The sequence below is a fragment of the Acinetobacter sp. BY419 genome, from assembly GCF_019038395.1.
Lineage (GTDB): Bacteria > Pseudomonadota > Gammaproteobacteria > Pseudomonadales > Moraxellaceae > Acinetobacter.
Window position 1 is genome coordinate 55706 of sequence record NZ_JAGFXZ010000006.1, and the last position, 51362, is coordinate 107067.

The 51362-nt window shown below is 45.1% G+C and carries 51 protein-coding genes and 2 pseudogenes (1 of these 53 cut by a window edge); 26 read left to right on the plus strand and 27 right to left on the minus strand.

Annotated elements, in window-relative coordinates; all coding sequences use genetic code 11:
* The 6 genes from rplB to KUG37_RS03930 form a co-directional block, all read right to left on the minus strand.
* On the minus strand, position 1 holds a 1-nt sliver of the coding sequence (rplB, locus tag KUG37_RS03905; protein ID WP_004281509.1) for a 50S ribosomal protein L2. Its footprint begins 824 nt before the window's first position; only 1 of the gene's 825 nt is visible here; the start codon is cut by the window's left edge — 1 of its three bases falls inside, at position 1; its stop codon lies off the left edge, out of view.
* Positions 2 to 12: 11 nt separating this feature from the next.
* Positions 13 to 333, minus strand: a complete 321-nt coding sequence (gene rplW, locus KUG37_RS03910; RefSeq protein ID WP_005094149.1) for a 50S ribosomal protein L23 — start codon at positions 331 to 333, stop codon at positions 13 to 15.
* Positions 330 to 932 carry a 50S ribosomal protein L4 gene (gene rplD, locus KUG37_RS03915; protein WP_216934556.1) on the minus strand — a complete coding sequence of 201 codons (603 nt, stop codon included), beginning with the start codon at positions 930 to 932 and terminating at the stop codon, positions 330 to 332. Before rplD ends, rplW begins: the two co-directional genes overlap by 4 nt.
* An 11-nt stretch (positions 933 to 943) precedes the next feature.
* Positions 944 to 1582, minus strand: coding sequence for a 50S ribosomal protein L3 (gene rplC / locus KUG37_RS03920; RefSeq protein ID WP_216934554.1), 639 nt, complete (start codon positions 1580 to 1582; stop codon positions 944 to 946).
* A gap of 60 nt (positions 1583 to 1642) precedes the next feature.
* Positions 1643 to 1954: a 30S ribosomal protein S10 gene (rpsJ, locus tag KUG37_RS03925; RefSeq protein WP_000070912.1), complete on the minus strand. Its 312-nt coding sequence runs from the start codon at positions 1952 to 1954 to the stop codon at positions 1643 to 1645.
* A gap of 245 nt (positions 1955 to 2199) precedes the next feature.
* Positions 2200 to 2961 (minus strand): type 1 glutamine amidotransferase, encoded by a 762-nt coding sequence (locus KUG37_RS03930; RefSeq protein ID WP_216940188.1) that lies wholly within the window; start codon positions 2959 to 2961, stop codon positions 2200 to 2202.
* A gap of 163 nt (positions 2962 to 3124) precedes the next feature.
* On the opposite strand from KUG37_RS03930, the gene KUG37_RS03935 reads away from it, so the two are divergent.
* The 6 genes and pseudogenes from KUG37_RS03935 to KUG37_RS03960 all read left to right on the plus strand — a co-directional run bounded on the left by KUG37_RS03935 (position 3125) and on the right by KUG37_RS03960 (position 8697).
* Entirely contained in the window at positions 3125 to 4327 is a 1203-nt protein-coding gene (locus tag KUG37_RS03935; protein WP_216940190.1) for a PLP-dependent transferase, read from the plus strand.
* An 18-nt stretch (positions 4328 to 4345) separates the two neighbouring features.
* Complete coding sequence (locus KUG37_RS03940) at positions 4346 to 5863, plus strand: helicase HerA-like domain-containing protein (RefSeq protein WP_216940192.1); 1518 nt, start codon at positions 4346 to 4348, stop codon at positions 5861 to 5863.
* A 151-nt stretch (positions 5864 to 6014) separates the two neighbouring features.
* Positions 6015 to 6776, plus strand: coding sequence for a globin domain-containing protein (locus KUG37_RS03945; protein ID WP_216934547.1), 762 nt, complete (start codon positions 6015 to 6017; stop codon positions 6774 to 6776).
* A gap of 97 nt (positions 6777 to 6873) precedes the next feature.
* Positions 6874 to 7314 carry an Rrf2 family transcriptional regulator gene (locus tag KUG37_RS03950; protein ID WP_216934544.1) on the plus strand — a complete coding sequence of 147 codons (441 nt, stop codon included), beginning with the start codon at positions 6874 to 6876 and terminating at the stop codon, positions 7312 to 7314.
* 106 nt (positions 7315 to 7420) lie between these two features.
* Positions 7421 to 8179, plus strand: a pseudogene (gene yihA / locus KUG37_RS03955) (ribosome biogenesis GTP-binding protein YihA/YsxC); the annotation flags it as partial.
* A gap of 260 nt (positions 8180 to 8439) precedes the next feature.
* Entirely contained in the window at positions 8440 to 8697 is a 258-nt protein-coding gene (locus KUG37_RS03960; protein ID WP_254202600.1) for a DUF2845 domain-containing protein, read from the plus strand.
* 75 nt (positions 8698 to 8772) lie between these two features.
* On the opposite strand, the gene KUG37_RS03965 is transcribed toward KUG37_RS03960, so the two are convergent.
* Both KUG37_RS03965 and KUG37_RS03970 read right to left on the minus strand, forming a co-directional pair.
* Complete coding sequence (locus tag KUG37_RS03965; RefSeq protein ID WP_216940194.1) at positions 8773 to 10020, minus strand: dicarboxylate/amino acid:cation symporter; 1248 nt, start codon at positions 10018 to 10020, stop codon at positions 8773 to 8775.
* 171 nt (positions 10021 to 10191) lie between these two features.
* Positions 10192 to 11064 carry an acyl-CoA thioesterase II gene (locus KUG37_RS03970; RefSeq protein WP_216934538.1) on the minus strand — a complete coding sequence of 291 codons (873 nt, stop codon included), beginning with the start codon at positions 11062 to 11064 and terminating at the stop codon, positions 10192 to 10194.
* A gap of 282 nt (positions 11065 to 11346) precedes the next feature.
* Here KUG37_RS03970 and plsB point away from each other — a divergent pair, with 282 nt between their 5' ends.
* On the plus strand, positions 11347 to 13914 hold the full coding sequence (gene plsB, locus KUG37_RS03975; RefSeq protein ID WP_216934536.1) for a glycerol-3-phosphate 1-O-acyltransferase PlsB: 2568 nt from the start codon (positions 11347 to 11349) through the stop codon (positions 13912 to 13914).
* Positions 13915 to 14041: 127 nt separating this feature from the next.
* Here the strand turns inward: plsB and KUG37_RS03980 are convergent, their stop codons facing one another.
* A complete protein-coding gene (locus KUG37_RS03980) occupies positions 14042 to 14854 on the minus strand; it encodes an NAD(P)H-binding protein (protein ID WP_216934534.1) in 813 nt (270 codons plus the stop codon).
* A 33-nt stretch (positions 14855 to 14887) separates the two neighbouring features.
* Between KUG37_RS03980 and recG the strand changes: the two genes are divergently transcribed.
* The gene (recG, locus tag KUG37_RS03985; protein WP_216934532.1) at positions 14888 to 16933 is read left to right on the plus strand and encodes an ATP-dependent DNA helicase RecG; all 2046 of its coding nucleotides are present in this window, start codon (positions 14888 to 14890) and stop codon (positions 16931 to 16933) included.
* The gene (locus tag KUG37_RS03990; protein ID WP_216934530.1) at positions 16920 to 17555 is read left to right on the plus strand and encodes a ComF family protein; all 636 of its coding nucleotides are present in this window, start codon (positions 16920 to 16922) and stop codon (positions 17553 to 17555) included. The genes recG and KUG37_RS03990 overlap by 14 nt, the downstream gene beginning before the upstream one ends.
* 4 nt (positions 17556 to 17559) lie before the next feature.
* On the opposite strand, the gene KUG37_RS03995 is transcribed toward KUG37_RS03990, so the two are convergent.
* On the minus strand, positions 17560 to 17961 hold the full coding sequence (locus KUG37_RS03995) for an NUDIX domain-containing protein (RefSeq protein WP_216934528.1): 402 nt from the start codon (positions 17959 to 17961) through the stop codon (positions 17560 to 17562).
* 31 nt (positions 17962 to 17992) lie between these two features.
* Positions 17993 to 18583 (minus strand): TIGR00730 family Rossman fold protein, encoded by a 591-nt coding sequence (locus KUG37_RS04000; protein ID WP_216934631.1) that lies wholly within the window; start codon positions 18581 to 18583, stop codon positions 17993 to 17995.
* A gap of 152 nt (positions 18584 to 18735) precedes the next feature.
* Here KUG37_RS04000 and KUG37_RS04005 point away from each other — a divergent pair, with 152 nt between their 5' ends.
* The gene (locus KUG37_RS04005) at positions 18736 to 19749 is read left to right on the plus strand and encodes a CorA family divalent cation transporter (RefSeq protein WP_216934526.1); all 1014 of its coding nucleotides are present in this window, start codon (positions 18736 to 18738) and stop codon (positions 19747 to 19749) included.
* Positions 19750 to 19853: 104 nt separating this feature from the next.
* Here the strand turns inward: KUG37_RS04005 and KUG37_RS04010 are convergent, their stop codons facing one another.
* The 8 genes from KUG37_RS04010 to dxs all read right to left on the minus strand — a co-directional run bounded on the left by KUG37_RS04010 (position 19854) and on the right by dxs (position 28803).
* On the minus strand, positions 19854 to 20144 hold the full coding sequence (locus tag KUG37_RS04010; protein ID WP_216934524.1) for an STAS domain-containing protein: 291 nt from the start codon (positions 20142 to 20144) through the stop codon (positions 19854 to 19856).
* A 15-nt stretch (positions 20145 to 20159) separates the two neighbouring features.
* A complete protein-coding gene (locus tag KUG37_RS04015) occupies positions 20160 to 20792 on the minus strand; it encodes an ABC transporter substrate-binding protein (protein ID WP_216934522.1) in 633 nt (210 codons plus the stop codon).
* 18 nt (positions 20793 to 20810) lie between these two features.
* Positions 20811 to 21488, minus strand: coding sequence for an outer membrane lipid asymmetry maintenance protein MlaD (locus KUG37_RS04020; protein ID WP_216934520.1), 678 nt, complete (start codon positions 21486 to 21488; stop codon positions 20811 to 20813).
* On the minus strand, positions 21488 to 22267 hold the full coding sequence (gene mlaE, locus KUG37_RS04025) for a lipid asymmetry maintenance ABC transporter permease subunit MlaE (protein WP_216934517.1): 780 nt from the start codon (positions 22265 to 22267) through the stop codon (positions 21488 to 21490). The genes KUG37_RS04020 and mlaE overlap by 1 nt, the downstream gene beginning before the upstream one ends.
* Entirely contained in the window at positions 22264 to 23082 is an 819-nt protein-coding gene (locus tag KUG37_RS04030; RefSeq protein ID WP_216934516.1) for an ABC transporter ATP-binding protein, read from the minus strand. The genes mlaE and KUG37_RS04030 overlap by 4 nt, the downstream gene beginning before the upstream one ends.
* A gap of 408 nt (positions 23083 to 23490) precedes the next feature.
* Entirely contained in the window at positions 23491 to 25395 is a 1905-nt protein-coding gene (locus KUG37_RS04035; protein WP_216940196.1) for a DEAD/DEAH box helicase, read from the minus strand.
* Positions 25396 to 25947: 552 nt separating this feature from the next.
* Complete coding sequence (locus tag KUG37_RS04040; RefSeq protein WP_216936983.1) at positions 25948 to 26778, minus strand: inositol monophosphatase family protein; 831 nt, start codon at positions 26776 to 26778, stop codon at positions 25948 to 25950.
* 114 nt (positions 26779 to 26892) lie between these two features.
* The gene (dxs, locus tag KUG37_RS04045) at positions 26893 to 28803 is read right to left on the minus strand and encodes a 1-deoxy-D-xylulose-5-phosphate synthase (protein WP_216936982.1); all 1911 of its coding nucleotides are present in this window, start codon (positions 28801 to 28803) and stop codon (positions 26893 to 26895) included.
* A gap of 308 nt (positions 28804 to 29111) precedes the next feature.
* On the opposite strand from dxs, the gene ribA reads away from it, so the two are divergent.
* Entirely contained in the window at positions 29112 to 29714 is a 603-nt protein-coding gene (gene ribA, locus KUG37_RS04050; RefSeq protein WP_216936986.1) for a GTP cyclohydrolase II, read from the plus strand.
* A gap of 82 nt (positions 29715 to 29796) precedes the next feature.
* Here ribA and hemN read toward each other — a convergent pair whose 3' ends face one another.
* Complete coding sequence (hemN, locus tag KUG37_RS04055) at positions 29797 to 31170, minus strand: oxygen-independent coproporphyrinogen III oxidase (RefSeq protein WP_216936981.1); 1374 nt, start codon at positions 31168 to 31170, stop codon at positions 29797 to 29799.
* 234 nt (positions 31171 to 31404) lie between these two features.
* Between hemN and hemF the strand changes: the two genes are divergently transcribed.
* From hemF to KUG37_RS04080, 5 genes are all read left to right on the plus strand, one after another.
* Complete coding sequence (gene hemF, locus KUG37_RS04060) at positions 31405 to 32361, plus strand: oxygen-dependent coproporphyrinogen oxidase (protein WP_216936980.1); 957 nt, start codon at positions 31405 to 31407, stop codon at positions 32359 to 32361.
* Between the two features lie 145 nt (positions 32362 to 32506).
* A complete protein-coding gene (locus KUG37_RS04065; protein ID WP_216936979.1) occupies positions 32507 to 32713 on the plus strand; it encodes a hypothetical protein in 207 nt (68 codons plus the stop codon).
* A 99-nt stretch (positions 32714 to 32812) separates the two neighbouring features.
* Positions 32813 to 33601: a shikimate dehydrogenase gene (gene aroE / locus KUG37_RS04070; RefSeq protein ID WP_216936978.1), complete on the plus strand. Its 789-nt coding sequence runs from the start codon at positions 32813 to 32815 to the stop codon at positions 33599 to 33601.
* 398 nt (positions 33602 to 33999) lie between these two features.
* Positions 34000 to 35823 (plus strand): acyl-CoA dehydrogenase C-terminal domain-containing protein, encoded by a 1824-nt coding sequence (locus KUG37_RS04075; RefSeq protein ID WP_216936977.1) that lies wholly within the window; start codon positions 34000 to 34002, stop codon positions 35821 to 35823.
* A gap of 347 nt (positions 35824 to 36170) precedes the next feature.
* Positions 36171 to 36380, plus strand: a complete 210-nt coding sequence (locus KUG37_RS04080) for a cold-shock protein (RefSeq protein ID WP_004281542.1) — start codon at positions 36171 to 36173, stop codon at positions 36378 to 36380.
* Between the two features lie 166 nt (positions 36381 to 36546).
* Here KUG37_RS04080 and KUG37_RS14685 read toward each other — a convergent pair whose 3' ends face one another.
* Together KUG37_RS14685 and hemW are read right to left on the minus strand one after the other, a co-directional pair.
* Entirely contained in the window at positions 36547 to 36990 is a 444-nt protein-coding gene (locus KUG37_RS14685) for an HNH endonuclease (protein ID WP_254202602.1), read from the minus strand.
* 589 nt (positions 36991 to 37579) lie between these two features.
* Positions 37580 to 38734 carry a radical SAM family heme chaperone HemW gene (hemW, locus tag KUG37_RS04090; RefSeq protein WP_216936976.1) on the minus strand — a complete coding sequence of 385 codons (1155 nt, stop codon included), beginning with the start codon at positions 38732 to 38734 and terminating at the stop codon, positions 37580 to 37582.
* Positions 38735 to 38860: 126 nt separating this feature from the next.
* Between hemW and KUG37_RS04095 the strand changes: the two genes are divergently transcribed.
* A complete protein-coding gene (locus tag KUG37_RS04095; RefSeq protein WP_216936975.1) occupies positions 38861 to 39319 on the plus strand; it encodes a DMT family transporter in 459 nt (152 codons plus the stop codon).
* Positions 39320 to 39358: 39 nt separating this feature from the next.
* On the plus strand, positions 39359 to 40717 hold the full coding sequence (locus tag KUG37_RS04100; RefSeq protein WP_367947482.1) for an MATE family efflux transporter: 1359 nt from the start codon (positions 39359 to 39361) through the stop codon (positions 40715 to 40717).
* Positions 40718 to 40759: 42 nt separating this feature from the next.
* Here KUG37_RS04100 and KUG37_RS04105 read toward each other — a convergent pair whose 3' ends face one another.
* Positions 40760 to 40966, minus strand: coding sequence for a DUF1737 domain-containing protein (locus KUG37_RS04105; RefSeq protein WP_216936974.1), 207 nt, complete (start codon positions 40964 to 40966; stop codon positions 40760 to 40762).
* Positions 40967 to 41253: 287 nt separating this feature from the next.
* Between KUG37_RS04105 and KUG37_RS04110 the strand changes: the two genes are divergently transcribed.
* Both KUG37_RS04110 and KUG37_RS04115 read left to right on the plus strand, forming a co-directional pair.
* Positions 41254 to 42552, plus strand: coding sequence for an AarF/ABC1/UbiB kinase family protein (locus tag KUG37_RS04110; protein WP_216936973.1), 1299 nt, complete (start codon positions 41254 to 41256; stop codon positions 42550 to 42552).
* 96 nt (positions 42553 to 42648) lie between these two features.
* Positions 42649 to 42900, plus strand: coding sequence for a type B 50S ribosomal protein L31 (locus tag KUG37_RS04115; RefSeq protein WP_216936972.1), 252 nt, complete (start codon positions 42649 to 42651; stop codon positions 42898 to 42900).
* An 88-nt stretch (positions 42901 to 42988) separates the two neighbouring features.
* Here KUG37_RS04115 and crcB read toward each other — a convergent pair whose 3' ends face one another.
* Positions 42989 to 43369 carry a fluoride efflux transporter CrcB gene (crcB, locus tag KUG37_RS04120; protein WP_216936971.1) on the minus strand — a complete coding sequence of 127 codons (381 nt, stop codon included), beginning with the start codon at positions 43367 to 43369 and terminating at the stop codon, positions 42989 to 42991.
* Between the two features lie 173 nt (positions 43370 to 43542).
* On the opposite strand from crcB, the gene KUG37_RS04125 reads away from it, so the two are divergent.
* Positions 43543 to 43875, plus strand: a complete 333-nt coding sequence (locus KUG37_RS04125) for a HopJ type III effector protein (RefSeq protein WP_216936970.1) — start codon at positions 43543 to 43545, stop codon at positions 43873 to 43875.
* Between the two features lie 73 nt (positions 43876 to 43948).
* Here the strand turns inward: KUG37_RS04125 and KUG37_RS04130 are convergent, their stop codons facing one another.
* Positions 43949 to 44512, minus strand: a complete 564-nt coding sequence (locus KUG37_RS04130; RefSeq protein WP_216936969.1) for a hypothetical protein — start codon at positions 44510 to 44512, stop codon at positions 43949 to 43951.
* Positions 44513 to 44702: 190 nt separating this feature from the next.
* On the opposite strand from KUG37_RS04130, the gene KUG37_RS04135 reads away from it, so the two are divergent.
* Positions 44703 to 45332, plus strand: coding sequence for a class I SAM-dependent methyltransferase (locus tag KUG37_RS04135; RefSeq protein ID WP_216936968.1), 630 nt, complete (start codon positions 44703 to 44705; stop codon positions 45330 to 45332).
* Positions 45333 to 45350: 18 nt separating this feature from the next.
* On the opposite strand, the gene KUG37_RS04140 is transcribed toward KUG37_RS04135, so the two are convergent.
* Positions 45351 to 45929: a hypothetical protein gene (locus tag KUG37_RS04140; protein WP_216936967.1), complete on the minus strand. Its 579-nt coding sequence runs from the start codon at positions 45927 to 45929 to the stop codon at positions 45351 to 45353.
* A gap of 26 nt (positions 45930 to 45955) precedes the next feature.
* Entirely contained in the window at positions 45956 to 46423 is a 468-nt protein-coding gene (locus KUG37_RS04145) for a Holliday junction resolvase-like protein (protein ID WP_216936966.1), read from the minus strand.
* Between the two features lie 124 nt (positions 46424 to 46547).
* Between KUG37_RS04145 and KUG37_RS04150 the strand changes: the two genes are divergently transcribed.
* The 4 genes and pseudogenes from KUG37_RS04150 to yccS form a co-directional block, all read left to right on the plus strand.
* Positions 46548 to 47192: a ParA family protein gene (locus tag KUG37_RS04150; protein ID WP_216936965.1), complete on the plus strand. Its 645-nt coding sequence runs from the start codon at positions 46548 to 46550 to the stop codon at positions 47190 to 47192.
* A 128-nt stretch (positions 47193 to 47320) separates the two neighbouring features.
* Positions 47321 to 48454 (plus strand): AI-2E family transporter, encoded by a 1134-nt coding sequence (locus tag KUG37_RS04155; RefSeq protein WP_216936964.1) that lies wholly within the window; start codon positions 47321 to 47323, stop codon positions 48452 to 48454.
* Positions 48455 to 48576: 122 nt separating this feature from the next.
* A complete protein-coding gene (gene sodC, locus KUG37_RS04160) occupies positions 48577 to 49119 on the plus strand; it encodes a superoxide dismutase family protein (protein ID WP_216936963.1) in 543 nt (180 codons plus the stop codon).
* Between the two features lie 128 nt (positions 49120 to 49247).
* A pseudogene (gene yccS / locus KUG37_RS04165) lies at positions 49248 to 51233 on the plus strand (YccS family putative transporter); the annotation flags it as partial.
* Positions 51234 to 51362 lie beyond the last annotated feature (129 nt).

The window sequence follows — 51362 nt, forward strand, 5'->3', positions numbered from 1 at the left end:
TAATTCTCGTCCTTATTCCGCTGTGCTTTCAGCGGTATCGCCCAAGTCAGCCATTTCAACATCTTGGCCAGCTTTCAGGGTGACGTATGCTTTTTTAACATCAGAACGACGTCCTAATGTTTTACCAAAGCGTTTAGACTTACCTTTAGTGATAGTAGTGTTAACTTTAACAACTTCCACACCAAAGAGTTGTTCCACTGCTTTTTTGATTTCAAGCTTGTTTGCATTGATAGCAACTTTAAACACTTGAACACCAGCAGTTTCACCTAAAACTTGTGCTTTCTCTGAGAATACAGGTCCTTGCAGGACTTGATAGATACGTTCGTTGTTCATCCGAGTTCTACCTCAATTTTCTTAGCAGCAGCTACAGACATAACAACTTTGTCGAACGCAATCAAGCTAACCGGATCAATTGCAGCAGCATCAACCACATCTACGTGTGGAATGTTGCGCGCAGCAAGATACAGGTTCTCATCAACAGCATCAGTAACGATCAATGCACGAGTTGCATTCAAGTCGTTAAGCTTTGCAAGCAATTCTTTAGTTTTTGGAGCTGTAACAGCAAACTCATCAACTAAAATTAGGCGATCTTGACGAACAAGTTCAGCCATGATGCATTGCATAGCACCGCGGTACATTTTACGGTTTACTTTTTGAGACCAGTCTTGTGGACGAGCAGCAAAAGTTTTACCACCGCCAACCCAGATTGGGCTACGAATAGAACCAGCACGAGCACGGCCAGTACCTTTTTGACGGAATGGCTTGCGGCCACCGCCAGAAACGTCTCCACGTGATTTCTGAGCTTTTGAACCTTGACGGCCACCAGCTAAATAAGCTGTAACCACTTGGTGAACAAGAGCTTCATTAAATTCACGACCGAACGCAACTTCTGATAATTCAACAGCAGAGCCGGAAACAGTATTTAAATTCACGTTATTTCCCCTCAGGCCTTGATCGTAGGACGAACGATTACGTCGCCACCAGTAGCACCAGGAACCGCGCCTTTAACAACTAGAACTGAACGTTCTGTGTCGATAGCAACGATCTCAAGACCCTGTGTAGTTACGCGTTCAGCACCTAAATGGCCAGCCATTTTTTTGCCTTTGAATACGCGACCAGGAGTCTGGTTTTGACCAGTAGAACCTAAAACACGGTGAGATAGTGAGTTACCGTGAGTTGCATCTTGCGTACGGAAGTTCCAACGCTTAACACCACCTTGGAAACCTTTACCTTTAGATTGACCAGTTACGTCAACAACTTGACCCACTGTGAACAATTCAACGGTAAGCGTACCACCAACTTCACGACCTTCAAGATCAGCTTCTGTAGCGCGGAATTCTTGAACTAGACGACCAGCTGCAACACCCGCTTTCGCGAAGTGGCCTTTCTGAGCGTTAGTTACGCGAGATTCGCGACGTTCACCAGTAGTGATTTGAATCGCTTGATAACCATCAGTTTCAAGCGTTTTGATTTGAGTGATGCGGTTAGGATCAACCTCAATCACTGTAACAGGCACAGAAACACCAGCATCTGTAAAGATACGTGTCATACCGCACTTGCGACCGACTAAACCAATAGCCATGTGCATAAACCTCTAAAAAAGCGGCCTAATTAACTTAGAGTGTTAATTAACCCGAAAGCCTTAACCCAATGCGATCTGAACATCAACACCAGCTGCAAGATCTAACTTCATCAATGCATCTACAGTTTTGTCTGTAGGTTGAACGATGTCGATCAAACGTTTGTAAGTGCGGATCTCATATTGGTCACGCGCATCTTTGTTAACGTGTGGTGATGTTAAAACGTTAAAACGTTCAATGCGTGTTGGCATTGGAATTGGACCACACACTTGTGCGCCAGTACGTTTTGCGGTTTCTACGATCTCTTGAGCAGATTGATCAATCAGACGATGATCAAAAGACTTAAGACGGATACGAATTCTCTGGTTAGACATACCAGTAAACTCCAAGCCAAATATATAAAGAATCACTCCTGACGCATCTCACCCCACTTTATGTGGGCAAGTGTCAAGAGCAGTGAAATATCACTAAGGTCATGATCGATGCCACGACTGTAACGATAGTTAACCACTTTATTCGCAGTTAACCCCCTTCCTATTGAAGGGTCGCTTATTATAGCCACTGTTTAATGCATAAGCAAATCTCTTTTAGGGTTTTCTCCAAGTTTTCAATTTAACCCCTAAAATAAGAGTTTATTTTCTGAACGCTGGGCTGTTTTCGCTAAAACGTATTCTATGGCACGGTTTAGTATCTGATTTCCCTCAATAAATTTATTCTTATGGGTCTTTTTCAGTTCAGACAGATCCTGAACATATTTTCCTGAATATTGTGCAAGCTCGTCCTCATCTTCCAAAAACAAGGACAGGGTTTCTGGTGTAATCTCTGGATGAAACTGAAACCCGAGTACATTCCTGCCTAACTGGTACATCTGATTACGACAGGCTTTGTTTTCTGCCAGATGGACTGCACCTTTGGGCAATTCAAAGGTTTCATTATGCCATTGAAGAATATTGAACTGTTCCGGCAAGCTAAAACATTCTTCAGGAGGATTAGAGACTTTACGTACTGTCGTCCATCCCAGTTCCCGTTCTGGATTACGACTCACCCCTGCCCCCAAGGCATTTGCAATGAGTTGCCCCCCCAGACATAAGCCGATAGCGGGTTTTCCATGTGACAGATAGCGACGTAACCAGCGTTTCTCTATTTTTAACCAAGGGAAATTAGCTTCATCATTGACACTCATGGGTCCTCCCATAATGATCAATAAATCCACCTCCTCAACCGTAGGCAATGCCTCAATTTCTAATGGACGATCCACAGGTAAAGCAAAAAATTCAGTCGCTGTAATATGCGCCTGATGCTGCTTTAAAAATTCATAACAACTACCAAAACCTTCACCAGCAATATGCTGAAAATAATGCACTTTTAAATGCGACTTCATGCTCCTCAACCTATTTTTTTAGCTATATATATTTAGGTTTTGCAAAAATGAAGCCAACTTTTTCCAAGACTTGCCTTTTTTTAACAATTTACAACGCAACTGGCGGTGAGTCACAGATTCTCTTAAGCTAGAGTAATATTTGATTACATTTGAGCGCATTCACGTGAAACAAGACTCTCAAACCCGCCTGATTCATGCACCACGAAAGGCCCCTCAATCGATTTCTACAATTCAGCCTCCCCTCTATCGTGCATCCACCATTATTTTTGAGAATACGGATGCGCTATTTAATCGTCACTGGACCGATGATTATGACTATAGCTACGGCACTCATGGCACACCCACGACATTTACCTTAGGCGATAATATTGCCCAAATTGAAGGGGGTGAATATTGTCTGCTAGCACCTAGTGGCTTATCCGCGATTAATCTGGTGAATTCCTGTTTTTTAAATCAGGGAGATGAGGTCTGGGTCGCAGATAACATTTATGGTCCAAACATGGAGCATCTGCGCAATTTGGAAAAACGCTATGGCATTCAGGTTAAGGTCTACAATCCGCTGGATGTCGAGACTTTCCAACCTTCGGCAAAAGCTAAACTGATTTGGCTTGAGGCTGCAGGTTCAGTCACCCTGGAGTTTCCAGATTTGGTTGGTTTAGTGAAAACGGCTCAGGCACATCATATTCTTACCGCACTGGATAATACCTGGGGTGCCGGTCTGGCTTTTAATGCCTTTGATTTCGGCGAAGAGCATTTGAGTGTAGATATCACGGTTCATGCACTCACCAAATATCCAAGCGGCGGCGGTGACATCTTGATGGGCTCAGTGGTTACACGAGATAAAACCCTGCATCAGAAACTGTTCCGTACCCATGCCATTCAGGGTATTAGTGTTTCTGGTGATGATGTAGCGCAAGTACAACGCAGTCTGGCTTCGATGCAACTGCGATATCAACATCAGTCAAACAGCGCACTGACCTTACTTCCATGGCTCGAACAGCAAGCTGAGTTTGTGCAGGTGCTTCATCCTGCCAATCCTGACAGCGCAGGCCATCCATACTGGAAAGAAATTTGCAAGCAAGGTCAAAGTGCCGGCCTGGTCAGCGTGATCTTTGACAGTGCCTATACAATGCAGGATATTCGTAATTTCTGTGACAGTTTAGAGCTGTTTAAGCTTGGTTTTAGCTGGGGCGGCCCTATCAGCCTGGTCATGCTCTATAACTTACGAGACATGCGTGTGCTGAAACACTCTCACCTGAAAGACGGCTTACTGGTACGCTTCTGTATTGGACTGGAACATCCACAAGATTTGATTCAAGATATCCAACATGCATTAGAACAAATGAAAAAACTCAAAAATGAATAATAAAAAATAGGAACAGTTATGGGTACACCAATTGTTATTGCTAAAAAAACTGAAGATACGACGCAGGATATTGTTTTGCATTCCCAACTTGCCAATCGGCATGGCTTGATTGCAGGTGCCACTGGTACCGGAAAGACCGTGACCTTAAAAGTATTGGCGGAGAGTTTTTCTCGAATTGGTGTGCCCGTTTTCCTCGCTGATGCCAAAGGCGATGTCTCCAGCCTGGCCAAAGCAGGGGAAAGTAACCTCAAGCTTGATGAACGAATGAAGAATCTCAATATTCAGTCCATTCCTTTTGAGGCTTCACCTGTGATGTTCTGGGACTTGTTTGGCAAACAGGGCCATCCGATTCGTACCACGGTTTCGGAAATTGGTCCGCTACTGTTGGCACAAATGTTGAATCTGAATGACACTCAGGAAAGCGTGCTGTCTGCAGTATTCCGGATTGCCGATGATCAGGGTTTGTTGCTGATCGACATTAAAGACCTGAAAGCGATGCTGAGTTATGTGTCTGAGCATGCGGCAGACTTTAAGGCTGAATATGGCAATTTATCTCCCGCCAGTCTCGGCGCAATTCAACGCAACCTGTTAGCTCTGGCTGACCAAGGCGGTGACCAGTTTTTTGGCGAGCCGGCGCTAGACTTGATGGATTTTTTGCAGACCGATAGTCAAGGTCATGGCAATATCAACCTGCTGGCAGCCGATAAACTGATGAACACACCTAAACTGTATGCCACCTTTTTACTGTGGATGCTCTCCGAACTGTTTGAACAGCTTCCGGAAGTGGGTGATCTGGACAAACCCAAACTGGTGTTCTTCTTTGATGAAGCCCATCTGCTATTTGATAATGCCAGCCCGGCCCTGAAGGAAAAAATTGAACAGGTGGTGCGTCTGATTCGCTCTAAGGGCGTGGGGATTTATTTTGTGACGCAAAATCCGCTGGGCTTACCTGAAAGTGTATTAGGACAACTTGGCAACCGGATTCAGCATGCTTTGCGGGCTTTTACTCCCAAAGATCAAAAAGCAGTGAAAGCTGCAGCAGATACTTTCCGTGCCAATCCTGAATTTAAAGTAGATCAGGTCATTACTGAGCTAGCCGTGGGTGAAGCTCTCATTAGTTGCCTGGATGAAAAAGGCATTCCACAAATTGTAGAGCGTGGCTGGATTATGCCACCCCACTCCTCTTTTAATCCCATTTCATTGGATGAGCGTCAAGCCTTGATGAAGCAAAGCATCATGGCAGGTATTTATGAACAGAGTGTCGATCGAGAAAGCGCGCACGAAATACTACAAAACAAAGTTGCAGAACGCCAGCAACAGGCGCAGAAAGCAGAGCTTGCCAAACAACAGGCTCGCGAACAGGAGCGTCTGGCACGTGAACAACACAAGGAAGCAGAACGCGCTACCAAGCAGCGTGCAAAACTCATAAACGATACCGTAGGTACCTTTGCGAAAACTGCTGCACGTAGCTTGGGCGGAAGTACCGGTCAAAAAATTGTACGTGGTTTATTAGGTTCGCTGTTCGGCCGGAAATAGCCCTCCTTCCTCCGATCACGATCATTAGTTTTATGGGATATCTTCATATCCCATAATTTTTTTAAGGTTTTATTCATGACAAGGATTGTAAAGCCATTTTAAAAGATGTATTTTACATACATCTTTTAAAACCCATCTGTAGAAGGTTTTCATGACTCCACAACATATTGAACTTGTACAATCGACTGTTCCTGTTTTACGTGAAAATGGCGTAGCACTTACCACGTATTTCTATAACCGCATGCTGAACAATCATCCAGAGTTGAAAAACACCTTCAACATGGATCATCAAAGTACCGGTCGTCAACCTCGTGCCTTGGCTGCTGCAGTACTGGCCTATGCCGAGAACATTACCAACCCGAGTGTTCTGGCCAAAGCGATCGAACGTATTACCACTAAACATGTCAGCCTGGATATTCAGCCGAATCAATACACCATTGTCGGTGACAACCTGCTGCACTCGATCAGTGAAGTTCTAGATGTACCGATGGATTCAGACCTGATCGCAGCCTGGAAAGAAGCGTATATGCAACTGGCAGATATCCTGATCGGTGTGGAAAAATCTAAATATGCGACTCTCGCCTCTGAAACAGGTGGCTGGGCGGGCTGGCGTGAATTTGAAGTAGCGGCTGTAGAAAATACAGATGCGGGCAAGGTGTTTACCCTGAAAGCCAAAGATGGTGCAGCTATTGCAAGTGCTGAAGCAGGTGAATATATTTCAGTGCGTGTACAGGTGCCTGAACAGGACATACGCCAACCGCAACAGTTTAGCTTTGATCATGCGCAACATGATCAATATCAAATTACCGTAAAAGCTGAAGAAAATCCAACTGCCTTCTCGGTTGCGCAGACCCTGATTAACCATTACCAGGTCGGTGATATAGTTGAAGTTTCTGCCCCGCTTAAGCTTTAATTGCAAAAACGGTTTAAACTAGCATCAGATTCTGATTAAAAGCTCCATACGTGGAGCTTTTAATATTCCACTCTTTCATTTTCCAGCTACTGACCCTATGCAACTCAATAAATTCACTGACTATGCGCTTCGGATCCTGATGTATGTAGCACAGCCACGTGATCTTCCCTATACCATTGCAGAACTTGCCGAACGCTTGCAGGTTTCGCAAAATCATGCCATGAAAATCGTGCATTTTATGGCGAAACAGGACTGGCTGATCACCACACGTGGTAAAGGTGGCGGGATACGTTTAAATCCAGCAAGCCTGAAGCTTCAGCTGGGACAGATTGTGCGGATTCTGCAGCACGACAGCAATGTAGTGGAATGCAATAACCCGCCCTGCGTATTACGTCCGATTTGTGGTTTAAAAAGTATTTTGGATGATGCGGTTGAACAGTTTTATCGCAGTCTGGATCAATATGTGCTTGAAGATGTGATCAAGCCACAAAATACACATTTCAGCACCCAGTCTCCCATTAGCCTGATTAATCTTTAAAGTCCTTCAAGCCCACCTCTTGTGAGTTATTCTTGCGGCAAAGTTCGCTTGCCTGTGCGACTTCCTTTATAATGTTTCATTGTAGATCATTTATTGAAGTTGAGTTATGCACCACAGCAGAGGAAAATCCAAAAACAGTAAGACAGCCCAAGCGCCTAAGCAAAAGATCAGCTACGAGAAAAAAGTTGATTCTGCCATTACTGAATATTCTGTGCGCGCACTCAACTGGTTACGCAAAGCCGAATTTTTAATGAGTGCACCCAAGCTCAGTCTTTGTGTAGAAGATACAGGCTATGAAATTGCTTTTGCCGGCCGTTCAAATGCGGGGAAGTCTAGTGCGATCAATGCCCTGACCAACCAGAAACAATTGGCACGTGCATCGAAAAAACCTGGCCGTACCCAGATGATCAACTTTTTCAGCCTGGGTAATCCGGATCAGCGTCTGGTCGACTTACCCGGTTATGGTTATGCGGCTGTGCCTGAAAAAATGAAACTGGTCTGGCAAAAAGAACTGGAAAATTACCTGATCCATCGTCAGAGCTTACAGGGTCTGGTGCTGTTAATGGATATTCGCCACCCGCTGCAACACTTTGACGTGATGATGCTGGAATGGGCTTATTCTCGCCAGTTGTTCGTGCATGTCTTGCTGACCAAGTCAGATAAGCTTAATCGTGGCCCAGCCTCTAAAGTACTGCAAGAAGTGCAGCAACAATTGAGAAAAATGAAACTTATGTTCTCGATTCAATTGTTCTCGTCGATGAATAAACAGGGTCTGGAAGAACTTGCCAGCGTCATGGCCGGCCGCTTGAACTTCACCTTGGAACAGGCCACCGAATATGATTTAGACAGTATTCCGGAAGCCTCGATTCATGATTTCAATGAAACTGATGAACCGCTGGAAGAACTCGAGCTTAGCACTGAATCTGATTCAGAGCATGTTGCTGAAGTATCGATACATGATTTAAATGAAGCTGAAGAACCTCTAGAATTGCTTGAGCAAAATGAATTCGAGCTGAAAGCGGCAGATGAGCTGAATCTGAATAAGCGCTCAGCTGACTAAGCAGATAATAGAGTTGTTTTATTGAGTGTCTAATATCCCCGATACTGAGTATCGGGGATATTTTTTTGATTTCCACCCAACTCTATGCTGCAGTTGAAACCAACTGCTTTCGAATTCATAACGATATTATTTCTGTCGGAGACTCAATCAGTCAGATGATATCTAAAGCCGGCAATCCCATCAGCCAGCATTCTTATATGTTGGACACTGGCAACAATACTTTAATTACCGCAACCGACCTGGTATATCAGGTGGGCAATGAAATCTATACCCTGAGCATGCAAGAAGGCCGTGTGACAAGAATTATCTGGGATCGTTCTTGATTTATTGAAAATCAGCCAAAACTTATCTTCTACAAGCAGGTCACTGACCTGCTTTTTATTTGTCTTTTAACTGGTTTAGCTGTCCGTAGCCTCTAGATCTGGTTCACGGGTATATCGGTCTACCACGACGCTGATCATCATGTCACCCTGAACATTTACCACTGTACGTACGGTATCCAGTAAACGGTCGATCGGCAAAAGAATGGCAATCGCCTCGGCAGGCAAACCAACTGATTGCAAGACCATAATCATGGTCACCATACCAGCACTCGGAATTCCAGGTGCCCCCAGGGATGCAATCATTGCAGTTGCACAGACCACCAGCTGCTGCCCCAAACTCAGATCCAGCCCCATTAAATTGGCAATAAACAAGGCGGCAGCCGCTTCATAGAGTGCTGTGCCATCCATATTCAACTGTGTACCGAGTGGAATCACAAAACCTGCCGTATGTGGACGTACCCCTAAATTTTCCTGGGCGCATTTCATTGACAAGGGCATGGTAGCCGAACTGGAACTGGTAGCAAATGCTGTAATCAAAGCAGCTCGTGTGCCTTTAAAAAACGTGACCGGATCCATTTTACCAAAAATCCACAGCAATAAAGGCAAGACCACGATGCCATGGAAAATTGTGGTTCCGGTGACCACCGCAGCAAACTCAGCCAGACGACTCAATACCGAAAGATCTTCAGTGGCAATCAGCTTGGCCAATAAAGCAAAGATACCGAAAGGTGCCAGTTTCATGACCCAGCCAATCATCAACATCATGATTTCGAAAAACTGGAGACTCAGTTTGCGCACAGTCCGGAATTTGTCCCCACCTGCAACCAGTGCCCCACCCACAAATAGCGCAAAGACCACCACCGCCAAGACATTGCCATCCGAAAATGCTTTAAACGGATTGATCAGGGTATTTTGAATAAAGTTGGTGAAGAAAGAAGATGGCGTTAAGGTATCCGGGGTTTGATGTTGTGCCATGGCATCCTGGAACATCAGTACATCCACGCCCTTGCCTACATCAAACAGATGTGCACACGCCAACCCTAAAATAAGTGCCAAGGTGGTGGTGGTTACGCAGCACATCAGAGTGATTTTCCAGGTACGACCCAGTTGTCCCCCGGCCTGCAAATTGGAGACACCGACAACAATCGAAGTAAAAATCAGCGGGACTAACAGCATTTTTAATAAGCCAATAAAAATGCTGCTGACAATGCCGATGCCGTATAAGCTGACATCAAAAAATGAGGTTTGCGGAAATATCGTCAGTAGAAATCCAAACAGCACCCCGAATACGGCGGCAATTAAAATTTGCGTATTTAAACTCATTTTCATGCATTTTTAATATTGATCTTAAGCGGCACTATGCCATGCCGATTCTACAGAATCGAGTAATATTTTATAAATGCATCGTGACACCATGGCATTAAATGATGATTTTTATAGGACTTAAAAAAAAAAGCCGAATCTGGGATTCGGCTTTTTGGGCAAGAATAAAAACTATTGTGTTTCGATTTCACGCAAACGGATCAGACCTTCTTGAGACGTACTGCAGACCAGCTCTCCATTCTGCCACATCCGTCCAAAATTCAGCCCACGCGAACCAGCGCTCTGGGTCGCATCCATGTCATAGAGCATCCATTCATCGGCACGGAACGGTTTATGGAAGTACATGGCATGGTCAATACTGGCACATTGCAGGCTCGGCGAAATATAACTTAGACCATGTGGACGCAGCGCCGTGGTCATCAAGGTAAAGTCTGAATAGAAAGCAGCAATAGCCTGATGCAAAGAGATCTGATCCACTTCTGCAGCAATACGGTCATGCGTGCGGATATAGTGCGCATAAGACGGTGCTTCAGGTTGAGGCTGGAACGGGTTTTGCGGATTTACCGGGCGAATTTCCACATGACGATCACGGGTGAAAGATGCACGGACATTTTCCGGAATAAACTCAATCATTTGCTTGATCAGTTCTGCTTCATTTTTCAGGCTTTCTGCAGGTGGATATTCCGGCTCCGAAATCTGGTAATTCAAACCTTCTTCCTGATGCGCGAAAGACACCATACACATAAAAATGGTACGACCATGCTGAATGGCGCGCACTTGACGGCTGACAAAGCTCTTGCCGTCACGGATACGATCCACTTCATAAATAATCGGTGCGTTGACATCTCCACCAAACAGAAAATAGGCATGTAATGAATGCGCCGGACGGTCTGTGGTATAAGACGCAGCGCGTAGTGCCTGCCCTAAAACCTGCCCACCGAACACGCGCTTGCCCACCAGATTCCGGCTGATTCCCCGAAAAATGTTTTCTTCTAACTTTTCCAAGCTGAGCAGCTCGACCAGTTCCTGTGTTAAGGCATTCATAAGCAACCTACTTAATATTGGAGATATCCCAAAATGGAAAAACAGATCTAAATAATTAATCTGGAATATTCTGCCACAAAATCAGACCAAAACTCTAAAGATTGCATGACTGTTCTGTCATACTGATGTCATAAGTGACTAGGAAAAACATCTGCTTTCACGCTAAAATTGAACTACTTCTGTTGAAGTTGTTAAAAAAGATATATTGTTTCGCTTTAGAAACCCGCAAAATAAATCCCCTCAGAAGTCCTGTGGTTTTGGTCAGTAAAATTAGGAGCATCTATGTCCAAGAATGGCTTTGGTCAAATGTATCGCAAGCTTTCAAGTAAGTTACTTGATCTTGTGGTTACCCCTCATGTTCTTGGGGAAGTACCAAGTGAAGTGACAGCACCTGAATCTGATCAGACTGCAGCAGAATCTCGGAAGCTGGTCTGCTATGTTTTACAGAACCATTCGCGTAGTAATGCACTGGTCGTCGATGCAGAAACGCGCCGCTTAAAGTTGCCAGCTGCACTTGACCCAATGCAACTGGGAAACAGCAAGGAAAAAGCATCTCTGCTGTTTTTGCAGCATCATGATGAAAACAACCTGCTCAGTTCACCCCCGCATGCTTTTCCGCCACGCCTGTTACGCCTGATAGAAATCCTGGAACAGGATCCTGAACTGGATGTAGAACTGGTACCAGTAACGGTGCTTTGGGGGCGCGAACCGGAAAAAGAAGATTCCTGGTTTAAGCTGTTGTTTACCGATACCTGGTCTACCCCAAGCCGGGTCAAGCAACTGGTCAATATCGGCCTGCATGGTCGCCAGTCTTATTTAGAGTTTCACGAACCGCAATCTTTACGCGCTTTAATTAACTTTGCCAAAGAGACTTACCCCAATTCAGCACCGGCAACCTATATTGTCAGCAGCTTAAATGATTATCTGGATGGTCAGCGCGAAGTGATTCTCGGGCCGGATCTGTCCGACCGCCGCAATGTCATGCATGGCCTGATCAAATCACCAGATGTACAGGCTGCCATTCGCAATGACAGTCTTCGCAGTAAAATCTCGATGCTGGAATCCGAACGTCGTGCCATTGGTTATCTGAACGAAATCGTTTCCGATTATTCTCATTCTACCGTACGTTTCGCCGACAAAGCACTGACCCGCTTATGGACCCAGCTGTATGACGGCGTAGAAGTACATAATTTCAGTACCGTGCGTGAACTGGCCAAGGATTATGAAATTGTCTATACCCCATGTCACCGCAGTCATATCGACTATTTGTTATTGTCTTATGTGATCTATCGTCGTGGTTTGATGGTGCCTTATATCGCTGCGGGCGATAACCTGAATATGCCTTTTGTCGGGCAGATTTTACGTGGTGGCGGTGCCTTCTTTATTCGCCGTACTTTTCGCGGCAATGCACTGTATACCACGGTATTTAAAGAATATCTTTATAGCGTCCTGTCACGTAATACCCCGCTGGAATACTTTATTGAAGGTGGTCGTTCACGTACCGGTCGTTTGCTACCCCCAAAAACCGGGATGCTGGCGATGACCGTACATGGTCATTTACGCGGCAAGGCCAAGCCTATTGTCTTTGTACCAACTTATATCGGTTATGAACGTCTGATGGAAGGTGGTACTTATGTGGGCGAGATGAGTGGCAAGCCAAAAGAAGCCGAGTCTATTTTTGGTATTGTGAAAACCCTGCGCAAGATTGAACGCATTTTTGGCAAGGTGCATTTGAACTTCGGTAAGCCGGTATTTCTGGACGATATCCTGAAACAGCATGACGCAGAAAATATCAAGATCGAAAAGAATGATGACCCTATTCCACAAGCTGTTTCTGATGCGGTGAATAGCGCTGCTCAGGCCATTCTGGAAAACATCAATAGTGCGGTCGTGATCAATCCGGTATCGCTATTGTCTTTAATCTTGCTGGCCACACCCAAGCATACGCTGGATGAAGAAATCTGTATCAAACAGCTGGATACCTATCGTACCTTGCTTACCGCCCTACCTTATGATGAACGCATGCAGGTGACACCGCTGTCAGGCAAAGAAATTATTGCCTATGCGATGAAGCTGAAACTGATCAAGCGGGTTAAGCATGTACTGGGCGATATCATAGCCATTGAAGATAATCAGGCAGTTCTGCTGACCTATTTCCGTAATAATATTGTGCACACCTTTGTGCTGCCATCTTTGATTGCAGCCCTGGTTGAACATAACGGTACCATCCGCCGTCATGATGTCGTCAATATCAGCAGTACCCTGTATCCATTCCTAAAAGCCGAACTGTTTTTAAAATGGCATGAAGATGAAATTCAGGATCAAGTCAATGCCCATATTGACAACTTGATTTCCTCAAAACTGATCACGCAAGATGGTAAAAATCTGGTTGCATCAGCACCGAATACCGAAGCGTATCATCAGCTGGAAGTTCTGGCTGCACCAGTAACCCAAAGTCTGGAACGTTATTACATGACTTTGGCACTGATTACCCAGCGTGGTTCAGGCAATATTTCGACCCGTCAGGTTGAGGAATTAAGTTATCTGGTCGGTCAGCGCCTATCTGTGCTGTACGAGTTCAATTCGCCTGAATTCTTTGATAAAGCCCTGTTCCAGAGCTTTATTAAAGTCTTAACCCAAAAAGGTTATCTGTGCACCAATGGAGACAATGCAATTGTCTTTGACGAACAGCTGACCAACGTGGCGCAATATGCAGATCTGGTATTGGATGAAGTGAAATTGCAGATGCTGCATCACATTACCGCCTTTACCGATGAAGAACTCAAAGAAGTTCTTGATGCAGTTGCAGCTGAACACGCCAAGAAACGTGCGAAGCGGAAGAAGAAGTAATATCTTTTAAGCTCCTTCTCCCTCTGGGATGAGAAGTACTGCTTCGCAAGGGGATGAGGGAGAATGTTCAAAAAATCCTTCACCTCTCCCTGGCCCTCTCCTAAAAGGAGAGGGAACTCAGCTTTATTCAAGATGAATGGGGCTGCATCAACTCCAAATAATCCTGATAACAGTCTGGATGCTTTAATTCAAATCTCATTTTTTGCATTCGGGTTGCATAGAGCTTTTTACCCGTGACCTGCTCGCTCTCAACTTTAAGTAAAGGCAGTCCCATCTGCTGCTGAAACCATTGCAAGACTTCATGTAAAAGCTGCGGCTGGTTATTACTACAAATATAAGACTTTTCAGGATGTTCCACGTGAATCATCTGTGACAAGAAACGTGATAAATCTTCGATATGAATCCGGTTGGACCAGTGCAGATTCGGATAGCGGGTGGTAGATAGTGCCATTTTTTGTAAGCGCTCTACCGATGCTCCATAAATCCCACTTGGGCGAATGATGGTACATTTCTCAGGATAAGCCGCTAAATAAGCCTGCTCCATCTGATACAGGATTTCTCCTTGTACATCATTGGGCTGTATAGGCGTTTCATCATTTACGCTTTCTCCGGCATTTTGCCCATAGACCCGGGTTGATGACACTACCACAATCCGTTTCACCGGATGCTGTTTCAAGGCAGCAACAATCGGCTGGACCGAATCCAGGTAAGTCCGTTGATAACCATCGATACTACTCTGTTTCGGACTGAGTAATACATAGACCCAGTCAATCGGTGCGACCGTCGTTAAATCCAGATCATGCACATCCTGAATCAGATGAGTTGCAAATGAATCTGTTTTGGGACTTTGGCTAAGTGTGCTAATTTGATGCCCTTGCTCAAATAGTTGTTTAGCAACACGTCGGGATGTTTTACCATAGCCGATAAATAAAATATGCATTGAGCACCGAATCACGAATCTGGTTGAGGGGACATGGCTGCAGTCCATCAGTTACAAGGCGTTGGCAATGCCGCCGCTGCATTACTTGAAAAATTAAATATCTTCAATACTGATGATTTGCTTTTTCATCTACCACGTGACTATGAAGACCGTAGCACGATCATCCCCATGAATCAATTGAGCGTGGGGCGCAGTTATTTGCTGGAAGGCATCGTCAAAGGCGTGGATTTCCCGCCAGGTAAACGCAAGTCCATGGCGGTGCTACTAGATGATGATTGCGGTAAAGTGACGCTACGTTTTTATCATATTTATAAAGGCATCACCGATCGCTGCAAACTCGGTAACCGTTTAAGAATTTTCGGAGAGGTTCGGGTCGGTGCGCGCGGCCTGGAAATGTATCATCCCGAGCTGCAAGTCATTACTGAAGACACACCTTTACCTCAGACCCAACTCACCGCGATTTACCCTGCAACTGAAGGTCTGACCCAGCCAAAAATACGGGATTATATTCAGCAGGCCCTGGCTCAGTATAGCGATCATCTGCCGGAACTGCTGCCAGCAAAATTTAGCAATGGTTATGCGCTAAAACAGGCACTGGAATATATCCATCATCCGCCAGTCAATGCCAATATGCTGCAACTGGCACAAGGCTCGCATCCTGCACAGCAACGCCTGATTTTTGAAGAGCTGGTAGCACATCAGATCAGCTTATTGACCCGGCGTGCCTTTATTCAGCAGGTCGAAGCACCTTCTTTTGTACCAAGTAAAACCTATGCCAAACAGCTTTTAGCCGGTCTGGCTTTTGAAATGACTGATGCACAAAAACGCGTATCCAGAGAAATCGCGCAGGATTTAAAAACCAATAAACCAATGTTGCGTCTGGTACAAGGCGATGTCGGCGCCGGCAAAACACTGGTCGCCGGTGTAGCTGCCTGTCACGCCCTGGAAGACGGCTGGCAAGTGGCGTTGATGGCACCCACCGAAATTCTGGCCGAGCAGCATTATCTCAACTTTAAACGCTGGTTTGAGCCTTTGGGCTTAAATGTAGCCTGGCTTTCCGGCAAGCAGAAAGGCAAAGCCCGCGCCGCAGCGGAACAGGTGATTCGGGACGGGAGTGCCCACCTGGTAATCGGGACTCATGCCCTGTTTCAGGAAAATGTCGAGTTTGCCAAGCTGGGTCTGGTGATTATAGATGAACAGCACCGCTTTGGTGTGGACCAACGTCTTGCACTCAGAAATAAAGGTCTGGATGGCATGTGTCCGCATCAACTGGTAATGACCGCAACCCCGATTCCGCGCACCTTGGCCATGTCTGCCTATGGCGATCTGGATACCTCGGTGATAGATGAGCTGCCACCGGGTCGTACCCCGATTCAGACCGTAACCATTCCACTGGACCGGCGTGAACAAGTCCTGCAACGTATCGCCAGCAACTGTGCCGAAGGCAAGCAGGTCTACTGGGTCTGCACCCTGGTGGAACAGTCCGAAACTTTAGATGCCCAGGCCGCAGAAGCCACTTTCGCTGAAATTCGGGAGCGCTTTCCTGCATTAAATATTGGTCTGGTACATGGCAAAATGAAAGCCGATGAAAAACAGGCAGTCATGCAGCAATTTAAGAACAATGAATTGCAGTTACTGATTGCCACCACCGTGATCGAAGTCGGGGTCGATGTACCCAACGCTTCCATCATGGTCATTGAAAATGCCGAGCGCTTAGGGCTTTCACAATTGCACCAGCTACGTGGCCGGGTCGGTCGTGGTGCCAAAGCCAGTTTCTGCGCCCTGCTGTATAAGCATCCGCTGTCGCAAAATGGTCAGGAACGCTTAAGAATCATGCGTGAAACCAATGATGGTTTTATGATTGCAGAAAAAGATCTGGAATTGCGTGGCCCGGGGGAGCTGCTCGGCACCAAACAGACTGGAGACATGAATTTCCGTGTAGCTAAGCTTGAACGGGATGATCACCTGCTCAATCAGGCACATTATGTGGCTCAACAGATACTCAAGGATTATCCGGATCAGGCTGAAGCATTATTGCAACGCTGGCTACCGGAAGCACCACGCTATGCCTATGTTTAAACTACTGGAACATGGAAAATCCTGGCTGACTCGCCTGCAACCCTGCCAGCTGTGTCTGACTGATCATCAGGCCATCCATTCAGTCTGTCAGGACTGCTGGCAGCAATTGCCGTGGGTACATCAAACCATTCAACGTCAGGAAATGCAGTTCCAGGTCGCCTGCGACTATGCCTACCCGATGGACCGGTTGATTCAGCTGTTTAAATATGAACAGAAATTGCATTTGCAAAATTTACTGGCCGGTGCGCTGTTAAGTTTAGAATTGCCAAAAGTCACTGCGGTGGTACCGATGCCCATCTCGACTGAACGTCTGGCCGAACGTGGTTATAATCAATCTCTGGTGCTGGCCAAACATGTGGCGAAAAAACTCAATGTTCCCATCTGGCAACCTGTTAGTCGGCTGAAACAGCATTCACAAAAAGGCTTAAGCCGCCTGGAACGGATCGAGGATATCCAGTCACAATTTCAGATCAACACGTTTTCCAGAATTCGTTATCGACGCGTGCTGATCATTGATGATGTGGTGACCACAGGCAGTTCAATTCGAGCGCTCAGCCAAAAACTAGAAGAACTTGGCTGTCAGAAAATTTATGCAGCCTGTCTGGCAGGGGTGCAAATCTGAAAATTCACACCTGAGCGAGTAAATGGGACTTTACCCATGGAATGACAATTTCCGTGGTTAGGGGTGCCAGCAGGACCTCTTTTTCATCCAGATCCACCCATTTCATTTCAGCAATTTCAGCTCCAATTTTAGGCGCTTGATCCAGACTTACCCAATACACATAACTCACCAGTTGGTGATCAGGCTCATTGGCTGTCTGGGTTTCAAAGCGGCCAACAAATTGCTGAATCTCTGCCTGCACGCCAATTTCTTCCTGAATTTCACGCAACATCGTCGCTTCTGGTGCTTCATTCGGCTCCAGCTTGCCACCGACCTGCATAAAGCAGGAGGTTCCTTGCTTGCGAACCACCAGTAGTTGCTGCGCTTCATTTAAAATAATGGCTGCAGCCACCGTAATCACTTTCATTTATTTTCTACAACTTCATGCTGTGGGCGGCTTATTTTACAAGATCGGTCTGATCCGCCATACCCCATTTCGCTTCAGGCGGCTGATAACTTTCAAACTGGCACAAAATTTCATCCAGATCATCACTGACAATTAAAGCTTCGCTAAAGCGCGCCTTAGTAAACCCTTTCTCGGTGGTCATATGAATAAATTTAAGTAAATCATTATAGAAACCATCGACATTTAGAAAAGCACAAGGTTTTTGATGAATTCCCAGTTGTGCCCAGGTCCATTGTTCAAAGATCTCTTCCAGCGTTCCTGCCCCGCCCGGAATGGCAATAAATCCCTGTGCCAGCTCCGACATCCGGGTTTTACGCTCATGCATATTGCCCACCACATACAGTTTGGTAATATGCGGATGTGCCAGTTCACGATTGACCAGCTGTCTCGGAATTACCCCAATCACCTTGCCACCAGCAGCCAAAGCACTATCAGCGATAATCCCCATTAAACCAGAGCGACCACCACCATATACCAGCGTCTGATGCCTTGCTGCCAAGGTCTGGCCAACCTTTTCAGCTATCTGGGCATATAGAGGATCCGAGCCTAGTGCCGAACCACAAAAAATTGCGATCGAATTCATCATTTCATCCTCCAATTGACGCTATATTGTACGAAATCGCTGCAAGCGCGCTTTTTCCAAAAATAACTGCTTAATATCAGTGTTTTTATTCAATTCCTTGTCTAAAATACACCCATTCCAATTCACATACTGCGCCAGGGAGAAAAGACAGCATGCTTGAAGCCTTTTACGCCACAGAGCGCGGTAGCTTAGAAGATATCACGATTAATGGTGATTTCGACCTGCATCCAGATTTAGTATGGCTTGATCTGATTGCGCCTTCACAAGAAGAGCAGCAATGGATTTTAGATGCCTATGGGCAAAACTTGCCGACCTTAAAATCGCTGGAAGATATTTCCTCCAGTGCCCGATTTTACCGTGATGATGACGGTATTTTGCATGTCAGTACATATTTTTTAACCAAAAATAAAAACTATCAGGTTGAGAACGAAAACGACGATGAATCCAGCATGTTGGCGACGGTCCAAACCGTGGCATTCATTTTGCATAAGGACCGGCTGTTTACCTTGCGTGGCGAAAAGCTGGTGGCCTTTCGTGCCTTCCGTGCCCGTGCACGCCGTAATGATTATGAAATCGATTATAAAGATCCGACCTGGATTTTATTGGGCCTGCTCGAAGCCAAACTGGATGAGCTGGCCGACATTCTGGAAGATGTACATAAAGATTTAGAAAAATATTCCACTGAAGTATTGAATAACCGTCATCGTGAGCAAATTCTCGATCTGGATGACATGATTACCCGACTGGCCCAACTGGAGGATATGCTGGGTAAAGCACAACTCTGTCTGATCGACTTACGTCGTGTTCTGACTTTTTTGTCGCGCCCTCGTGCTTTAGGAAGTCATATTTATGATGCAGATATCCGAGAGTTGAGTGAAGATGTGCGCTCGCTGGTTGAACACGATGCCTTCCTGTTTCAGAAAGTGCGCTTCCTGCTCGACACCACGTCCGGATTCATTAACACTGAACAGAATGACACGATCCGTCGATTCTCGATTCTGCCAAGTATGCTTGCGCCCCCGATGCTGATCGCCAGTATTTATGGGATGAATACCGAGGTTCTGCCTTTCGCGCAAGGCTCAATGAGTTTTGTCATGGTCAGTATTATTTTGATCGGTTTTTTGATCGGTCCACTGATTTACTTTAGATGGAAGAAATGGATTTGAGCAAGCTTTGCAGCATTGCTTCAAAACGTAGCACAAGAAACGCGCTCTATTTTTTAAACACCTATTTGAAACCAATAAAAAAGCACCTTTCGGTGCTTTTCTGTTTACTGAATGATTTTTAAATCACCTTGGAGATGGCTGGCCTGAATGATATTCATCATTTTCCCAGGAACAGCTTTAAAGTGCAGTCCCTGTGCTTGCGGCGTCTGGCGCAACCAGCGCACCAGTACCGCCAAAGCCAAAGTACTGCCACTTTCAAGCCCGGCCAGGTTTACCACAAGCGGAAACTTGTTCTGTGACTGGATCACACGCAAACCATTTAAGTAGTAGTCCTGCGCATTGTTATAGTCAATCTTGCCTGAAACCTGCAACTCCTGATCCTTGAATACAATCACGGCTCACCTATTCGATTATTTCTTGTCGATTGCAGCTTCTGCATCTGGTTTAAAGTTGGCAATGGCTTTATCTATGTTACCGCCATTGCGTTTGACCGTCGCAGCAAACTGGTTACGGAACTGCAAACCTAGATCAATACCAGATACGTTGATATTACGGATTTTCCACTGTGAACCTTTGTCCACCAACTGGAACGCTACCGGAACTTTCTCGCCCTTGTTATTGAAATCAATGGTCACGACAGGGTTGCTGCTGCTGCTCGCCTTGTAAGGACGCACGCTATAAGTTTGATTGCTGAACTTGGAAAATGCAGAACCATAATTTTCAATCAGGGTTTCACGGAAATTCTTTTCGAACTGTGCACGCTGTGCGGCCGTACTATACTGATTGGTCGCATAGGTACCCATCACGATACGCGTGAAAGATTGCGAATCGATGTATGGATCCAGATTCTGGCGCACAATGGTTTTTACCAGTGCCGGATTATTTTGCAATTTCGCATTGTCAGCTTTGAGGCGCTCAATCAAACCATCTGCCACTTTTTTAATAAAAGCAGGTGGTGCTTCAGACGGTGCAGCAAACACTGTACCAGCAACCATTGTTGAAAGAATGCTTGCTGCAAGCGTTTGTTTTACTAAAGTCTTCACTGAAATCTCCTCAATCTATTATTCAACAAATGCAGGTTCTGCATCGGTCGATTCTGAAACTGTCGCCTGTTCCGGGCCAGTTTCTTGACTATCCGAAGATTTACCGGCACCGCCAGTAATGAACTTCGTCACTAAATCTTCAATTTCCATAGTGCCTTGGGTATTGGCAATCTGAGCGCCACGTTGCAAATAGTTCAGACCACCACCTGGAATAATTTTCAGGTATTTTTCACCCAACAATCCATTGGTCGCAACCATAATATAAGCATCTTCATCAATATTAGTGATGGATTTCATGTTAGCTAAGAGTTGTTTTTCCATGTCTTTTTGTTGCTCAGGAGTGGCCGCAGTATAGTCCGAACTATAACGTAACTCTTCCAGTGCTTCCTGCTGGACCTGCTTCAACTGCTCAGGATTAAACGAGGTCAATGAGCCATCCAGAGTCATATGCACGGTCGCCAGACGGGTTACAGGGTCTAGGGTAATTTCATCCACCTGCCCCACTTTCACTCCACTTAATGCCACTTTGGCACGTGGCTTGATGCCATTCACATTTTCAAAAGTTGCCGTCATTTTATAGCTGTCAGAAATATTGCTTCCGACTAGGCCACTGACGCGCATCGCGAGAAAAAACAAGGCAATACCAAACAAGATAACAAAAATACCAACGGCCAGCTCACTAGTACGTGATTTCATTAAACACCTCCGAACATGACCGCAGTCAACACAAAGTCAAAGCCTAAAACGCACAGTGAAGAATATACGACTGTACGCGTGGTAGAAGTTGCAATACCTTCCGATGTCGGGACGCAGGCATAACCCTGGTACACCGCAATCCAGGTGCAAATTAATGCGAATACAAAACTTTTAATAATGGTGCCATTAAAGACATCTTTATAGAATTGCACGCTGCTTTCCATGCCGCTCCAATAAGAGCCTTCATCGGCACCCAGAAAATCCACACCGACCATTTTACCGCCCATAATGCCGACTGCAGCAAAGATGACCGAGAGCATCGGCAGGCTAAAAATCCCCGCCCAAAGGCGCGGCGAAATCACCCGTTTTAAGGGATCCACCCCGATCATTTCCATACTAGACAATTGTTCAGTGGCTTTCATCAGGCCAATTTCAGCAGTCAAGGCGGAACCGGCACGTCCTGCAAACAGCAAAGCAGCGACCACAGGTGCCAGCTCACGCAGCAAGGTCAACGCCACTGCTGTACCAAGCATGGATTCACTGCCAAAAGTCGACAGAATACTGAACATCTGCAAGCCAAGCACGGCGCCAATAAACAGACCAGAAACTACGATGATCAGCAGGGATAACACCCCGACCCGATACATCTGATACACAAACAGTCTTACCCCAAGCCAGGTCGGCATTGAAAATAAAATCTGCAACAGCATCAGGGTTGCGACCCCAATCCCCTGTACACGTTCAATAACGCGTCTACCTAATGCGGCAATTGCATTCATGAACGTACCTCATCACTTAAATAAGCCCGATGACTAAATTGATAGTCGACCGGCCCTTCCACTGATCCAGTCAAAAATTGCTGCACAAATGCTGAAGGATGGGCTTTTAACTCAGCAGGCGTGCCCTCACCTTGTACTTTACCTTCTGCCACCACATAGATGTAATCGGCAATTGATAAGGTTTCTGCCACATCATGCGACACCACAATCGTGGTTAAATCCAGTGCTTCACGCAAAGAACGAATCAATCGCGTCAAAACGCCCATCACAATCGGGTCTTGTCCTGCGAAAGGTTCGTCATACATAATCAGCTCTGGGTCCAGCGCAATGGCACGTGCCAAGGCCACGCGGCGGTTCATCCCGCCCGACAATTCAGCCGGCATCATTTGTTCTGCCCCGCGCAAACCCACAGATTCTAGTTTTAAAGCGACAATTTCTTTAATCAGATGTTCTGGCAGTTTTGTATGGGCCCTAATTGGGAATGCGACATTTTCATAGACGCTCATATCGGTGAACAAAGCACCGCTTTGAAACAGCATGCCCATACGGGCACGTGCTGAAAAAAGTTCGGAACGTGACATCGAGGCAATATCTTTGCCGTCCAATAAAACCTGACCGTGCTCCGGGATCAACTGCCCACCAATCAATCTTAATAAAGTGGTTTTGCCGGTACCTGATGGCCCCATGATGGCGGTAATCTGTCCACGACGAATACTTAAACTCACGTCGTCATAAATCACACGCTCACCTCGTTTGAAGCTTAAATTCTTGACTTCAATCAACGATTGAGAGTCTCGCGCTGTTTGATTTTTCATAGCTGAGTGTATTCCTGCATTTTTTCAGCATGCATACTATAAAGGAACGAAGTTCAAAATGTTAGCATTAGAGATAGATGGGTCAATATCATTAAAAATAGCAACACCTGATGATTGAGTATATTTTTTAGAATAAAAATTTGATCAGACTGAAGTTTAGCAAACTCTGTTCAATTAAAAAAACTGTATAAATAATAAATAATATTACACAAAATCAAAGTCAAGGCGATATAGGGCATAAACACCTCCATCCGTTGAAATCCTAAAGCTAAGCCTTTCATATTATTAATTATCATAAAGCCGAGAAAAGTTGATTTAATAGACATTTTACGTTAAAAAGCAAAAAACTCAATGCATAAAAAAAACCGGTGTTTCCACCGGTTTTTTTATTTCAATCTAGAGATTGAATTAGTCGTTAAATTTACGACGTGGACGGTCTTCACCACCAAACGCTGGACGTTCAGTACGTGGTTTGTCATCAAAGCTACGACGTGGACGATCTTCACCACCAAAAGTACGCTTAGGACGATCATCAGCAAATGAACGTGCTGGACGATCACCGAAACCACCTTCACGACGTGGAGCTGGACGATCACCGTAATCACGACGTGGAGCTGAACGCTCACCTTCACGCGCTGGTTTGTAATCTACACGGTTGCCACGGTTATCATCACCCGCTGCGCGTGGTTTGTCACCAAACGAACGTTGTGGACGATCGCCGAAGCCACCTTCACGACGTGGAGCTGGACGATCACCGAAATCACGCTTAGGACGATCATCAGCAAACGAACGTTGTGGACGATCACCAAAACCGCCTTCACGACGTGGAGCTGGACGATCACCGAAATCACGCTTAGGACGATCATCAGCAAACGAACGTTGTGGACGATCACCGAAACCGCCTTCACGACGTGGAGCTGGACGATCACCGAAATCACGCTTAGGACGATCATCGCCATAAGAAGGACGTTCGCCACGTGGTTTGTCATCGAAGCTACGTTGTGGACGATCACCGCCACGACCGCCGCCGAAACTACGACCGCCGCCATCACGACCACCGCCGAAACCGCCACGACCGCCATCACGACCACGACCGCCGCCATCACGACCACGACCGCCGCCATCACGAGCACCGCGAGCAGGAGGTGGAGATGGCTCAAGACCTTCAATTTCAGACACGTTTAAACGTGCATCTAGGAAGTCTTCAAGCGCACGAATCTTACCGCGCTCACGGTAAGTCGCTAATGTAATCGCGTTACCAGTACGGCCTGCACGACCTGTACGACCAATACGGTGTACATAGTCTTCGTTTTTCATCGGAAGACCGAAGTTAATCACGTGAGAAATTGTTGGTACGTCAAGACCACGAGCAGCAACGTCAGTCGCAACTAAGATCTTTGCACGGCCTTCACGGATACTGCGTAGACGACGGTTACGTACAGTCTGTGGCATTGCACCATGAAGTGCGACAACTGATAGACCTGCTTCAGCAAGTTCTTCAGCCAACATATCAGTATCTTCTTGAGTAGAAGCAAACACGACAGCTTGATCTACAGACTCATCAGATAACCAGTGAGTTAACAATTTTTTCTTGTGTTCGAAACCATCAGTCCAGTGAAGGGTCTGAGTGATATCGGTGTTGGTAGAGTGACCAGTTTCGATCGCAATACGCAATGGATCATTCATCATGCGTTCAGCAAGCGTAACAATACGCGGTGCAAAAGTCGCAGAGAACATCAATGTTTGTTTACGGTTAGCTGCCAATTCACCAATTGCTTCTAGGTCTTCAGAGAAGCCCAAGTCAAGCATACGGTCAGCTTCATCGACGATTAATGCATCAACCATGTCAAGTTTAAGTTGACGACGGTTTACAAGATCAAGTAAACGACCTGGAGTCGCAACGACAACTTGTGCACCTTTTAATTGTTGAATTTGTTTAGCGAAAGGCATACCACCCATAATCGCAGCAACACGAACACCTTTCATATGACGAACCAATGCAATCGCATCTTGACATACTTGTTGTGCTAATTCACGAGTAGGAGAAATCACTAGGATATTCGGTTGAGTTACCGCTTTCATGCGGTCTTTAAATGAGATAAGCGAATCTTGATTTGCTAAAGCATTTAAAGTAGGTAGTAAGAATGCAGCAGTTTTACCAGAACCTGTTTGGCTTGATACAAGAAGGTCTTTACCTTCAAGTGCAGCTGGAATTGCTTGTTCTTGTACAGGAGTTGGTGTAGTAAAGCCTAAACCTTCGATCGCTTGGATTAAAGACGCATCGAGGGAAAAATCAGCAAAAGTTTTGCTCATAGAGAGTGTTCACCCTGAAGTGGGTGCTCCATTAAATAAATTACAATATGGACATCGGCAAAAAGCGGCACAGCAAATAGAGCTGAAAATTTAGGATTCAGCAGCGATCCGAATAACGTCGATGTGGATATAACGCACGTATATGATTACGGCCGCAAACCTGAAGGGAATCGCTTAAGCGATTGGGCGCGAAGGATATGTCCTCTCTATGGACAGAACGCGCAGACAATGATTAGAAGATAATGTTCAGGTAAAGAACGGAAAATTAAGTGCGTGACGAAATTATAGCAGAATATTCCACAATGTCATCAAGTTTTAAAACTAATTTGCTTTATTTGAAATTTAAATATAAATTTCATAAACTTACACATAAGAAATAAATGTAATATCTGGTATAAAAAGTCTATTTCACCCGCTTACTTGTTATTCCAAACTTTCATATCATGTTAAAAATCACTCTATGTTTACCCTTTCAGCTATTCCACCTAGCTAAAAAAGGCATCCCGAAGGATGCCTTTTTTTCAATATTAGACGCAATTCATCTAAACCCGATTATTTTGCTGCTTCACCCCAAGCAGGAACAACTGCTTGCATCAAAGGCTTAAGCATTTTCATTGAACAAGCCAAAACTTGACCATTTTCCATAGAGTCGCTACCACCACGTGCATCAACTACAGTACCGCCTGCTTCTTTCACAATCAGTTCACCCGCTGCGATATCCCAAGGCTTCAAACCAAGTTCAAAGTAAGCGTCGAAACGACCGGCAGCCACATAAGCCAAATCCAATGCTGCAGAACCTGAACGGCGATATTGCGCACCGGCTTCAGTAACATTTAACAAAGACCGGAAATGATTCTTGGCATAAGACACAACTTCGCCATTACGTTTGGCACGGTAAGCATGACCAACAGCCATAAAGGTATTTTCCATGCTGTCTTTGACATTCACACGAATACGGCGCTGGTTCATCATGGCACCACGACCACGACTGGCAGAGAATAGCTCATCTTTCACCGGGTCATAAATCACCCCGTGTTGAGTAATGCCTTTGTGCTGAACTGCGATAGAGATACAGAAATGCGGGAAACCATTAATGAAGTTTAAAGTACCATCCAGTGGATCGATCACCCAACACCAATCGGCGTCGTGACCATTACCTTCCTGATAACCAAACTCTTCACCAAGGAAACTGTGATTTTTATAGCTTTTACGTAGGGTATCGATGGTCAACTGTTCCAAATAACGGTCTACACGCGTCACCGGACCATCAATTCCTTTTTCTTCGACTTGTAGATCAAGTTTATGACGATTCTGATGCGCTTTTAAAAGCTCTTGACCAACTAACTGAGCCGCACGCGCAGCCATCACCACCATAGGTTCCATTGAACACCCACTACAAATTTAAAGAAACTGATAAAGAATAATGCATAAAAGCCCCGATATCTTAGCAAATATCGGGGCTTTTTTGGGAAAAATGTGTCTAAAATTTTTAAGAACTTATGACAAAACGCTTTGCCCTAGGGTGGACCATGCTTTATTCATCGATTTTTCAATGCCTTGTGCATCCAAACCGGCCTGCTGCAACATTTGTGCATGCGTCGCCTGTGCCATAAACGTGTCGTCCAGCCCCAGATTCAGCATCGGTTTCACAATCTGTGCTTCTGCCAGATATTCATTTACTGCACTGCCAGCTCCGCCCATCACCGCATGTTCTTCAACTGTCACAAACAGAGTGGTGCTTGATGCCAGATCATCCAGCATTCGAGTATCCAGAGGTTTGACAAAACGCATGTTCACAACACGCACCCCAACCTCATGTTTCACTGCAAAGGCTTCAGCAGCTTCTACAGCAACCTGTACCCGGCTGCCAAAAGCCAGAACAGAAATATATTCGTCATATTGTCCATTAAAACTGGCCACAATTTCCGCCTGACCGATTGGAATCTCGGCCATCTGTTGCTGGATAGCTACCCCTACACCATTGCCACGTGGATAACGCACAGCTGCCGGCCCAGGATATAAATAAGCGGTATGCAGCATTTGACGACATTCATTTTCGTCTTTGGGTGCCATGATTACGATATTTGGGATAGTGCGCATATAAGCATAGTCATAGGCACCGGCATGCGTCGGACCATCTTCACCCACCAGACCAGCACGATCAATACCGAAAGTGACATCCAGATTCTGCAAGGCCACATCGTGTACCAGCTGGTCATAACCGCGCTGCAGGAAGGTCGAATAAATCGCGACTACCGGCTTTAAGCCTTCACAGGCCATGCCCGCAGCCAGCGTAACTGCATGCTGTTCTGCAATCGCGACATCAAAGAAACGTTCCGGGTATTCTTTGGCAAATTTCACCATGCCTGAGCCTTCGCACATGGCCGGTGTAATCGCGAGCAGGCGTGCATCTTGTGCCGCTTCATCGCAGAGCCATTGGCCAAATACATCCGAGTATTTCGGCGCAGTATTGGCAGTAGCCACGGCATTAAGCTTGCTAATCGCATGATATTTAATTTGATCCGATTCTGCCGGAGCAAAGCCCTTGCCCTTTTTGGTATAGATGTGAATCAGGCGTGGGCCTTTACGCTTTTTCAGCGCTTTAAAGACATGCACCAGTTGTTTGACATCATGACCGTCATAAGGACCAAAATAATCAAAACCAATGGCTTTAAATAGGTTATCTGCTGCATCGGTCGCTGCACTATGTAAACGCGAGTTATACAGCCATTCAGGATGTGGCTGTACATAAGCCTCACCCTGCTCAGTAACATTGACGAACTCACCACGCTCCCAGATGGCCGCCAGATGCTTGGCAAAACCACCGGTGCTGCAAGAAATCGACATGTCATTGTCGTTCAGCACCACTATCAGGTCAGCCTTGTGTGCTACCGCATCATTCAAGGCTTCAAAGGCCATACCCGCTGTCATGGCACCATCGCCAATAATCGATACCACTTCACAAGGATTGTTCTGGTAGCGACGTGCCAAGGCCATGCCCAGACCGGCAGAAATCGCCGTTGAAGAGTGTCCTACCCCAAAGGTATCAAATTCAGATTCTTCACGTGCCGGAAAGGCTGCCAGACCCTCTTTAGCCCGGATAGTCGTCAGCTGTTCACGACGACCCGTCAGTGCCTTATGCGGATAGGCCTGATGACCTACATCCCAGATCAGACGGTCATGCGGGGTATTGAAGCAATGGTGCAAAGCCACTGTAAGCTCAATAACACCCAGATTGGCACCAAAATGTCCGCCACTTTGCCCGGCAGCATACAAAATGAATTGACGTAACTCATCTGCCACTTGTTCTAGCTGGCTTTGCTCGAGTAAACGTAGTTGCTCAGGATGATTGATCGTATCAAGCAACGGTGTTACAGGGCGTTGAGTTGGAATTTCTGTATACAGCATATTATGGCAAAGCCTTCTAAAGCCTGGCAATCTAAAGCTAGGTCAATGGGGAGTACCCGATCATATAGCTGAATTGTAGCAGCTTCAATTCAGCTACGCTTCTAGCGATGCAATATTAAACAATGATCTCGTCGGGGTGAAAAAATTGCAGGCTACGATTATCCTGAATAATCTTACTATTTATCAACTATTATCGTTCGCTTTCTACAAAAAAGAAAATCTAAAGCAGAATTTCGACTTTGCAATTCTACCAATGTTCAATCATTACGCTATACTTTAGCCAATTTCAGGATTTAACGGGTTCAGCTGTGCCAATCGAGTTTGTCGCAACGTCAAGATTACCTACCGCTCACGGTGAATTTAAAATTACTGTATTTCAAGACCCTAAGACTGGCGAAGAACATGTCGCACTTTCCAAAGGACTTGAAGAAGTATCCGATGAGCCTGTGGTGGTTCGTGTCCATTCTGAATGTTTAACCGGTGATGCCTTTGCTTCACTCAAATGCGACTGTGGCCCGCAATTGCAAGCAGCATTAAAGCTGATCAATGAATTAGGCCGTGGAGCCATTCTGTATTTGCGTCAGGAAGGGCGTGGCATTGGCCTGACCAATAAAATTCGTGCCTATGCCCTGCAAGATCAGGGACATGATACGGTAGATGCCAATCTGATGCTGAACCTGCCGGCAGATGCACGTCAATATGACATGTGCAGCATTATGCTGGATCATTTACAAGTGAAAGCCGTACGTCTCGTGACCAACAACCCTTCAAAAATAGAAGCCTTAAAAGCACAAGGCATTAATGTGGTGGATCGTGTTCCCCTCACAGTGGGTTTAAATCCGTTCAATGAGCAATATCTCAAAACCAAGCACGAACGGATGGCACATCTCTATCACAAGGATGATTTTTAAGGGTCTATAGCAAATCTACCCCTATCCCTCCTTGGTTAAAGGAGGGATATTCCCCTCTTTTTTAAAGAGGGGTCAGGGGAGATTAGATTGTCATTGAAAAAATCCGGTTCTCCGGCATCCGCCGCTTTAAACGTAAATCAAAAGCCATACAAATATTGCGCACAAATGGTTTCCCTTTCTCCAGAATCATGACTGACGAGTCTGTAATTTCAATCAGACCATCCTGCGCCATTTCTTCAAGCTGTTCCACCACCTCATCGATTTCAGGGAAAAGCAGCTCCGGATTTTCCCATGATGTGCTAAAGCCGCACATCAAATTCAGAATATGTTGCCGAATAATCAGATCTTCCTGGTTTAATACATGCCCTTTAAACACCGGAATTTCATTGCGCGCCAGGCATTCATAATATTCTTCAATGGTTTTCACATTCTGGGCAAAGCTGTACCAGCTGTCGCTGATCGAAGAAATACCCAATCCAATCATCACCTGGGTTTTAGAGGCTGTGTATCCCATAAAGTTGCGGTGCAATGTTCCAGCTTGAAAGGACTGGTACATCGCATCTGTTTCTAAGGCAAAATGATCCATACCAATTTCATGGTAACCATGCGCGAGTAACTTGTTTTTACCCGCCTCATAGCATTCGCGTTTAATTGCATCTTTAGGTACATCGGCGTCTTTAAAACCGCGCTGACCATTGCCTTTAATCCAGGGCACATGTGCATAGCTATATAAAGCCAGACGATCCGGCAAGAGCGAATTGGTTTGCTCAATGGTATTTAAGACATCATCCAGACTCTGAAAAGGCAAGCCAAACACCAGATCATGAGAAATCGATTCATAGCCAATTTCTCGCGCCCATTCAGTCACCTGTTTGACATGTTCATAGGGCTGAATCCGGTGAATCGCCTTTTGCACGGTTTCATTATAATCCTGCACCCCATAGCTGACCCGACGAAAGCCCAAGTCATACAATCCTTGCAGATGCTCACGCGTGGTATTGTTAGGATGGCCTTCAAAACTAAATTCATGCACAGGTGCGATGTCTGCTTTGGCCAAAATGCCTTGAATCAGTTGAGCAAGATGCTCCATTGAGAAAAAGGTCGGTGTTCCCCCGCCCAAATGAATCTCTTTAATCTGCGGCTTTTCTTGTAATAGCTCACAGTATAAATCCCATTCTTTCAGCACTGCCTGAATATAGGGTTGTTCGACTTCATGGCGTTTGGTCACGCGTTTATGACAGCCACAGAAGGTACACAGGCTTTCGCAAAATGGCAGATGGATATACAGGCTGATGCCTTCACTTTGATTGGATTCATCAAAAGATTTTTTCAGCGTTTGCTTCCATTGTTGCAGCGAAAAATTCTGATCTTCCCAATATGGAACCGTAGGATAACTGGTATAGCGCGGACCGGGAACATTGTATTTTTGAATCAGGGGGTTGACCTGTACCGACATGACACACCTATTACCATCGAGAAATGCTCAAGCCAATGAGCGCTTATTCAGTTATTGTGCTGAGCTTGAATAAAGAATTCAACCTAGCCATTTGGTCGGATTTAACAACACATTCTGCCTATGAATCCTGAAATTCAAAGCCCGGAGCGATCTATTGCATCACCAAATAGACCTTAATCTTTGACTGATTTTATGCTTTGATGTAGCTAGTTTTTATTTTCTTACGAGGCTCTGATGCAGCATCCTACATCTGCGGATATTCAACGCGTTCGTGAATTCCTCATCGACTTGCAAGCACGGATTTGTGCGGCACTGGAACAGCAGGAACGTACTGGCGGCGGCACTGCCGAATTTATCATTGATGACTGGGAACGCCCGGAAGGTGGTGGTGGCCGTTCACGCGTCTTGCAAAATGGCACCGTGATCGAAAAAGGCGGAGTGATGTTCTCCCACATCAACATTTCCAAGCTGCCTGCTTCTGCGACCGAACGCCACCCCAATATTGCCGGTGCCAAGGCGCAAGCGATGGGTGTATCGCTGGTCATCCATCCGAAAAATCCGAATGTACCAACCTCACACGCCAACGTGCGTTTATTCGTCGCAGAAAAAGAAGGTCAGGATCCAATCTGGTGGTTTGGTGGCGGTTTTGACCTGACTCCGTTTTATCCAAATGACGAAGATGTATTGTCCTGGCATCAGACAGCGCATGACCTGTGTGCACCATTTGGTGATGAGGTTTATCCAGAACATAAGCAATGGTGTGATGACTATTTTTATTTAAAGCATCGCGATGAACAGCGTGGCGTTGGCGGTTTGTTTTTTGATGACCTGAATCAATGGGATTTTGACACCTGCTTCCAGTATATACAGGCCGTGGGCAATGGTTACCTGGAAGCGATTCTGCCAATTTTCCAGCGTAATCAGGATAGGTCTTATAACGAAGCGCAGCGCGAGTTCCAGTTGTACCGTCGTGGCCGTTATGTTGAATACAATCTGGTTTATGACCGTGGCACCCTGTTTGGTCTGCAGACCGGCGGCCGGATTGAATCGATTCTGGTCAGTCTACCACCTCTCACTGGATGGTCATATCGCCCTGAGTGGAATGAAGGTTCACCGGAAAAACGTTTGACGGATTATTATCTGAAACCGCATGACTGGTTAACAGAATTGAAATCCAACGCAATGAAATGATACAAACGGCCCTCAAATAGAGGGCTGTTTTAATAGACATATCCTCTATAATGCTGCATGGAAATACTTGAAATTTACCTGATTTGATCGCAGCACCCTATCGCTACATCGATCACATTCCATTTGATGCCTAGTGAGAATAACAATGCAAAACCTTCATCCTAATCTACCTGTGTTTGCCTTTTGGCTTTTCCTGGCTCTCGCCATCAGTGCGATGAGTACCGCAGTTTTGAGTCACAATCTGTTTCTGGATGGCGCGGCCATTCTGGTAAGTATCCTGACGGTGGCTGGGGCTATTCTCAGTATGGCGCTCATGTTTGCAGAACATATTATGGATATTTGTAGTTCTTAAAATCTTGGTATTCCAGCAGAAATTAAAGATTGCGCAGGCTTTAGTCCCTGCGCTTTTTCACGTATATTGATGGGCATTTCAGCACGTGGACATTGTGAAATGCGCAAACAATTTGCCGTGATTGGCAACCCGATTGAACAGTCACGTTCTCCAGAATTGCATCACGCTTTTGCAGCAAAAACCGGGATCGATCTGAATTACAGCAAACGCCTGGCTCCACTGGATGGTTTTGAAGCCAATATTCAGGAGTTCTTTGCCAATGGTGGTTGCGGCATGAACGTCACCGTGCCATTTAAAGAACAGGCTTTTGCCCAATGCCAGGTGCTGAGTGAACGAGCCAAAATTGCCAAGGCAGTGAATACCCTGTGGTTGGAAAATGGCGTTCTGCATGGTGACAATACCGATGGTCAGGGACTGGTCGAAGCGATTCGTGCACTAGACTGGCCGCTAGAAAATACAGATATTTTAATTATTGGTGCAGGCGGTGCGACGCGTGGCGTGATTTATCCACTTGCCCAGGCCGGCGTGAAAAAAATTGTGATCGCCAATCGCACCTTGGCACGCGCGCAACAGCTGGTCGCTGATCTTCAGGATGCCGTACCGCAACTAGAATTACAGGCCATTTCCCTGAATAATCTTAAGGGTGATTTTGATCTGGTGATCAATGCTACCTCTGCCAGCCTCAGCGGAGATTCCCTGGTTTTACCGGAAACTTTACAGTTTAAACAGGCCTATGAAATGGCCTATGGCAAGCCTTCTTCCTTTCTGGATCAAGCCAAAGCACGTGGTGTACCGACATCCGAAGGTTTTGGCATGCTGGTTGGTCAGGCGATCGAATCTTTTTACATTTGGAATGGCATCAAACCGGATTTAAAAGAGTTTCTATAAGCGTCTAATCTATCCCGATAATCTCAGTTCGGGTTGCAACTGCAGCCCTTGACTGCTCTCCCGCCCCTACCTATTAAGCTAAAAGCCATGTATTGGTTTTAATGACATTTTAAGACATGCTATTTTAAGACTTAAATCTGAGCACAATTTATACAAAAGTATACTAGACAAATCACCTTTTAATTCATTAAAGTCCAATGAGATAACAATTTTCTCCTCTTCCCTCAATGTAAACGACAACCGATAAAATTCCTCCGTTTTGTTTACTTGACTTAATCATCGATTCGCTTTTCTGACATTTTTATTCACTGAATTCATCAATGTTTTTTCATCCCGAATGTGAATAATCAAAGAATCGATACAGATAATCCAAAACTACTTCAATCAGGATTAAACGCATGCCAGCATATAAAGCCCCTTTACACGACATTCGCTTCCTTATGAATGAAGTGCTTGACTACCCTGCGCACTACCAGAAATTGTCGAATGGTGAATATGCCGATGCCGACACGGTGGACATGATCTTAGAAGGTGCAGCAGATTTCTGTGAAAATGTACTGTCGCCATTAAATCAAAGTGGTGATGAAGAAGGCTGTCATTTTGAAAATGGCGAAGTGAAAACACCAAAAGGCTTTAAGGAAGCTTACGACCAGTTCGTACAAGGTGGCTGGCAAGGTCTGTCTTATCCTGAAGAATTTGGCGGCCAAAACCTGCCAATGTCTTTAAACCTGATCAAGTCTGAAATGATGGGGACTGCAAACTGGTCATTCCAGATGTATCCGGGTTTAAGTGTGGGTTGTATCAACACCATTATCCAATACGGTACCGATGAGCAGAAAAACACTTATCTACCGCATCTGGTCGCAGGAACTTGGGCGGGCACCATGTGTCTGACCGAGCCGCAATGCGGTACTGACCTGGGTCAGGTCAAGACCAAGGCAGAGCCAAAAGAAGATGGCAGCTATGCGATTTCAGGGACCAAAATCTTTATTTCTGCAGGCGAGCACGACCTCACTGAAAATATCGTGCATATCGTACTGGCACGTCTTCCGGATGCACCGCAAGGCACCAAAGGCATTTCCCTGTTTATCGTGCCAAAATTTATCGCTGCTGCAGATGGCGGAATCGGTGAACGTAATCCAGTGAACTGTGGTTCGATTGAACATAAAATGGGGATTCGCGCTTCAGCAACAGCTGTACTGAATTTCGATAATGCGACTGGCTACCTGATTGGTGAACCAAATAAAGGCTTGCATGCCATGTTCACCTTCATGAACACTGCCCGTATTGGTACTGCGATTCAAGGCATTTGTCATGCTGAGCTGTCGTTCCAGGGTGCTTTGCCGTATGCCAAGGAGCGTATGTCAATGCGTGCGCTTTCTGGTAAAAAAGATCCGGAAAAAGTAGCGGATGCGATCATTCATCATGCCGATGTACGCCGTATGCTGTTGACCCAAAAAGCCATTGCTGAGGGTGGCCGTGCCATGATTTACCATGCTGCACAAATTGCCGACAACATGAATGATGCCCTGTTGCGTGGCAATACCGCTGCCTTTGAACAGCATGATGATCACTTAGGTTTTTATACCCCAATCCTGAAAGGCTTCCTGACTGAAATGGGCTATGAAGCATCGAATCACGGTATGCAAGTCTTTGGTGGTCATGGCTATATCAAAGAATGGGGCATGGAACAGATCGTGCGTGACTCACGTATCTCAACCTTGTACGAAGGTACGACAGGTGTACAGGCACTGGATCTGATTGGTCGTAAAGTCCTGTTAACCTCGAAAGGTAAAGTCATTCGTGACTATACGGCTGAAATCCTGAAATTCTGTGGACAGAATGCACCCAATAAATACATGCGCCGTTTTGCCTGGGATTTAACCAAGCTGTGTGCACAGTGGAATGCATTAACCGTTCGTATTATGCTGGCTGCACGTAAAGACCGCGATATCGTATCTTCTGCGTCAGTAGATTTCCTGATGTTCTCTGGCTATGTAATGATGGCCTACTTCTGGGCACAGCAAGCAGCAGTCGCTTCAGCAAAACTGGCTTCTGGCGATGGTGCAGAAGTACCTGAGTTCTATAAAGCAAAAATCAAAACGGCTGATTTTTATTTCGACCGTATTCTGCCTCGCACCCAGGGTCATGCTGAAGCGATGGTAAATCCATCCAAAACCATGACTTCACTGGCACCAGAACACTTTAGCTTTGACTACTAAGCAGTAAATTGAATTGAAAAGAGCGCTTCGGCGCTCTTTTTTGTTGATGCAAATGCCTTTCTTTAACTTAAAAACCTTTCTAGATAGAAAACCTACAACTTTAATTTTATATTTTTCAACATCCTAATAAATTAGATGAATAAAATGCTTGTATATATCAAAATAAGCGGTATGATAGCCCCAACTAGAAAAATTCTTGTTTTGGTTAGTCTTCTCTTAAGTATCGCAGTTTTAGTCATAAACCTTCGTATTACAGATCAAAAAGCTCCATCCTGTTTATTTTTCAAAGTTACAGCTAGTCATCTGAAATTTTGGCTATAAATTCATACGATTCAAAAGGTTACATTATGTCTAACACAGTTAACGGTACAGTAAAATGGTTCAACGAAACTAAAGGTTTCGGTTTCATTCAACAAGAATCAGGTCCAGACGTTTTTGCTCACTTCAGCGAAATCACTGGTTCAGGTTTCAAAACTTTAGTTGAAGGCCAAAAGGTTTCTTTCAGCGTAGCTCAAGGTCAAAAAGGCCCTACAGCTGTAAATATCGTTGCTCTATAATTCAGAAGCAAGATATTGAAAAAAAGCACTCTTAGAGTGCTTTTTTTGTGCCTGAAATTTCGCTAATTCAGCTCTAGCTTTTAAAGATTATTTGGTTGATCTAAAAACCGGTGTGCTCTATGCCAAGCTAAAAATTCCTGATCCGGCGCAAAACATTTTGGTACTTCTATGCGTTTACCGCTATAAGGCTTAAGATAAGCATACAGACTCGCATCTTGTTTTGCTTGTTCAGCAACACACATTTGAAATGTTCATCAATACTTATAAATCCCTGATCAAAAGCTTGATCCAATAAAGAAGATAAACAAATCCCATTTTTTGGGTTTTTGCGTTGTGCATGATTTTCTGACCAAGGCACAATATGAGAAGCAACTAAAAATGCTTTGGTTTTAATGCCAGAAATTGCACAGCGATATTGATAATTAAGTTTAACTTGTAAAGCAAATTCTCTTTGTGCTGAACCTCGAATTTTAACCTCAGCATGTTGATCTGTTACGCTGTAATCTATAATTTCTTGACAAAGCCGTGTATCTAACCGTAGCTCTGGTGTTTCTCTTGTCTGTGCTAATTGCAGCAGCTGCCAAAAATCATCTGCTGTGATTTCATTCATGCCATATTGTTGAAAGAAATGTTCCCAACCGTTACCGCGCGATTTAAAATTCCATTGAAAATCTGTTAAATCCGATTGCAGAATAGGATCGATAAAACGTATGCCATCTACTACTTGAGCGAATACTGGTTTAGTACGGCGTTTCTGATGATCTTGAGGAGCAGCTGTGTTAGCAACAATTTTTGCTATGCGACCAGCACCATAAAGATAAAATTATTTTTTAATCTCAGAGGCTTTCTGAGGTCGGCGATATAGAAAGAAATCCCCTTCCCTGACTCGATTATATTTAGACTGATCCCAATGATATTCTTCAAAGTCTAGATCCCCATAGACCAGATGATCAGCTTTACTATCGAAAATAAAAAATCGCGTATCACTTAAATCTAATTTTTGAAAAGCCCACAATCTATCCACTTAACCATCCCTAATAAATTATAATATTCATATTATTTAATTCTTGAATATTCTCAGAAATATTAGAAACAAGAAAGCCAGAGTGTCGTTTTAAGCCTTTTATTTTATACAATAAAAAAACCCTCATAAATCTATATGAGGGTTTTGCAAAAAATGATCAGCAAATTAACATCAGTTAAAGAAACTCTTCCAGTACCGAATTTAAAAAGATATGGCCCTGCTCGGTACATGAAAGCCGTTTTGGATCATCGACCATTAATTTTCTTTCACCTAAAGAGCTCAGTAACTCATGTAAAGTATCTAAACTCAAACCGGTACGTTCGGCATAGAGTTTGGCTTCCACACCCTGATTTAACCGCAGCGCATTCATCATAAACTCAAATGGCATATCAGCCTCCTCAATGCGTTTAAACTGCAAATGCTCGGCAGGCACTTTGGCTAAGTAATCCTTCGGTAGGCGGGTTTTCTGGAAACGGTAGATCCCATCCGGCTGTGTCACTTTGCCATGCGCACCCGCACCAATCGCCAGATAATCGCCAAACTGCCAATAATTCAGGTTATGCGCTGAAGGCAGTTCTTTACGCCAGGCCGAAACTTCATAATTGATAAAACCCTGCGCTTTTAGGTAAAGCTCGCCCTGCTCCTGAATATCTTCCAGCACATCATCTACCGGTAAAACAGGCTGAGTCCGGAAAAATACCGTATTCGGCTCAATCGTGAGCTGATACCAGGAAATATGCGTAGCGCCATTTTCTACCGCGAGTTTTAAATCATGCAAAGCCTGCTCCAGAGTCTGTTCAGGCAAACCATGCATCAAATCGACATTAATACGCTCAAACCCGGCTTCACGTGCCAACCCAATCGCAGAGATCGCATCTTCATTGCTGTGAATCCGCCCCAGACGTTTAAGATGATCCGTATTAAAACTCTGTACCCCAATCGACAGACGATTAATGCCGGCCTGCAAATAACCTGCAAACGGATCATGTTCTACTGTACCGGGATTGGCTTCCAGAGTAATTTCACAGCCTTCGGCAAAGGGAATGATCGCTTTGAGCTGATCAAATAACCATTGATAGCCAGGAGCAGAAATCAGCGACGGCGTACCGCCACCAATAAATACGCTGTGAATCGGACGGCCTTGGGCAAAATCGACCTGAGTTTTAAAGTCTTCAACCAATGCACGTAAATATTCCTGTTCCAATTCCAGAGATAACTGGCCATCAGGCACAGCATGCGAATTGAAGTCACAATAAGGACATTTGCGCACACACCACGGCATATGAATATATAAGGACAAAGGGACAACAGCAGGATTTAATTCAGCCAAAGAACTACTCAAAAACGATTACAAGATATAGCGGAATTTTAACATGACTCGGCAGCAACACTGCTAAAATTAAAACCACCCCAAGCCCCTACCTAAAAACTCAAATAGAATTAGACAGTTAAAATTATGAAAATATCTTCTCAACTGATTATTTTACTTCCCTTAGTCTTTGCAATTGGTATTTTACTGACGCTACAGACGGCAATTAACACGCAACTGAAAGAATATTTATATTCTCCTATTCAAGCTGCATTTTTTTCCTTTTTGATTGGTACAATAGTGCTCGCCGTAATCGTACTTTTTCAGTCCAATCCCAAACCCGGTTTGCAGGAATTGATCAGTATTCCCTGGTATTTATGGCTTGGGGGAGTCGTGGGTGTATACGCGATTAGCATGAGCATTTATGCAGCGCCCAAACTTGGCTTTTTGGTTCTGTCCGGTCTGATTATTTTTGGTCAGATGGTGATGTCGATGGTGGTCGATCATCTGGGTTTATTGGGCAACGAAAAAATGCCGATGAACTGGCAACGTCTTTTAGGCGGCGGGGTAATTTTTATTGGTGTGCTTCTCACTTTACAACGCTAAACCTTCTATTTAAGCACATGATCACGATGAGTAATTTTTGTGTCGAATGTTTCACCAGTTACGACCTTTGGTTTTGAATTAAAAAAACTTTTTTATCTGATGTTGCCCATTCTGGTGACCCAATTCTCTCAGGCTGGTCTGGGCCTGATTGATACCATTATGGCCGGTCACCTGTCTGCTACCGATCTTGCCGCGATTGCAGTCGGAGTAGGACTCTGGATTCCGGTCATGCTGCTGTTTAGTGGCATCATGATTGCCACTACACCATTGGTGGCTGAAGCAAATGGTGCACGCACACCCGAAAAAATTGCCACAATTGCACGTCAGTCGCTTTGGGTCGCATTGATCCTGGGGATCATTGCGGGTCTTATATTGCAACTGTTACCCGCTACTTTGCCATTACTGGGCGTACCTGAAAGCTTGCAGCCCAAAGCAAGTTTATTCCTGCATGCCATTGGTTTTGGCATGCCTGCTGTGACCATATATGCGGCCTTACGCGGCTATTCAGAAGCCATTGGCCATCCGCGTCCGGTGACTGTCATCAGCTTGGTGGCGCTGGTGTTGCTGGTTCCGCTGAACTATATCTTTATGTATGGGATTGGCCCTGTTCCGGCCTTAGGCAGCGCCGGTTGTGGTTTTGCCACGGCGATTTTGCAGTGGTTAATGGTCATTACTCTGGCGTTGTATATCTTTAAAAACAAAGCCTATCAACGTACCCAGCCATTTACCCACTGGGAAAAAATCAACCCGGAATGGATAAAACGTATTTTGCAGCTTGGCCTGCCAATCGGATTGGCAATTTTCTTTGAAGTCAGTATTTTTAGTACTGCGGCGATTGTGCTCAGCCCCCTGGGAGAAACTATTGTTGCTGCGCATCAGATTGCCATTTCCGTAACGTCACAGCTGTTCATGATTCCCATGTCACTGGCGATTGCCCTGACCATTCGGGTTGGTACCTATTATGGCGAACAGAACTGGCAAGCCATGCGCAAAGTGCAATATCTCGGCCTGATCACTGCCACTATTCTGGCGATCCTGACCATGATTCTGCTTTGGGTTTTCCGTAATGAAATCGTGGCGCTCTATACGTCAGATATGATTGTGACCCAAATTGCGGTTTATCTAATTCTGTTTGCCATTGCCTATCAATTGATGGATGCCTGGCAGATCAGTGCGGCAGGTTGTCTACGCGGCATGCAAGATACCAAAGGACCCATGTGGATTACCATGCTGGCTTACTGGGTGATTGCTTTCCCGGTCGGGGTATATTTCTCGCGCTTTACCGACATGGGTGCGGCCGGTGTGTGGGTCGGCCTGATCGTGGGTCTGAGTGTTGCCTGTGTACTTTTGCTGGCTCGGTTATATGGCAACAATAAACGCTTAAGTCTTGGTCACTAAATACGTTCAGTTGATTAACTTAAGCTAGAAAATGCGCTGTGATTAAAGATCCAGCGCATTTTTTAATCCTTCTGGAATCTCCGATTCGTCCGCCACGTCTTTAATCACCACTTGCCCCACAATCACCTCAGTACCATTAAAAGTCATGGTCGGTGACCCATATAACTCATAACCTTCATTTAAGGCACGGGTCACCCTCGCACAAAAATGTACATCATCCCTACCCGTAAAATATCGATAGACTTTCATTGAATTTTCTTCCTTACAGCATTCCGTTTATTTTAAGCTTTTGGCCATAAAACAATATTCAGAATTAGTACTCAGCCTTATCTAAAACGATGATGTATTCCGGCATATTCTTATAGTTCAAACCCAGGAAATAAAGATAAATCTTTTAACGAATCAAAGATGATGCATTAAAGATGGAGAAGCTGAAGGAAATCACAACACAACCTCTACAATTAAATCTAGGCAATTCAACCTTTGTCACCTATGATCAAATATATCAGCTCATTTTTGGTTTCAAGGAATCTCGCATGGCAAAAACGGCTAGCACACCCGGTCGTCGCTTTATGAAACTTGCCGGAATGACCGCAAGTATTGCAGGTAAAACCCTCTCTAATTCCATTAAAAATCTAACTGCCGATGAAGAGCAGAAAAATACTGCACGTAGCAAATTATTTCAGGATATTGGTGTACAGATTGCAGATACCTTGGGGGAGATGAAAGGCGCGGTCATGAAAGTCGGCCAGATTGCCTCGCAGTATAAGGATGTTTTTCCTCCAGAAGTCGCCAAAGCCATTGCCAAGTTACAACGGCAGGCACCAGCGATGCCGTTTAAAGAAATTAAGGCACAAGTAGAAAAAGAACTGGGTAAACCCTTGCAGCAGCTTTTCCAGCAGTTTGATGAACAGCCATTTGCTGCTGCCTCGATTGGTCAGGTGCATAAAGCCACCCTGCCGAATGGCCAGCAGGTTGTGGTCAAGGTGCAATATCCTGGTGTCGATGAAGCTTGCGGAAGCGACCTGAAACAGGTTCGTCTGGCACTACGTATGATGGGTGTATTAAAGATTGATCGTAAACTTCAGGATCAATTATTTAAAGAGATTCAGCATAGTCTGGACAATGAGCTCAATTACGAAATTGAAGCCCAGAATCTGGAAATCGCCCGTACTTTCCATGAATCCCTGGACAGTAAAATTGTGATTCCACAAGTCTTTCATGAGTATTCCTCACGGCATATTCTGACCTTAAGTCAGGAAATGGGTGAAAGTATTGAAACCGCCAGCACTTGGCCACTCGAGACCCGCAATGCCTTGGGTCGCCGCCTATTTCGTGCAATTGGTCAGGAAATCTTTTACCTGAAACGCTTTCACTGCGACCCGCATCCCGGCAATTTCGCCTTCCGTGAAGATGGCTCTGTGATTGTTTACGATTATGGTGGCGTCAAAACTTTGTCGACTGAAGTGATTGAACATTTCAAAGAGCTGATCCATGCCGCACGCGAGAAGAATATTCCCGTGATCGAGCAACAGTTAGAGGCACTGCATTCCTTGACAGAAACCGGAAAATTCCCGACTGAATTGTATGAACAATGGCTGGAAGTGCTGATGCGCCCTCTGGTCACCAACTATGATTTTGCTGAAAACTCGGCCCATCATGATGGCATGGAACTGTTGAAACCGTCCTTAAAATATTGGGATGTATTTAAGCCCTCTCCTGATACCTTAATGGTGAACCGGACGATTTCAGGACAATACTGGAACCTGATTCATCTTAAAGTACATGATGACTTAAGTGATATATTTGAAGAACTGGTACCAAGTCGGAGCTAAATAGAGACGATAGGCTTACGTGATGTAACCCTAAGTTACTAGAAAGATTAAATGTTACATTATAACTTTTAATCAAGAATCATGAGGAAATTTGATATGCGTCCAGATATCCATCCCGAGTATCGTGAAGTATTATTCCATGATACCAATGCCGATGTTTATTTTATGATTGGCAGCACAATGAACTCGAGTCAGAGCAAAGACTATCAAGGTAAAACATACGCTTATATAACACTAGATATTTCAAGTGCCTCACATCCCTTCTATACGGGCGAGCAACGCCAGACCAGTAATGAAGGACGTGTGGCAAGCTTTAACAAACGTTTTGGCCGCTTTAAACGTGGTTAAAATGAAAACCGTCGATTACCCTAATCTTTAAATCGTGGTTTATGTCAGGAAATCACCTCCAGTTTCCTGACTTTTTTATGTGCTTATTTTAGCTCTGTGCTAATACCAGTGAAGTCAAATAAAAGCCCAACGCCAAAACAAAAATGCCGATGATTAAGCTGGATAATGCATATAATAGTGCCACGCCTAGAGCGCCTTGTTTTAATAATAGAAAGCTTTCCAGGCCAAAACTGGAAAAAGTGGTAAAGCCGCCGAGAATACCTACCATTAAAAACAGACGAACTTCCTGTTGCAGTATCGGATATTTCTGGCTACAGGCAAAAAAAATCCCGGCACATAGACAGCCTAAAATATTGATCCACCAGGTAGGCCAGGGAAATTGCAGCTGTGGTTTTAACAGCAAGAGTCCTGCTGCATAACGCAGACTAGCACCGATTGCCCCCCCCATTGCCACCCAAAGCCAGCTCATATTCTTTCCTATTTTATCAATTCATCAGGTTTATTTTATCCAAAGCTTCGTGTTCAGCATGGATAGTTTTCATTATTATCTTGAACTGAAAATCAATCAAATGCCATGGAACTTCGCAAGAAAATTGCTATATTCATCACATCAAATTCTCATTGATGCACAGGAAAAAGAATATGGCACAGGATCTATTGGCACGATTGGCAGCAGGCGAAGCAAAATTTGCAGATGTGATTGCTTATATCGAATCGCGTTATACCCATGCACCGACTGCGTTTAAAAATGGTCAGCAGAATAATGCAGCAACAGAAAACCAGGGCAGTGCCAAAGTCTTTTCTTTTGCACAATTAAATGGTCTGGATCAGGCACAGACCTTAAGTCTGTTTGCCGAGCACTATGCTGCTGTACAAGCGACGCCTGAAGCAGCTGACCATCAAAATATCCGCCAGTTTATGTTAAACGGCTGGGATGGGATTGTCTTTGAAGGTCAGGCCTTAATTGCCAAATAATTCCGAAACAGATAAAAAACCGCTCATAGGAGCGGTTTTTTTATAGAACTCAGAAGCATGCATAATGATGTTTTTAGCTTTTACCCACTCTTTCAATCCACTTGATTGAGCTGACCCGGAACACTTCACAGGCGCCGTCACCGGTATCTGTAGGGGTCAACGACGACGTCCAGACCAGATCTTTATCACGAACTTCAACCAGTTCCCCTTGCATACGCACCAGATCGCCACGCTTCACCTTTTTAATTGCCTTGGCAATTTCAGGATTAGCAGGAATGATGTGCATATTGGATACCATCTGTTTGGCTTGCTCTACGGGCACCGGTATCCGATCCATTTTCCAGTTCAGATAACGGTCATATTGATTGACCGTAATGTGCCGGGCAATTTCAGGTTCAGCAAACAGCCCCCAACTCACCGCATAATCAATCGGAGAAAATTTGGCCTGTGGATCAGAGCTATAGACCTTGGAGCCCAAAATACGGAAATCACCTTTAAAAGGCTGGAGCACTGAAATTGACTGGCCTTTAACCACGGGTGGTAAACCTTTCGCAATATTGTGTTCGACCGAACTATAGCCAGAAATGGGCAGCAACAGGCCGGCCAGCAAAGCGTAACGTTTAAAGTACTTGAACATAATTTCTAATCTAATCCTATCGAGTTGATCAAACGTTTTAAGGATATCTTCCTTGATATTACGTATTTTTTAATGAATAAACAGTTGAACTTGGTAACAAACTGAACATATTTGGTCAGCTCGAGATATGCCCGTGATTTTATTTTTCAGTTAAGCTAGACCCTGTTCCCCCCAAATTAAAATAACTCAGATGCTATATAAACTTTATCAACAACATATCTTTCCACATCTTTTGAATCAGGTGATGCAAACACCATCCTTGATGGACTTACGCCGTGAATTGCTGTTGGGTGTATCGAATGAAGTGCTGGAAATTGGTTTTGGTACCGGGCTGAATCTTCCTTTTTATCAATCGGTTGGCAAAATCTATGCGCTGGAGCCGAATCCGGCGATTTTCAAACTGGCAGAAGTGCGAATTCAGCAGGCTGCATTTCAGGTAGAACATATTCAGGCCCGTGCAGAAGCATTGCCTTTTGCAGCGAATAGCCTGCAACACGTGGTCTCGACCTGGACGCTTTGTAGTATTCCTGACCTGGAACAAAGCCTGCAGGAAATTTATCGTGTGCTACAGCCGGGTGGTACTTTGCATGTGGTCGAACATGTCCTGAATCGGAAAAATTTAAATATTCAGCGCCTGCAACATTTGTTCAACCCCATTCAGAAGAAAGTCGCAGATGGCTGTCATCTGAATCGGGATATTGAAACCGCCTTGCTGGAAACCGGTTTTGAAATAGAAAGCTTGAATTACATCGATGCAGCAGGTATACCCAAGATTGGTCAGCATATGCTGTTGGCTCGACTGCGTAAGCCACAAGGCTAACTCCCCCTCACCTTCTATTTATAGATGCTGAATCTGAGTCACTCGCAACAACTGACAATGGGCACGGTATTCAGAGCCTGTACCCACCGTGAATGCTTGTCCAGTCGTGCCTGAATGAACGGTAACCAGATCACCACTAAGAGTAATTTTCTGTCCCGGTTTTAACCGGCGAATCTGATCGGCAATTTTTTCAGTGGCAGCAATCAGACTGAAATGCTGCACATGCGTATTGATGAAGTCACGATCCGCTTTGCTGATTTGTCCTTCAATCTGATAGCAGCGTTTTGCTTCATCAAACTCCAAGGTTGCCTGCATGGCTGGCAGCGGCTGAGTCAGCAACAGCACATCAATATTGCTGAGATAGGCCAGATCATTAAAACTCCCAACCACAGGACTAGCCTGATGCAGAACCCGACGGTTGGGTTTTACAAAGCGCTGATCATGCACAATATAGGTCTCTGAAATATGCTTGACCGGTTCTACTTGAAAGTTTTTAAGTACGCCTTTTTCTTGCAGATGCGGAATGGCGCGAAAAAACTCATTCCAGACCCAAAGCCCAAGCATAAACAACAGTGCAGTGATCAATAATTTTTGCATAATTTTTATTCTTCACCAGGTTCTGGTCAATCCTCGAAATCAATCCGAACCGTTTCAAAACGTACCCGTCCTTCCTGAACCGCTCGGGCAATGGCTTGCTGACCTTTGGTCAGACGCGCCCCTCCACTTTTGATATCAATCAATACTACTTCAATATCCTCGGCTTCGCCTTCCCCGTCACGAAAATCGGTATAACCATCAAAGACCACATAATCCACCGGATCTCCCAGAAACTTGGCATCGCTCGGTAAATATTGAAATTCCGGCATGATCGGCGCGAGCTGTTCCGCCATTTTCCCCTTAAGAACTGCACGGCTGGTATTCACACTACGTTTTTGCGCAGCAATTAAGGCCCGCTGATGCTCCAGTTCCAGCTCGGCAATATACTGCTCATATTCGGCCTTGATCCGTCCATTACGGGTCTGATTCAAAATAATAGTGGTCAATACCACCCCGATACATGTGCCAATCAGCATGGCCATCCATATGGACATTCAATCTTCCTAATTTACTTGATTTTTATAGCATCGCATTCGACTGAAGTTGAGGACATCGGCCATTTGCATACGTGAAAAGAATGATATGCTAGGCTGGAACAGAATAAAATCACCTTGAGTCATGAAAACAATTTTAGTTGCGAATCAGAAAGGCGGTTGTGGTAAAACCATGACAGCCATTAGCTTAGCATCAGCACTCGCACAAAAGGGTTATACGGTGGCTTTGGCCGATGCCGACAACCAGAAATCAACCTTGCAATGGCTTAAGCACCGCCCGGCACAGGCAGCAGCGATTCAAAGTCTGGACTGGCGCAATAGCAAATCCATTGGTGATGCGCCGAAGCAGATCGAATACCTGATTATTGATGCACCCGGTGCGTTAACCGATGATCATGCCGAACAGCTGGTCAGTGAAGCACATGCGATTATCATCCCGATCCAACCTTCATTTTTTGATATTGATTCAACCCGCCGTTTTCTCAAGCATTTGCAGGAAATCAAGCGCATCCGTAAAGGTAAGGTCGAAATTCTGCTCTTGGCCAACCGCACCAAACCGAATGCCGCCAGTAATCAGGACATACAGCAGTTTTTTGACAAGATCGACCAGCAGCCGGTGGCCTGGATTTCGGAGCGCGCGCCTTATAGCCGTTTGGCCATGGAAGGTCTGTCAGTCTTTGATAAACCTCAGAAAATTTACCGGGAACTGCAGGATCAATGGCAACCGGTACTGAACGCTATTATTGATGATCCGAGTCAGTGGTTTTGAGTCAATAGCCTGAATCGTGCTGCGGCTTTGGGAAAATAATCACACTACTTGGCAATGCAGCATTTTCGATCGCTTTTTTTTCAGTTACTATGCCTGAACACGACCTAAAAAATGAGTCATTAAATTCAGTGCAACAATACGCGCCTATATTACAAAAAGTCTTATTATTTGGATTGTTCTTTATCCTGATTTTTTTGAGTTTCCATATACTCAAGTATTTCATCATTCCTGTAGTTTGGGCGGCAATTATTGCCTATATGACTTGGCCCCTGTATCAGTCGGTGTTACGCATGTGTGGCAATCGACCGACACTCAGTGCAACCGTGATGATTCTGGCGGTGATTCTGGTATTTGGTCTGCCCTTTATTTTTGCCATTTTCATGTTGCAGCATGAAGGTCGTAATCTGTATTTTGAATTGCAGCGACAGGTCTTTTCCGGCCACCTGAATGTACCTGATTTTATTCGCGGACTTCCGATTGTCGGTAAGGAAATTACCCGAACCTTAAATGAAATCAACACCGATCCGCAGAGTATTGCGCTGGCGATATCGACCTGGATTCAAGGTCATTTGAATTATGGCAAAGTGGTGTTGAACGAAGTCAGCAAAAATGTCTTTAAATTATGTTTTGCGATCCTTTCGCTGTTTTTCTTCTACCGTGATGGTCAGACCATTTTAAATCAGGTACGTAAAGCCTTTGAAATGGTGGTCGGACCACGTGTGCATCATTATTTTTCGACCATCTCGGTTACCACACGGGCCGTGGTCTATGGCGTTGGTTTGACCGCAATTGCACAGTCCCTTTTGGCAGGTCTAAGTTATTTTGTTGCCGGTGTTCCAAATCCGATGGTTTTAACCCTGGTGACCTTTATTTTTGCCCTGATTCCTTTTGGTCCACCTCTCGCTTATAGTGCGGTGGCACTGTGGCTGTTTTCACAAGGACAAACCATTGAGGCTATTGGGGTCATGGTATGGGGTGTCTGTATTGTGAGTACTGCCGATAACGTCATTCGTCCATTGGTGATTTCAGGCGCAACGCAGATTCCTTTCCTGCTGATCATGTTTGGGGTCTTGGGTGGTATTGCCAGCTTTGGTCTGGTCGGGGTATTTATTGGCCCGGTGATTCTGGCCGTACTCCTTGCAATCTGGCGTGAATGGTTACATGAAAATAATCAGAATGAACCGCTGATGATGCCTAAAGCCACTATGGCACATGAGATTATTGACCCAGAACCAAAGGACACACCGCCCAAAGCGCCTTAAGGTACATATTGAATCAGCTTAAACAAAACAAAACATTTAAGTACTGATTTTATATAGAGCTTCCGATCTTGCTCTGTTTAAATGATTGCACAAAACGGAATAAAGATCAGGATGCCAAAACCATGTCTTCATTATTTAAAATTACGACACTTTGCGCGTTAAGCGCTGCACTTTTTACCGGTTGTGCCTCAACCTCCCCATCGAATGAACTGGTCAGAGCTGTGACTGTAAATGCAGTAACCGCTCAAGGTGTGGGCCAAGAGATTGGCACCGTATTACTCAGTGACAGCCCGGCCGGTCTGGTCATTCGCACCAACCTGAAACAGCTTCCTGCGGGTGAGCGCGGTTTCCATATTCATGAAAATGGTTCATGCGCACCTGCCATGAAAGATGGCAAGATGGGTGCAGCACTAGCGGCAGGTAGTCATTACAATCCGAACCAGGCACCGCATCACGGTACACCAACGGCCGGTCACCTCGGTGATTTGCCAGCATTGAAAGTCAATACTGATGGAACTGCACGTGTCACCCTGCTTGCACCACGCCTGAAACTGGCTGATGTTCAGGGTCGTGCGATTATGGTTCATGCCGGTAGCGATAACTATTCCGATAGTCCATTACCATTGGGTGGTGGCGGTGAACGTATTGCCTGTGGCGTGATCTAAACGCTTTAATGCAAATTTTCAAACAGAAAAAACGGGCACTATGCCCGTTTTTTCATGGAATTTTCTTTTATTTTGGCGTCTAAATTGCATCCAGAACTTAGTGTCTCTCATACTCGGATCATGTCCTTGTGAATGTTGCCCAACCTGTGACCTCTGTTTTTCTTAAAATTATTAAACCGGCCGTACTTCCCTTTCAGTCCAGCGCGCTGATGACCTATTGCCTGCAGATCCTGCTGGTGTTTCTGGGCACTACTTTCGGTCTGAAGTTTCTGGGTTATGATGCTTTAATCGTACCTGTCACCTTGGGGGCGATTGCCACTGCCCTGACCGATTTCGATGACCGTCTGAGCCTGCGCTTGCGTAACCTGCTGCTGGTCATCATTCTGTTTTTCAGTGTCAGCAGCATTCTGGAGTTTCTTGCTCCCCATAAATTCTGGTTTGCACTCTGGCTGTCGCTGTCTAGTGCACTTTTTATTCTGATGGGTGCATTGGGCCAGCGTTATGCTACGATTTCATTTGGCACAATTTTACTTTCGATTTACACCATGTTTGGCCTGGGCGAATATCAGCACTGGTATGAACAGCCGCTTTATTTTGTCATTGGGGCACTCTGGTACGGCCTGATGTCTATTCTATTTTTTCTGCTGCGTCCAACCCTACAGGTTCAGGAAAACCTTGCGCAAAGCTTGCAGTACATGTCAGACCTACTGCTCAGCAAAGCTAAACTGTTTGATCCGGATCAGCACCCGAATGTCGAAATCCTGCTCTATGAGCTGTCACTTAAAAATACGCTCGTCATTCAGAGCTTTAACCGCAGTAAAGATTCCCTGCTAACCCGGCTTAAAGCTTCACGTGCCAATCGCAATACCATTTACTGGCTGAACCTGTATTTTTTGATGCAGGATATTCATGAACAGGCCACCGCCAATTATCTGCATTATGAACAGATCGAACAGCATTTTAGCCGTACCGACCTGATTTTCCGGATTCAGAAAAACATCCATCTGCAAGCCCTCGCCTGTCAGCATCTGGCAAAATGTGTACTGCGCGATCAGAAATTCCATCTCTCTGCAGATTATGAACTGGCATTGCAACATTTACAGGAATCGATGCAGGACTGGATTGCCCAGCATCCACAGAACATTGAAGTTAAAAATTTACAGCTCATTCTCGCTAACCTGCTCAGCGTGCATGAGCAGTTACAACATCTGCATGATGAACAGGCACTATATAAGCCACGCTATCAGCAGCATTTTGATGACCTGAGTCTGTTTGATGATGACATTCGTGATACGACTGATCTGTGGCTGAAACTCAAGCCGCACCTAAGTCCGCAATCGGCACTTTTCCGGCATGCGGTCAGGATTGCCGTTGTATTTTTAGTCGGATATGCCATTTCATTATTACCTTTTGCAAAAAATGGCTACTGGATTTTATTGACCAGCCTGTTTGTCTGCCAGATCAGTTATTTTGCGACTAAAAGCCGGCTCAAACTGCGAACTTGGGGAACATTATTAGGGGTGATACTGGGTGTTCCGATCCTGTATTTTGTGCCAAGTGTGGAAGGCCAGTTATTATTGACCGTGATTTTTGGCGTGGGTTTTTTCTATTTACGTTCCAAAAAATATGCCATGGCCACCCTTATGGCTACCTTGATGGTGCTCCTGATTTTTAACCTGAAAGGTGCCGGTTATGCAATCATTTTGCCACGGATTATCGATACGCTCATAGGCTGTCTGATTGCCTGGATTGCGGTAAGCTGGATCTGGCCGGACTGGAATTTTCGCAATATTTCCAGCAACATCAAGAAGTCCTCACATGCAACCCTGGACTATTTTGCTGCAGTGGTCGAACAATATCAAAATGGTAAAGATAACAGTATGGCTTACCGGACTGCACGGCGTTTGGCACACAATGCACAGGTTGATTTGTCCAGTATGATTTCAAGCTTGAGTACCGAACCAAACCCGGATCCGCAGCTGGTCAAAAGTGCTTTTCGCTATCTGGTCTATAGTCACAGTCAGCTCAGTTATGTTTCAGCCTTAGGCAGCCATCGTGAGCAGGCGGCTGATGCTCAAGTTCTGGATTTACTAGAATGGTGTCGGCAAACCTTAATTAACCCGAATCGCGGATAAGAAATTGACTTGAAAAATAAGAGGACTAGAGCCATCAGTTGAGTTACCACACCAAACTCACAACTCTAGTCCTGATGTTCAATAGTACCGAATTATTCTGCGTAATTG

Coding starts and splice junctions, on each gene's coding strand:
- KUG37_RS04065 (WP_216936979.1), top strand. CDS start 32,507: ATGCAAAACCTTCATCCTAATCTACCTGTGTTTGCCTTTTGGCTTTTC.
- hemF (WP_216936980.1), top strand. CDS start 31,405: ATGCAGCATCCTACATCTGCGGATATTCAACGCGTTCGTGAATTCCTC.
- KUG37_RS03940 (WP_216940192.1), top strand. CDS start 4,346: ATGGGTACACCAATTGTTATTGCTAAAAAAACTGAAGATACGACGCAG.
- rplC (WP_216934554.1), bottom strand. CDS start 1,582: ATGGCTATTGGTTTAGTCGGTCGCAAGTGCGGTATGACACGTATCTTT.
- hemN (WP_216936981.1), bottom strand. CDS start 31,170: ATGTCGGTACAGGTCAACCCCCTGATTCAAAAATACAATGTTCCCGGT.
- recG (WP_216934532.1), top strand. CDS start 14,888: ATGGCTGCAGTCCATCAGTTACAAGGCGTTGGCAATGCCGCCGCTGCA.
- rplW (WP_005094149.1), bottom strand. CDS start 333: ATGAACAACGAACGTATCTATCAAGTCCTGCAAGGACCTGTATTCTCA.
- KUG37_RS04125 (WP_216936970.1), top strand. CDS start 43,543: ATGGCACAGGATCTATTGGCACGATTGGCAGCAGGCGAAGCAAAATTT.
- KUG37_RS03950 (WP_216934544.1), top strand. CDS start 6,874: ATGCAACTCAATAAATTCACTGACTATGCGCTTCGGATCCTGATGTAT.
- KUG37_RS04005 (WP_216934526.1), top strand. CDS start 18,736: ATGCTTGAAGCCTTTTACGCCACAGAGCGCGGTAGCTTAGAAGATATC.
- KUG37_RS03945 (WP_216934547.1), top strand. CDS start 6,015: ATGACTCCACAACATATTGAACTTGTACAATCGACTGTTCCTGTTTTA.
- KUG37_RS03995 (WP_216934528.1), bottom strand. CDS start 17,961: ATGAAAGTGATTACGGTGGCTGCAGCCATTATTTTAAATGAAGCGCAG.
- KUG37_RS04105 (WP_216936974.1), bottom strand. CDS start 40,966: ATGAAAGTCTATCGATATTTTACGGGTAGGGATGATGTACATTTTTGT.
- KUG37_RS04035 (WP_216940196.1), bottom strand. CDS start 25,395: ATGAGCAAAACTTTTGCTGATTTTTCCCTCGATGCGTCTTTAATCCAA.
- plsB (WP_216934536.1), top strand. CDS start 11,347: ATGTCCAAGAATGGCTTTGGTCAAATGTATCGCAAGCTTTCAAGTAAG.
- KUG37_RS03965 (WP_216940194.1), bottom strand. CDS start 10,020: ATGAGTTTAAATACGCAAATTTTAATTGCCGCCGTATTCGGGGTGCTG.
- KUG37_RS04110 (WP_216936973.1), top strand. CDS start 41,254: ATGGCAAAAACGGCTAGCACACCCGGTCGTCGCTTTATGAAACTTGCC.
- rpsJ (WP_000070912.1), bottom strand. CDS start 1,954: ATGTCTAACCAGAGAATTCGTATCCGTCTTAAGTCTTTTGATCATCGT.
- KUG37_RS03990 (WP_216934530.1), top strand. CDS start 16,920: ATGCCTATGTTTAAACTACTGGAACATGGAAAATCCTGGCTGACTCGC.
- KUG37_RS04000 (WP_216934631.1), bottom strand. CDS start 18,583: ATGAATTCGATCGCAATTTTTTGTGGTTCGGCACTAGGCTCGGATCCT.
- sodC (WP_216936963.1), top strand. CDS start 48,577: ATGTCTTCATTATTTAAAATTACGACACTTTGCGCGTTAAGCGCTGCA.
- KUG37_RS04135 (WP_216936968.1), top strand. CDS start 44,703: ATGCTATATAAACTTTATCAACAACATATCTTTCCACATCTTTTGAAT.
- KUG37_RS04140 (WP_216936967.1), bottom strand. CDS start 45,929: ATGCAAAAATTATTGATCACTGCACTGTTGTTTATGCTTGGGCTTTGG.
- KUG37_RS03970 (WP_216934538.1), bottom strand. CDS start 11,064: ATGAATGCCTTAACACAGGAACTGGTCGAGCTGCTCAGCTTGGAAAAG.
- KUG37_RS14685 (WP_254202602.1), bottom strand. CDS start 36,990: ATGAATGAAATCACAGCAGATGATTTTTGGCAGCTGCTGCAATTAGCA.
- KUG37_RS04080 (WP_004281542.1), top strand. CDS start 36,171: ATGTCTAACACAGTTAACGGTACAGTAAAATGGTTCAACGAAACTAAA.
- KUG37_RS04040 (WP_216936983.1), bottom strand. CDS start 26,778: ATGGAACCTATGGTGGTGATGGCTGCGCGTGCGGCTCAGTTAGTTGGT.
- KUG37_RS03980 (WP_216934534.1), bottom strand. CDS start 14,854: ATGCATATTTTATTTATCGGCTATGGTAAAACATCCCGACGTGTTGCT.
- KUG37_RS04095 (WP_216936975.1), top strand. CDS start 38,861: ATGAAAATATCTTCTCAACTGATTATTTTACTTCCCTTAGTCTTTGCA.
- mlaE (WP_216934517.1), bottom strand. CDS start 22,267: ATGAATGCAATTGCCGCATTAGGTAGACGCGTTATTGAACGTGTACAG.
- aroE (WP_216936978.1), top strand. CDS start 32,813: ATGCGCAAACAATTTGCCGTGATTGGCAACCCGATTGAACAGTCACGT.
- KUG37_RS04115 (WP_216936972.1), top strand. CDS start 42,649: ATGCGTCCAGATATCCATCCCGAGTATCGTGAAGTATTATTCCATGAT.
- dxs (WP_216936982.1), bottom strand. CDS start 28,803: ATGCTGTATACAGAAATTCCAACTCAACGCCCTGTAACACCGTTGCTT.
- KUG37_RS04130 (WP_216936969.1), bottom strand. CDS start 44,512: ATGTTCAAGTACTTTAAACGTTACGCTTTGCTGGCCGGCCTGTTGCTG.
- KUG37_RS04145 (WP_216936966.1), bottom strand. CDS start 46,423: ATGTCCATATGGATGGCCATGCTGATTGGCACATGTATCGGGGTGGTA.
- KUG37_RS04020 (WP_216934520.1), bottom strand. CDS start 21,488: ATGAAATCACGTACTAGTGAGCTGGCCGTTGGTATTTTTGTTATCTTG.
- KUG37_RS04030 (WP_216934516.1), bottom strand. CDS start 23,082: ATGAAAAATCAAACAGCGCGAGACTCTCAATCGTTGATTGAAGTCAAG.
- KUG37_RS04075 (WP_216936977.1), top strand. CDS start 34,000: ATGCCAGCATATAAAGCCCCTTTACACGACATTCGCTTCCTTATGAAT.
- KUG37_RS03930 (WP_216940188.1), bottom strand. CDS start 2,961: ATGAAGTCGCATTTAAAAGTGCATTATTTTCAGCATATTGCTGGTGAA.
- KUG37_RS04150 (WP_216936965.1), top strand. CDS start 46,548: ATGAAAACAATTTTAGTTGCGAATCAGAAAGGCGGTTGTGGTAAAACC.
- crcB (WP_216936971.1), bottom strand. CDS start 43,369: ATGAGCTGGCTTTGGGTGGCAATGGGGGGGGCAATCGGTGCTAGTCTG.